This is a genomic window from Agrobacterium sp. 10MFCol1.1 (genome assembly GCF_000381165.1).
Taxonomy (GTDB): domain Bacteria; phylum Pseudomonadota; class Alphaproteobacteria; order Rhizobiales; family Rhizobiaceae; genus Agrobacterium; species Agrobacterium tumefaciens.
In genome coordinates, this window is the sequence record NZ_KB906072.1 from 278910 (window position 1) to 320542 (window position 41633).

A 41633-nucleotide genomic window follows, 5' to 3' on the forward strand; every position below is an offset into this window, starting at 1 on the left:
CGATGGCGTCTTCTTCGGCCTGCTTGATCTTCTGTTCCGACAAGGCCGTGCGGCGGACGACGAATTCTTCCGTCTTCTGCTTGGCTTCGGCGGTCAGGGCGGCCGCTTCGCGTTCGGCAGCGGCAACGATGCCGGCTGCTTCAGCTTCGGCTTCCTTGCGCTTGCGCTGGTATTCGGCCAGCAGGTGCTGTGCCTCTTCGCGCAGACGCTTGGCTTCGGCCAGTTCGTCCTGAATGTTCTGTGCGCGCTCGTCCAGAGACTTTGAGAGCATGCCCGGAACCTTGAGATAGGCGATCAGGACGAAGAAAAGGACAAGACCGACGAGAGCGAAAAATGATGCATCAAACGCCATATCAGGCTCCCTTCACAGTCGAAGCGGCTGCAATGGCGGCCTTGACGTCGGAATCCTTGACCTTGGCGCCAACCAGCTGGTCGACGATTGCGGTCGCGGTTTCCTCGGCAATGGCGCCGACATCCGCGAATGCCTGATCCCTGATACCCGCAATGTGCTTTTCGGCGGCGGCAAGCTTCTCGGCAAGTCCGGCTTCGATAGCGACGCGGTCGGCATCGGCTTTCGCCTTGGCGGCGTCACGTGCCGCGGAGCCTATCGAGCTTGCCTTGGCGCGGGCTGCCGCGAGTTCTTTTTCATAGGTTTCGACGGCTGCGTCGGCTTCGCTTTTCAGCCGTGCCGCTTCATCGAGATCCTGTGCAATGCGCCCATGACGGTTTTCGAGAATGCCGCCGACGCGAGGAACGATGACCTTCTGCATGAGCAGGTAGAAAAGGCCGAACGTGATCGCCAGCCACAGGACCTGCGATGCATAAGTAGACTGGTCGAACGGCGGGAAAACGCCGGAAGCACCGTGTTCGGCGCCGTGCGCTACACCGGTTTCCGTGTGCGTGGCTTCCGGTTGCGGCTGGCCGACAGCCGGAGTTTCCGTATGCGTTTCACCTACGGTCGGTGCTGACTGGGCATAAGCCTCGGTCACGAACATGCTCACCTCCAGGGGGACTGCAAATGCGAAGGATCACGGCAAGCAATTTGCGCGAGCCGTGATCCAGACCTGATGCCGTTATTAGACAGCGAACAGGAGAAGGAGAGCTACGAGCAGCGAGAAGATGCCCAGAGCTTCCGTAACGGCGAAGCCGAATACCAGACGGCCGAACTGGCTGTCGGCAGCAGAGGGGTTGCGCAGTGCGCCGGAGAGGTAATCACCGAAGATACGGCCGAGTGCGAGGGACGTACCAGCCATGCCGAGGCATGCGAGACCTGCGCCGATGTACTTTGCTGCTTCCGCTTCCATGTGAGACTCCTTGAGATATTGGTTGTTGCGGCTATCTTTTGGCGCCCGTTGCCGGGGCCAGCGACTTTACTTCTCAGTGACCACCATGCACGGCGTCGTTCAGGTACATGCAAGTCAGTACCGCGAACACATAAGCCTGCAGGAAGGCAACGAGAAATTCGAGAGCGGTCATTGCGACCGTCATGATGAGAGGCAGGACTGCACCGCCAATACCGAGCGCGCCGAGCGCACCCATGGAGGCGACGAAGCCTGCGAAAACCTTGAGCGTGATGTGGCCAGCCAGCATGTTCGCGAAGAGACGAACGGAAAGGCTGATTGGACGCGACAGGAACGAAATCATTTCAATTGATGCGACAAGCGGCAAAAGCGCCTTCGGCACGCCCGAAGGGGCGAAGATGCCGAAGAAATGCAGACCGTGCTTGTAGAAACCGTAAACGACGACCGTGCCGATGACGAGGCAGGCAAGCGCGAAGGTGACGATGATCTGGCTGGTGACCGTGAAGAAATACGGGAACATGCCGAGAAGGTTCGCAGTCAGCACGAACATGAACAGCGAGAATACGAATGGGAAGAACACCATGCCCTTTTTGCCTGCGCCTTCGCGCAGCATGGAGGCGATGAATTCATAGGACATTTCAGCAACGGACTGCATGCGGGTCGGGATCAGACCGCGGCTCGACGTTGCGAAATAAAGGAAACCGGAAGCGGCGGCCACGGTCGCGACCATGAAAAGCGACGCATTGGTGAAGGAAAAATCGACGCCGCCAATTTCGATCGGAATGATCGGCTGCACCAAGAACTGATGGGTCGGATCGTTTGCCACCGGCTGCCCTCTTTACCTGTCGCCGCTCACGGCGGCATCTCAACTGCAAGAAAAAACAGCTTAAACGCCGTCTTTTCCACCCTCGTCTCGCTTGTCGGCTCTCTCAAGCAGCGGCGGCTTTGCCACCGCGCCCGTGGAGCGGAACACATTCAATACGCCTGCGCAGAAACCGAGAAGAAGAAGAACGATCATCCCCCACGGCGTCGTGCCGACAAAATAGTCCAGAAGATAACCCAGCATAGCGCCGACCACGATGGCCGAAATGAACTCCGATGAGAGCTTCACCGCCATCGCAAAGCCTTTCCGGCTTTCCGCGGCGTTGGTCTCCGCCCTCACTTCCGCCTCATCCTCCGCCTTCACCTTTGCCAACTCTTCGGCAAGGCGCTTGCGACGCTCGTCCAGACTATCGTCACGGTTGCCAGTCATCTTAAAATCCCACCCATTTTCTCCGTTCCAGCCATGCCAGAACCCTTTGGAGTTGTAAACGGTGACGGATTAAGCCTGTTCCAGCCCGCTCTGAAGTCGCGCGCAACATAGTTTTAGGGGCTTCGCTAGTCAAGGCACTGGCGAAGCTTGTTTTTTGACAAATTAAATATTTAAAAACAAAGACTTAACGCCAAATCGCCGTTTGTCGACGATGTTTCCCCCGGGAATCGGCATTTTTGACACGCAAATTGCGACAAATTGGCGGTGGTATCAGCTCCAGCCGCCACCATAGGTTCGATAAAAGACGTGCAAGCCAATCCTGCCGACCTTCTTCATGGATTTTCCCCAGGCGGGACGAACATAGACGGCATGATAGTGAGTCGCGGAGCCCACTTCCGTCAGCCAGATTTTGCCGGCGGTGGTTGCCATGGCCACTTCGCGCGCCATTTTCCAGTGACGTTCGGAATTCACCCGGTCCTTTATATTGTCGCAGGCGAAGGAGAACTGGCAGCGGTTGCGCCAGTCCTTGTTCTGATAAACCACACCGCAGATGGTTTTCGGATAAGCGGGGTTGCGCACGCGGTTAAGGATCACCTGTGCCACCGCCGCCTGTCCCTTGACCGATTCACCGCGCGCCTCGAAATAGATGCCGGATGCGAGGCATTGCTGTTCGGCTGCGGAAAACACGGCAGCGGGCAGCGGCGTTGCCGCCCATGCGTGATCGTCCGCGCCGATCAACGGCACGAAGCGGCCGGCCTCCGGCTTTTTCAGAATGGCGTCGAACGGCGATTCACGGGCGAAATCCGGTTCGGCCGGCGCGTAAGCCGTGGCGAGAATATCGGGAGTCCTGTTGGTGACGAGTTCCGCCAGCATCGGAGAGACGCTTTTGTCCGCCTTCTTTTCTTCACGGCGGAAATAGAAGGAGGCAAGTTTGACGTCGCTGCCGCGTTTCGGTTTCACGAAAGCCGTGCGGTCCTTGCGCTTCAGCGGCTCTATATCCAGCATGCTGGTGCGCTCCAGCACGGAACCGGCGGTGAAGGCCTTTGGCGGCTGCATGATTTCGGTTGCGACGATGCGACCCTTCTTGGCGGCACGGTTGACGCGCTCGCTGTCGGGTGTCGTCTCGTCACCCTTCTTGTTGGTGACGAAAGCCACCTTGCGGCCATCGGGCAGGGTCATGCCGCTGCCATGCAACGCCGCCTCCCCTTCCGCATCGTTAAAGGTGAGCGAGGCATTATGGACAGAGCCTGCCGGTGACGCGGTCAGCACCATGCGCCATTGCTCGCCGCCATTGTCCAGCCCTGCCAGCAGGGAGGCCAAATCCGCGCGTGCGGCAATGGAAGGAAAGACAAGCCAGGCAGCAAGGCCGAAGACAACGGGTGAGGTCCATGCCTGAAGGGACGCAAAGGACCGACGACGCATTACTCTTTTCGAACGCAAAACCAGCACTCCGAACACCAGGAACCATATTTGTTACAGGTGTTCGAGAATCTCTTATTAACCTTGATGCTTGGTTAACGCCGCGCGTGGGCGCGGCTTCACGTTAATGTGTAACCACCTTCTAATAATCAGACGACGACGTGAGACCCGAGTTCCACCACGCGGTTGGCCGGAAGGCGGAAGTAGTCCGAGGGATCGGCGGCCGTTTCGGCAAGCGCGATGAACAGTCGGTTCTGCCAGCCGGGCATGCCCGATTTCGGATCCGGCACCAGCTTGCGGCGACCGAGATAAAACGAGGTGGACATGATGTCGAACTTGTAACCCGTGCGCCTGAGGTAACCGAGCGCCTGGGTGACGTTCTGCGTTTCCATGAAGCCGAAATGCAGTTCGACCACGGCAAAACGATCGCTCAGCTTCGTCAGTGTGTAACGATTTTCGGGACGGACGCGCGGCTGGTCTTCCGTGCGGATCGTCAAAATCACGTTCTTGTCGTGCAGGACGTGGTTGTGCTTGAGATTGTGCAGCAATGCAGCGGGTGCGGCATCCGGATCGCCAGTCAGGAAAATCGCTGTGCCGGGCACGCGCACCGGCGCATGGGCGCTTTCCTTTTCCACCGAAGCCACGAAAGCCTTCAGCGGCACATCGCTGCGGCGGGTTTTGGCGAAAAGGATTTTCGAGCCGCGCTGCCAGGTGGTCATGATGATGGTGAAAGCGATTGCCAGCAACACCGGCACATAGCCGCCATCATGTATCTTGAGCAGGTTTGCACCGAGGAAAATCAGTTCCAGCAGCAGAAGCGGCGCCAGCACGCCAATCGCCAGCCAGATGGACCATTGCCAGCGCTTGCGAACGAATTCGAAGAACATCATGCTGGTGACGACCATCGCGCCGGTAACGGAAATGCCGTAGGCGGTGGCCAGTGCATCCGAACTTTTGAAGGTGAGCACCAGTGCGACGACGCCGAACAGCAGGATGGTGTTGACGGCAGGAAGATAGATCTGCCCGGTATTGGTTTCCGAAGTGAAGAGGATTTCCATGCGCGGCAGATAGCCGAGATGGATCGCCTGACGCACGAGCGAGAACGCGCCTGTTATAACCGCCTGGCTGGCGATGATGGTGGCGGCGGTCGCCAGAATGACGGCCGGCAGGATCGCCCATTGCGGGAACATCAGGTAAAACGGATTGGACATCGCCGCCGGGTCCTTGAGAACCAGCGCGCCCTGACCGAGATAATTCAGCGTCAGTGCCGGGAAAACCAGACAGAACCATGCCCACTGGATGGGACGGCGGCCGAAATGGCCGAGATCGGCATAAAGCGCTTCAGCACCGGTGATCGTCAGGAAAACCGCGCCCAGCACGACGATGCCATAAAAGCCTTCATTGGCGAGAAACTCGACCGCATGCCAGGGGTTGAAGGCATAGAGAATGCCGAAATCATCGGCGATGTGAATGAGGCCGGCTAAACCCATGACCAGGAACCAGACGGCGGTGATCGGTCCGAAGAATTTCGCCACCGTTCCCGTACCGTGCGATTGGATCGCGAATAGGCCGATGAGAATGCAGACGGAGATCGGAATAATAAAGTCGTCCATGGCCGGAGTGACGAGCTTCAGACCCTCCACCGCCGAAAGCACTGATAGCGCCGGCGTGATCATGGCATCGCCCAGGAACAGGGCTGCGCCGATGAGGCCGAGCACGATGAGAACGCTGCGGTGAGTGCCCGCCGTCTTCATCAACAGCGCCAGAAGCGAGAGTGTGCCGCCCTCGCCGTCATTGTCGGCGCGCAGCAGGAGCGTGATATATTTGAACGTCACGATGATCGTCAGAGACCAGATCATCAGGGATGTCAGGCCGATGACTTCTTCTCTCGTCACGCCATCATAGGCGATCGGCTTTAGCGCTTCGCGGAAGGCATAGAGCGGGCTGGTGCCGATATCGCCGTAGACGACGCCGATAGAACCAAGGATCGCGGCATAAAGCCCCTTGTTCTGATGCTTGTCATCCGAATCCGGCTTCTCGGTAAAGTCCTTGTCTGCGATTTGAGACATGATGATCCTGGCTCCTTAGAGCCAGCCCTTCCAACGGAAAAAGAGAAACGGGATGATTGCCGACATCAGCATGACGACGAGCGCGAGTGGATAGCCAAACGTCCAGTTCAACTCCGGCATGAGCTGAAAGTTCATTCCGTAAACCGACGCCACCAGAGTGGGCGGCAAGAACACGACCGACGCTATCGAGAAGATCTTGATGATGCCGTTCTGCTCGATGTTGATGATGCCGAGAGAAGCGTCCAGCAGGAATGTCAGATTGCCGGAAACGAAGGAGGCATGTTCGCTCAACGACTGGATATCCCGACCGATCGATTTGCTCTGTTCCCTCGCGTCCTTGTCCTGCTGGACCTGCGCACTTGTGGACAGAAAAGTCTGCAGGCGTGCAAGGGAAGCAAGGCTGTCGCGAACCTTGGAGATCAGCCGGTGATAGGCGGCAATGTTCGTCAGTCGGTCTTCCAGATAACGCGGTGCCTTGCGCTTGCTGCGCGCCTGGCTGCCGAGAAGATCGGCGGCGAGATTGTCGATGCCTGCCACCGAGTTTTCGAGAATTTCCGCCGTGCGATCGACGATGGTTTCCAGCAGTTTCAGCAACAGCGCCGTGCCGCTGCGCATCTCGTGCGGCACGCGGGTGATGGCGGCGGTGAAGAGGTGGAATGATTTCGGCTCGGCATAACGGATCGTCACAAGGCGCTTGCCGGCAAGAATGAAGGCAACATCGGTCAGGCGCGGACCGTCGGAATCTGCCTTCCAAACCAGAGAGGCGGTCATGAAGACGTTGCCATCTTCCATGTAAAGGCGGCTGGAAGGTTCGATATCCTTCAAATCCTCGCGGGTGGGCAGCTCTAGCCCCAGCAGTTTTTCAACATACTGCTCTTCCGTCCTCGTCGGATTGATAAGGTCGATCCAGACGATATCGTCGGGAATCTGTTCACGGCCGTCGTCTGGCGACAGGCTGATCGCCTCGCAGTTGGCGCGATAGGCTTTTATCAATCCGTTTCTCCGGTCCGCATCGCTGGCTTCAGCCGCAATGCTGCTTAACATATCCTGTTCAAGGTCGGCAAACCTTTGGACGACACTTCAGGGAACACCGGAACGAGCGGGATTTTCACATCCCGCCGGACTGACGGACCAAGAACCAAACGGCGCAGGGCTATGCTCCCAAAGCGAGACCCAATCAAGCAATATTTTCTCGCGACAGCATTGCAGGCGATGCATCTCTGGCGTTCAAATGCATCGGCCTTTCCCGAAGCCACCAGTTAACATATTGTTTTTAAAATATATCCAGGCAGGACAATCGCCCGGCCTTTTTTTCTTCCTTAACCGGTACGTTATTCGAAAACGATTTTCGGGGCGGCTTTTCTTTCGCCCGCACCGATGCGGGCCCAGACTTTTTCCGCAATATCGCGGTAGATGGCGGCCTGCGGACCATCCGGCTCGGCGGCAACCACCGGCGTTCCGGCATCAGACATTTCACGGATGGAAATGGTGAGCGGCACTTCGCCGAGGAACGGCACGCCAATCCGCTCAGCCTCTGCCTTGGCACCGCCATGGCCGAAAATATCATAACGCGCGCCAGTATCCGGTGCGATGAAGTAGCTCATATTCTCGACGACGCCGAGAAGCGGCACTTCCACCTTGCGGAACATGGTGATGCCCTTGCGCGCGTCGATCAGCGCCAGATCCTGCGGCGTGGAGACGATGACGGCGCCGGCGAGCGGCACCTGCTGGGCGATGGTGAGTTGCGCGTCGCCGGTGCCAGGCGGCATGTCGAGCACCAGCACATCGAGTTCACCCCAGGCGACTTCACGCAACATCTGCATCAATGCGGATTGAACCATCGGCCCGCGCCAGATCATCGCCGCTTCCTCATCCACCAGAAATCCCATGGACATGACCTTCAGTCCGTAATTTTCCATGGGAATGATGATGCGGTCTTCCTGCTGCTGCGGGCGTCCTGAAATCTTCAGCAGTCGTGGCAGCGAGGGGCCGTAAATGTCGGCGTCGAGCATGCCAACCTTGAGGCCCAGCGCCTGCAGGCCCAGCGCCAGGTTGACGGCGGTCGTGGACTTGCCGACCCCGCCCTTGCCCGAGGCAACGGCGATGATCGCGCCGACGCCGGGAACGCCGACCTTCGACGAGCCGGGCTGCGCGGGCGGGCGGCCGGTTGCAGCCGCAGGGCGCGCGGGTGCTGGTGCCGGGCGCGCCGGTGCGGGTTGTTGTGTGCCGGGTTTGCGATCCGCCGTCAGCGCGACGACGGCACCGGCGATACCCGGAACGCCCTTGGCGGCCTGTTCAGCCGAAAGCCTCAACGGCTCCATGTCGGCTGCCCTGTCGGCCGGGACGGTAATAGAGAAATAGGCTTTCGCGTCGGCGATGAAGATTTCCGAGACCATGCCAAGCGCCACAATGCTTTTGCCGCTGCCCGGATAGATGACTGCCTCCAAAGCCGTTTCGACCTGGTGCTTGCTGACCTCTGCCATATGTTTACTCCGCTACATCATCCCGCCGGATATGGGCTGCATTCCGCGCCATCCATAGACAAACGCGGCCCGTTCGCCAATGCCAAACCGCAAACAGCGGATCATCGCGACGGTTTATTCGCAGACTTCAGATTTCGTCGTCCATATCAAGCGTTTCCGGATCGAAAACCCGACCATCGAAAAAACAGTCGGGGCCGAGGACAAGACCCGAGCGTGACGCCCCGACATGGACCGGCTCCCGCAACGTGCCTTCCAGCTTCAGGTTCGCGCCCGGCACCGGCACGAAAAGCGGCTTCATCGCCTTGCGGAAGATATCCGGCCGATAGGCATTGCGCGCGGCCTCCACCACGGCTGCATCGAACCGGCGATCGGGGGGAACCTCGCCCCAGCGCAACATCTGGCTGAAGAACCACAGCGCCTGGCTTTGCCAAGGGAAATTGGCGGCCTTGGCGCTTGTTACGAAAAACTCCTGAAAACGCTGCATGTCCCTTTGCGAAGTGGAAATATAACCCGTCAGCGCTGGAAGCAGGAATTCGCCGTTCTCGTCAATATAATGGGGGGCGGCAAGAATGCCGGTAAGTTCCTCGATATTGGCGGAGTTGGCGCACCATTCGCCGGCGCGATAAAGCGAACGCAGCAAGCCTTCCAGCACAGTGGCGTTCTCTTCCGCCCAGGGCCGCTTCACGGCCAGTATCTTTTCAGGCGCATTGTGCCAGATCAGCGCTCCCGTGGTGACGATCCGCCCGCCGCCATCCAGCACCACAGCGCTGCCCGCCGGTTCGGCGGTACAGAGCGCATCGACCTTGCCGCTTTCCAAAAGCGCCGGCATAGCCTTCGGCAGGGCTTCAACGATTTCCATGTCGCGGCCGAGCAGCACCCCGCAGCTTCCGAGCAGATAACGCAACGCATAAAACGGCGTGGACACAATATCCTCGATCGCAAAGACCGGCGGTTTTTCACCCGCCGCCCGGCGCGCGGAACAGACACGGGCCATCGCCCGCCCGAACGCGGCCGGGTCCGGCAGCTTCATGCCCTCCCGGTAAAGCTCGTCGAAAAATCCGTGCGAAACGGTCGTTGCCGATCCGCCAAGGGAAAGAGTGAAGACGCCGACAATATCGGCCGGCAGGTCATCGAGGCCAACCGCGGAACTGACGGGAACCGCGGCGGGCAAATGGGCGATCTGAACCTCGTCCTCGCCAAGTGCTGCGAGCACGGCGCGCGCGGATTGTTTTCGGATGAGTTCCAGTTCGACGCCTTCGTCGGCAGCAAAGCCTTTTTCGGCAGCGGCTATCAGTACGGCGCAATCGACAGTCGGAGAAAACCCCGCTTTTATCCTATGCCGTTCCGGCAAACGATTTCTCCTTCCCGGTGATTCGAAAGAAGGATCGCCCAGGAACCCATTTATCACAATGATAAATTTGCGGTTTCGCTATTTAATCAGACCGACCCGGAGCGCCTTTGCGACGGCTTGGGTGCGGTTGACAGTATCGAGTTTTTTCGTCGCACGGTTCAGGTAGTGATTGATGGTATGTTCCGAGAGCATCATGATTTCAGCGATCTCGGCGCTGGTCTTGCCGGCGGCCGTCCAGTTCAGACAATCTATCTCGCGCTCGTTCAATGTCTCGGGAACCCGCAGGTCAAGGCGGCGGATTTCAGATAGCCGGGCAAAGATGTGGCTGGAAATGTAAAAAAGTTCCGCCAGCTGGCTGGTGGGCAAACTCGTTTTGTTACCGGAAAAGGACACCGCTCCCCGCATCGTGGTGATGTCGTGAACGGGAAACCACACCGAATTGATCATATCGAACCGCTCAAAAAGTCCGATGACCGGTTTCTTCGGCGCGTTTTCGTCGCCGCTGACCAGAAAATCCAGGGAGACGGAAAAGGGTGTGGTCGATTTCTTCAACTGCGCCATCACCCGGCTTCTCTGCAGCATGCCCTCTTCATCATAACGCTGCAAAAGCTCGGCCGGCCAGCTGGTGATGATGGTGCATTGCGACAATTCGCTCGCCATTTCGGCCGACAGGTCAAGCACCATGAAGGCCTTGAATCCCCAGGCTTCCGTCAGCCGTTTCAAAAACCGGAATATATCAAATTGCGTGTTGAGACCGGCGATCTCGCGAACGCAATCAACACCAATCGACTGAACGGCGGCCGTCTCTGTTTTCTGCATGAAGCGGTTCTTCAAAAAAGAGAAAATACCGCCGCAAAGGCCTGCCTTCGTGCGGAAATTGCGCGGATGTTACTCGCCAAAATGATTCATGCAAACAAAAGTTGAAACTTAATTCCGAATAATCGAAAATAAGATTTCACTTACACGCATCGGCGCGCGATCTGCCGTTTTTGAAGCGGAAACCAACAGCTTCACGCATCCATTTTTCTCAACCATTCGCAACCGGAGATAATCTGCAGGCAAGTTCCGCCGAAATTTGATCGGCCGTTTCGCGCACCAGAGGACCCCATTTCCGCAGTTGCTCCACATCCACGCGATAGGCTGGGCCGGTGACGGAAATCGCCGCGAGAAAATTGCGCCCCGGCGCCCTTACCGGCGCGGCAACGCAGTGGATGCCGATTTCATGCTCCTGAAGGTCGAAACCGTAGCCATTGCTGCGAATGGCGGCCACATCCTGCGCCAGCATTTGCGGGGTTACGATCGTATTTTGCGTGAAGCGGTGGAAGTCCAGCTCTGCGGCAAGTGCAGCGAGTTCGTCAGGGGAAAGCATTGACAGCGCGGCCTTGCCCACCCCTGTGCAGTAGGCGGGGGATGTCTTGCCCACCTGCGAATGCATGCGCAAAGTATGCTTGCCCTCCATCTTGTCCAGATAGGTGACTTGCCCGCCGTTCAGAACGGCAAGATGCACGGATTCCTGCGTCGCCTCCTGCAATGCCGCCAGATGCGGCGCGGCAACGCTGCGCAGATCATTGCCGCTCCAGGCCTTGGCAGCCAATTGCAGCAGCCTTAGACCCACGACATAGGTCTGGTCGGCGACATGATCGACCAGACCTTCGGCCACGAGATGGGCGAGCTGGCGGTGCACCGTGCCGCGCGGCTGGCCGCAAGCCTCGACAACGTCGGTGAAGCGCATCGGTTTTTCGGCAAGGGCGATAAGCTCCAGAAGCGAGACGGCCTTACCAAGCGTGCCGGTTACGCTTTCCTTTTTTCGCTCCAAGGCAGGAACCACCTCATGCTCGCTGTCATTTGGGTTTTTGTGATCAGGCATGGCAACATCCACCGTCATCTGTCTTGACATAAGCCTGCGGCCAAGAGAATAATTCCACTTAGTAAAATCTAGTTCCAAATAATGGAACAATCAAGCCCCTCACTGGACGAGACGATGCCGATGATGCAAGCCCATTTCCCTGACCTCAAGGACGCGGGCGTGCTCGTCACCGGCGGCGGCTCCGGCATCGGGGCATCGCTGGTAGAGGCCTTTGCGGCGCAGGGCGCAAGGGTCGCATTCATCGACATCGCCGAAGAGCCGAGTGTGGCGCTCGTTGCGCGGCTTGCTCATGCCGCACGCCATCCGGTCCATTTCTTCAAGACCGACCTGCGCGATATTGCGGCGACCCGGCAGAGCGTGGAGGCGGCAGCAGCTGCAACCGGCGGCATCAAGGTGCTCGTCAACAATGCCGCATGGGACGACCGCCACGACATCGATACCGTCACAGAAGCCTATTGGGATGCCAATCAGGCCGTCAATCTCAAGCAGATGTTCTTCACGGTTCAGGCCGCCTTGCCACATCTGCGGCAGGCGCAGGACGCAGCCATCATCAATTTCTCCTCGATTTCGTTTTTGCTGAACATGGGCGAGCTTCCTTCTTATGCGGCAGCCAAGGCCGGCATCATCGGCCTGACGAAAAGCCTGGCCGGACGGTTGGGGCCGGAAAATATCCGCGTCAACACGTTGCTGCCGGGCATGATCGTGACGGAACGGCAGAAAGAATTGTGGCTGACGGACGACGACGTCACCTCGACCACGGCACGGCAATGTCTCAAGCGCACGCTTGTCGCCGCCGATCTGGTGGGTCCGTGCCTGTTTCTCGCATCATCGGCATCGAGCGCGATCACCGCGCAATCCATAATCGTAGACGGAGGCCTATTATAATGTCTGAACCCGCTTTTATCGCCGTCGACTGGGGCACGACCAGTTTCCGGCTCTGGCTGCTCAGCCGGTCCGGCGCGGTGCTGGCTGAGCGCAGAAGTGCTGAGGGCATGACGACGGCCATGCGGACCGGCTTTACAGAGGTGCTGCAATCGCATCTCGATGCCATCAGCGCACCGGAAAAACTGCCCGTTCTCATCTGCGGCATGGCAGGTGCGCGGCAGGGCTGGGTGGAGGCCGGTTATATCGACGTGCCTGCATCGCTTTCAGCGGTTCTCGATGGTGCGGTGCGCGTGCCGGGTCAGGAGCGGGATGTCCGCATTCTGCCGGGGTTGGCGCAGCGGGACAAAAACGCACCTGATGTGATGCGTGGCGAAGAAACGCAATTGCTCGGTGCACTCAGCTCCGCCGGTGGCGGCAGGAAGCTGGTCTGCATGCCCGGCACCCATTCCAAATGGGTAACGGTGGATGGCAGCGACGTGACGGGCTTTGCCACCTTCATGACCGGTGAGCTGTTCGAGGTCATCTCGAAACAGACCATCCTTTCCCATGCGGTGGCAGAAGCCGAAGCCTTTACCGGCGAGCACGAGGTATTCAGGGCGGCGGTGCGCGACGTCTATGCCAATCCGCAGCTCGCCACCAACCGTCTGTTCACCCTGCGCTCCGGACAATTGTTGCACGGCCTCACCGCGACAGATGCCAAGGCCAAGCTTTCCGGCATCATGATCGGACTGGAAATCGCCGGTGCGCATTCCTCCGTACGGCGGGACACGCCGGTGGTGCTGATCGGCTCTGGCGCGCTCGGCGCGCTTTACGAGGGTGCATTCGCAGCCCTTGAGATTCAATATACTGTCATCGACGCAGACGAGGCCGTTCGGCGTGGGTTGTTAGCCGCCGCAAATGCCATCTGGTCATAGATTATTCAGTGGAGCGGAATTCCAGGCGAAAACCGCTCACGCTTTTCGCCATCCCGCTCAAGGACGAAAGACCCACCATGCGTATCCCCTTCCCCGCCATGAAATATCCGCTGATCGCCATCCTGCGCGGCCTTAAACCCGAGGAAACCGAAGGCGTCGTCGGCGCGCTGATCGAGACCGGCTTCCGCGCCATCGAAATCCCGCTCAATTCGCCCGATCCGTTCCGCTCGATCGAGATCGCCGCGAAGATGGCGCCCGCCGATTGCCTGATCGGCGCCGGCACCGTGCTCAGCACGGAAGACGTGGATGCGCTGGACGCCGCCGGTGGCAAGCTGATGGTCAGCCCCAACGCCGATGCCGACGTCATCACCGCCGCGCGCGTCAAGGGCATGGTGACGATGCCGGGCGTTCTGACTCCGACCGAGGCTTTGGTTGCCGCAAAGGCCGGAGCAACCGGGCTGAAGTTCTTTCCCGCCAGCATCATCGGCCCGGCCGGCATCAATGCGATCCGGACGATCCTGCCGAAGGATCTGGTCATTGCCGCCGTCGGTGGCGTCTCGGACAAGAATTTCGCCGACTATACCAACGCCGGCATCCTCGCTTTCGGGCTTGGCACCAGTCTCTACAAGCCCGGCATGACGGCCGCGGAGGTGCGCGAGCGCGCCATCGTCACACTTTCGGCCTATGATGCAGCAATTGGAGGATAAAAGCATGGCGACCGTTTTTCCCTTTGCCGGACGTGTTCTTGACGAAACGCCGATGACGCTTGGCGAAGGCCCGACTTTCGACCCGGTGACCGGCACGGCCTGGTGGTTCAATATCATCGGGCGGGAACTGCATGAATTGCATCTCGCTTCCGGCCGCAAAACGGTGCACGCCCTGCCCTTCATGGGCAGCGCACTGGCGAAAATCAGCGACCACAAGCAATTGATCGCCTCCGATGACGGCCTTTTCCTTCGCGATACGGCAACCGGCGTGTTGACGCTGCATGCGGAGCTTGAAAAGGATATGCCCGACAACCGCTCCAATGACGGGCGTATGCATCCCTCGGGCGCGCTGTGGATCGGCACCATGGGCCGCAAGGCGCAAATCGGCGCGGGCAGCATCTACCACGTTGCCAGGGGAACCGTGACCAAGCTGTTTGCCGATGTCAGCATTCCAAATTCGATCTGCTTTTCGCCCGATGGCGCGACCGGATATTACGTCGACACCAAGGTCAACGAGCTGATGAAGGTGCCGCTCGATGCCGAGACGGGACTTCCCACCGGCAAGGCAGAGGTGTTCATTGACACCGCCGGCATCGACGGTGGCGTAGACGGATCGGTCTGCGATGCGGAAGGGCATATCTGGAACGCCCGATGGGGAATGGGTGCGGTCGATCGTTACGATGCCGACGGCAACCACATCGAACGCTATCTGGTGCCAGCGGGACAGACGACCTGCCCGGCCTTCATCGGCCCCGATGCGTCGCGCCTTCTCGTCACATCCGCCCGCGAAAATCTTGACGACGACGCCATTGCCGCCAATCCGCAGCATGGAAAGACATTCGAGCTCGGGATTGAGGTGAAGGGCAGGTTCGAGCCGCTCTACCGGTTGTGAAGCGCGGCGCGTGCCGCCTTCTCATTCCTGTGCTCATCACAGGGATGAGGTTGGGGAGGTCCCTACAGCCTCATGTGCAAGGCCATTCCATTTCTCAGGGAATATCCGACAGGATCTCGCGATAGTTTTCGTGAAGGTAACGCTGCGTGGCGGCCGCATCGGCGGGGCGGCCGTAAAAATAGCCCTGCCCCATAGCGCAGCCGAGCGCGCGCAGTTTTTCCTCTTCCGCCTGCTCCTCGATACCCTCCGCGACGACCTCGAGATCAAGCCCTTCGCACATGGCGACGATGGCCTTGATGATATGTTCCGAAGGACGGTCGCTGCTGATGCGGGAGACAAAGGCGCGGTCGATCTTGACCTTGTCGAAGGTGAAGTCGCGCAGGCGGCCAAGGCTCGACTGGCCGGTGCCGAAATCGTCAAGAGAGATACGAACACCCGCACCCTGCAATTCGCTGATGATGCGCTGCGCGGTATCGGCGGATGTCATGACAGCCGTTTCGGTTATTTCAAGCTCCAGCCGGTGCGGATCAAGGCCGACACGCGACAGGATGGACAGAATATTATCCGCTGTGCCGGGGTCCATCAATTGCGCGGAAGACAGGTTGAAGGACAGGAAAAGCTCTCGCGGCCAGAACAGCGCCGCTTCCGCCGCCTTCCTCAACAGCGCTTCCGACAGCGCGTCGATGAAGCCGCGTTCTTCGGCCAGCGGCACGAAAACGGCGGGCGACACGAAACCGAGATCGGGGTCGTTCCAGCGGGCGAGTGCCTCGAAACCGATGACCTTCGCTTCTTCCAGCCTGACGATGGGTTGGAAATGCACGTCGATCGCATCGGTGATGATGGCGTTACGCAACGCCTGTTCCAGCTGGGTGGCGCGCTTCATTTCCTGCGCAATCTCGCGCGAATAGACCGTTATCTGGCCACGGCCACGGCGCTTGGATCGGTAAAGCGCGGTCTCGGCGCTTTTCAGCAAATCCTCGAAATCATCGCCGGCGAAGGGATAGATGGCAAAACCGAAGGAGGAGGAAAGCCGGACGTTGCGGTCGCCGAGATCGTAAGGCGCAGAAAGCACGTCCTTGATCATGTTGCCGATGCGCTCTGCGCCGGTGCGTTCGAATACCAGCGGCAGCACGAAGGCGAACTCGTCGCCATCATGGCGCGTCACGGCGGCGCCATCGGGAATGCAAGCCTTCAGCCGATGCGCGACCTGGCACAAAATCTCGTCGCCCGCCTGCACGCCGAAAAGATCGTTGATGGGTTTGAAGCCGTCAATATTCGCAATGCCGACGGTGAAGGGCGCGGGATCGCTGGAACGCTCGCTGGCGAGCATGCGGATCTTGTCCCGCAAACGGTAACGATTGCCAAGCCCCGTCAGCGGATCGCTGTAAGCCATCGCCTGCAGCTCGTTCTGGCTGACGTGCAACGCCTGCGGCTCTGCCCGTTTCATTTCTGCATCTCGTGAATCCCGTGTCGACCGCGATCACAATGCAGGGCAAGTATTAAAAAAGCCATAGAACCGCGCACCGAAAATGCGGCGGCGTTTCCGCAAGGCCAGCGGCTCGAACACAAAAAGCCGAAATGGAGGAGCTTCAGGCTTGCAGCCGCAGGGCATCCTTGCCGAAAAGGCGCAGAAAAACGGCATCGACCATATCGGGACTGACGGGTTTCAGCAGCATGTCTTCCATGCCCGCCGCCAGGCATTTGTCGAGATCGCCCTCGAAAGCGTGGGTGATGACGCCGACGATGGGAATGCGCTCGTCGCCGGCCAGTGCACGCATACGGCGGGCGACCTCAAAACCGTCGATATCGCCAAGCGTGGTGTCGAGCAGGACGACGGACGGTGCCTGCTCCTCAAAAAGACGCAACGCCTCCTCACCCGACGTGGCAAGCCGCCAGGACAGCCCCAATCCCTCAAGGATTTGTGAGAAGACGATCTGGTTGACCCTGTTGTCCTCAACGAGAAGTATCTCGCAGACGCCGCCGGTCTTGAGGATTTTGGGCAGGTCCTCGGTCATGATCTCCCAGTCCTCGTCGGAGGATTTTTGCTTCGGAGACGATTTGAGCCCGACGGCGAGATAATGCAGCAGCGAAGCATCGATCTCCTCTTCCTCGATGGTGACGACCGGCAGGTCATGCGCGGCCGCGATATCGAGGCATGTGACGCTCATCTGGGCGTCGACAACGACGACATCGATGCCGACGCCTGCGGAAGCGGCGATATCGATGAAACTACGCTGTTCTTCCTCGCTCCTCACCACGGCATGATCCATGCCGCTCGCGGCCAGCCGGTGGCAGGCGGCTTCGGCAAAGTGCCCGTTTCCGGAAACCACCAGCACTGCCTTGCTTTTCAGCAGACCGCCTGCGGAATCGCGATCTTCATCCTTGCCATAGGTGGAGGCGACGAAATCGACATGTTCGAGCGAGGGGATGACGGGCATGCCGTTCGCGTCGATGGTGGCGAGCGCGGTCACGTCCTCCATCGTCGTGACCAGAAAATGCCGGCCAGGCCGACCCACCCGCTGCTTGCGGGTAATCGTCAGCACCTCTTCACCATTCGCGCGCCTCACCCTTTCGGGAAGGATGCTCGGCGTGCCGCTGTCCAGCACCATGCGATCGGCAGCGTCGATCCGGCCTGCGACCTGGCGCGAATGCAGGTCGAAAACCGTGCGGCCGAGAATGCTCTCTGCACTGGTCTCGACCATGGTGCAGGCGGCTTTATTTACGGCGACATAGGCGAGGTTCCGGTCCTTGACGAGGACCGGAAACGGCAGATTGTCGAGAATGTCTTCGATCAGCTGCACGCGTTCGAGGTCGATGCGCCACTGTTCTTCTCTTTTCTTCTGTTCGGAAATATCGGCAACGACGCTGATGCCCAGCCCGGAAGGCAGGCGGTTCATGACGAAGCGCAGGAAGCGCTCCCCCTTCAGCCGCTCGGTTTTTTCAGACCTTTCCTTCCAGTGCAGCGCCAGCCGCTCGCCAATCCATTCCTCGCGTCCCAGCTGCCGGGCATTGGCGGACAGGCTTTCCGCTTCCAGAAGATAACAATCGTAAAGCGCGCTCAGATAGTCGCGCAGCCGCGCGCCCGGCCCGATAACGGCCTCTTGCAGTGGAAAAAAACTCAAAAGCTTCCGGCTTGCGAAAACGATGTGATCGTTCCGGTCGTAAACGACGATCGCCGCGCCAAGCGCGTCGCAAAGGGCATCAAGCATCACTGCATGAACGCCCGCGCCGGAGGACGCCAAATCACTCAACTGCAAACTCCCACCTGTTTTCAGGGTCAGGCTTATGTTTCTATTGGAATCGTCCGAGGCAAATGCCGGGATGAAACGGTAAATTCCGCAAAAGAGACATCAGGGTTCGCTACTTGAAGCAGTCTTGAGGGGAAGATGACGTTCACCCATATACGACGTCACACCACCCGGCGACGGGGGGCCTCGTTCCTGCAGTCATTTCAAGCCGCCTCACCATATGCAAGGCCGATTAAAGGCGGATTAACGCTTAACCTGACGTTGAACGGAAATGATCAAACGCCGGGCAGGCCGCAAAACATGTGCAAACTTTCACGACTTGAGTTTTTTGCTTTCGAAGCCGTGACGAATCCGCGAAAATGACGATCATGGCCATCAAGCAGCTTTCAGAAACCCTCATCAACCAGATCGCCGCCGGCGAGGTCATCGAAAGACCCTCCAGCGCCACGAAGGAGCTGGTGGAAAACGCCATCGACGCGGGCGCAACGCGCATCGAAATCGCCACGGCGGGCGGTGGCAAGGGACTGGTCCGCATCACCGATAACGGCTCCGGCATGTCGCCTGCCGATCTGGAGCTTGCGGTTCGACGCCATTGCACCTCGAAAATATCCACCACGCTTGACGATATCCGCACGCTTGGCTTTCGCGGCGAGGCCCTGCCCTCCATCGGCTCGGTTGCCAAGCTTTCCATCACCAGCCGGCAACACGGCGCAGAACAGGGTTCGGTGATCTCCGTCACCGGCGGCAAAGTCTCCGAGGTCCGGCCCGCCGCTGCCAATGCCGGCACCATCGTTGAGGTGCGCGACCTGTTTTTCGCGACGCCAGCACGGCTGAAATTCCTGAAGACGGAGCGAGCGGAGTCAGCCGCCATTACCGAAGTCGTCAAGCGGATGGCAATTGCCTTTCCGCATATCCGCTTCGTGCTGTCAGGCACCGACCGCTCCACGCTTGAAATCCCCTCCACCGGCGACGATCACCTTGCCCGCATGGCGCAGATTCTCGGTGCCGAGTTCAAGGACAACGCCATCGAAATCGATGCCGGGCGCGAGGATGTAACGCTCTCCGGTTTTGCCGGCGTGCCGACCTTCAACCGCGGCAACTCGGCGCATCAATATGTTTTCGTCAACGGTCGCCCGGTGCAGGACAAATTGCTGTTGTCCGCCATTCGCGGTGCCTATGCCGAAACCGTGCCGCACGGGCGATATCCGGTCGCGGTGCTGTCCCTGACGCTCGATCCCGCCTTTGTCGACGTGAACGTGCATCCGGCGAAATCAGATGTGCGCTTTCGCGATCCCGGCCTTGTTCGCGGGCTGATCGTCGGTGCTATCCGCCAGGCGCTGACCCGCGACGGTGACAGGGCGGCGACGACTGGTGCCAGCCAGATGATGAACGCCTTTCGCCCCGGCTACAGCCCGTCCAATCTCCGACCGTCTGCCGCTGCGACATGGTCCGCCGCGGCCTCGCCTTCCCGACCGCTTGCCATTTCCGGGAACATGCAATTTGCCGAGGCCGTGCAATCGCGCTTTTCCGACATCACCATGCCGACCGCGCGGGCAGAACCCCGCGAGGTTTACGAGGCCTCGGCAAGCCCGTCGCTGGAACCGTCACAATATCCGCTCGGCGCCGCGCGGGCGCAGTTGCACCAGAATTACATCGTCGCGCAGACGGAAGACGGCCTCGTCATCGTCGACCAGCATGCGGCGCATGAACGGCTCGTGTTTGAGGAAATGCGCAATGCGCTGCATTCCAGACGCCCGCCTTCACAGGTGCTGCTCATTCCTGAGATCATCGACCTTCCCGAAGAGGATTGCGACCGGCTGATGGACCATGCGGCTGGTTTCGATGCACTGGGACTGGTCATCGAGCGTTTCGGGCCGGGGGCGGTCGCGGTTCGCGAAACGCCGGCGATGCTTGGCGAGGTCAACGTGCAGGGGCTGGTGCGGCAGCTTGCCGACGAGATCGCTGAATGGGAAGCTGCCTCCACGCTTGCCAACAAGCTGGAATATGTCGCCGCCACCATGGCTTGCCACGGCTCGGTGCGTTCAGGGCGGCGCATGCGGCCGGAGGAGATGAACGCGCTTTTACGGCAGATGGAAAACACGCCGGGTTCAGGACAGTGCAATCACGGTCGTCCGACCTATATTGAGCTAAAACTTTCCGATATAGAACGTCTCTTCGGCCGAAGCTGAGCCTTAACCCCGGGGGCAGCAGGCAGGGCTGGCCTTGGGCGTAGCTCAGCGATATAAATTCAAGGGACTGGAGCATCCGGATTGTTCAGGAGAACGCTACGCCGTTTCGGGCTGGATGCACTGACAAGACATAGCAGGAGACGAAAACGGATGAACAGATTTGAGGGAGGCGGAAACCGCATCGCCGTCATCGAATATCTCGACGGTGACTTCCGGATCGTGCAGACCGGCTCGCATGTCATATGCGCCATCACCGGCAAGACCATTCCGGTCGACGAGCTGCGCTACTGGAGCGTCGCCCGGCAGGAAGCCTATGTGGATGCCAGCGCCTCACTGGAGGCAGAGCGCAAGGCTGGTAATTTGCCCGCCTGATCAGGCGCGGAAGCACGCCCGAAATGGCCGCGTGTGCGAATTCTTCTTTTCGCGCTGAGGGCTGCTCAATTCCTGTGACAAGCACAGGAATGAGGGGGTGAGTGCCCGGCGGCTTGCGTACCGAGATGCTCTAAATTGACGTCCGCGCATTTTCCCGCAGCAAACGGGCGCGGCAATTCCGCACCGCCGTCTCGATGATCGTTGTGGCCGCATTGGGATCGTCGAACACCATGTCGACCTCGATCACCAGGCTGTTCCACAGCAATTCTTCCGCACGGCCATGGTGCCCGTTAAGACGCACGGCGTCCTTGGCCGTTGTCACCAGCTGCAAGTTTTCCTTATCCGCGTCCTGCAGAAGATCGGCGATCTCGTCATCGCTGAAATGGTGATGGTCAGGAAAGGAGCGCTGCAGCACGATTTCGCCACCAAGCCCCTCGACAGTTCGGAAAAACTTGGCGGGATCGGCGATACCAGCATAGGCCAGCACGCGCCTTCCCCTAAAATCCTGCGGTTCCTGCGGCTTTATCGCCGCGACGAAAACCGGTTTGGCGGCCTTTGCCGCGGTTCTGACCAGCGGATCGGCCGCATGGCCGTTGCCGACTTTCAAGAGTCCGGTCATATGCCGCATCTGTTCGGCAAGCGGCGCCCGGACCGGGCCGCCCGGCACAAGATGGCCGTTGCCGATGCCACGCACCGTATCGATAACGACCAACGCATAATCCAGCGTCAGGCGTGCGCTCTGGAAGCCATCATCCATGATGATGAGATCCACGCCCTCCTTCACCAGCCGATGTGCACCTTCCACCCGCTTGCGGGAGATGACCGTCACCGCCTCGCGGGCAAGCAGCAGGGGTTCATCGCCGACATCAGCGGAGCGGTGCTGCGCGGGATCGACGAGGGTCGTGACATCAAGTGTGCCGCCATAACCACGGCTCAGAAAGCCGGGTTTCAGGCCCTTTGCGGCGGCGGCTCGGGCGATTGTCATTGCGGTCGGCGTCTTTCCGGCACCACCAACGGTGAAGTTGCCAATGCAGATGACCGGAACGGAAACGCTCGCCCGTTTTGCCGTGCGCATCCGCCGGCCGGCAATATTGCCGTAGAGAAGGGAAAACGGTGATAACAGCCAGGCTTGCCAGCCTGCTTTCTGCCACCAGAAAGGCGGCGCTTCAGAAACCATATATGCCTGCTCCCGGCCGCATCACCCACGGCATTGCGCTTAAATTCGATAAGTCACATGGGTATTTGCCAGAAAAAACCCTGAATTGCAAAACCCGGCTATACATGCGCAGCTTGTCTCTTCCCATCTTGTGCGACAAGTGGCGCGCACTGCGGGGACATGACCTAAACAACGCGTTCCGGAAGCAGGGTTTCCAGCGCGGTAATATCATCGAAACAATAATGGGCGTCGGCGCCAAGGCTTTCGCGCGAGCCGGTTCCGGTGAGAACGGCAATGCGCAATCCTGCGCCGGCATTTCTCGCCATGTGCAGATCATGATTATTGTCGCCGACCACTGCCACGCGTGCAGGCGCAAGACCAATCGCGTCGCAGAAACCGAGAACCATGCCGGGTTGCGGCTTGGTGCCGTAACCGCTGTCATAACCGGCGACGAAATCGACATCGCTTTCGAAACCGAAACGGATCGCCGTCTGGCGGATGGATTTTTCGTTGTCGCTGGAGGCGATGCCAAGCTTGTAGCCGCGTGCCTTGAGCCTTGCGAAAAATGCCTTGAGATCGGTCACCGGCACGGATTTATCCGCTGCTTCAGTGAATAGCCGGTCGAGCCGCGCAGTCAACTCCACGACATCGCAAGGCGAACCGGCGGCGACGAGACCGGCAGCTATCTCCGCCGTATTGCCGGCAGCCAAAAGACTGTCGGGCACCACATGCCCGGTAACCGGATCCATGCCGCAGGCGGCGAGAAGCTGGTCCGCAAGAACGGGATCGCCCTTGGCCGCAATAGCCGCAAGTTCGCGGTTCACCGGCCCCCAGCTTGCGTCATAACCCAACAGCGTGCCGTCCTTGTCGAAAAGGACTGCGGCAATCGATCGGGTCGCATCAATCTCCATATCCGCTACCATGAACCGATGGCACTCCGCGGTTGCAGCTTGGCGGTGACTGTGAGCGGGTTGATGTAGGGCTCCAGCGCCTTGACGGTGGCGGAAAGCGCGCCGCGCATGTCCTGAATGACCCGGTTGCCGGCATCGATCATCTTGTAGCGTTCATTGTCGTTGACCAAGAGGTAATGCACCGCCTTGGCCAGCATCTCGACATCGCGGACGATGCGCCCGCCGCCGGCGCGGATCAGCTTCTGATAGGCCTCGCGGAAATTCTGTACATGCGCGCCTGACAGTACGGCGCAGCCCAGCATTGCCGGCTCCAGCGGGTTCTGCCCACCCTCGGCCGTCAGCGAACGGCCGACGAAGGCAAGTTCGGTGAGCCTCAGGTAAAGCCCCATTTCGCCAATGGAATCCCCGAGGAAGATATCGGTTTCCGGTGTGATCACGTCGTTGCGGCTTCTGCGCGCCACGGTCAACCCCACGCCCTTCAGCATGGCTTCCACGTCGTCGCCGCGCTCGGGGTGGCGCGGCACGATGATGGTCAATTGACCGTTGCGCGACTTGATCGCCGCATGCACGGTGGCTGCTGCCTTCTCTTCACCGTCGAAGGTGGAGATCGCCGCCCATGTCTTGCGGGTGCCGATCTGCCTGCGATAGTGCTCGAGCAGAGCTTCGTCGCAAGGCGGCGGATCCGTATCGCCCTTGAGGTTGCCGGATATCACCACCGGCCAGGAGCCGAGATCACGGAAGCGTTCGGCATCGACATCGGATTGCGCAACCACCAGCGCCAGCTTGGAAAACAGCGATTCCGCAATGTCGTGCCGGTTGTTCCAGCGGTCGAAGGAACGGTCTGAGAGCCGCGCATTGACCCGGATCTGCGGAATGTGCCGGCGCTCCAGCTCCATCATCGTCACCGGCCAGATTTCCGATTCAGCGGTGATGGCGGCATCCGGTGCCCAGTAGGCGAGGAAACGGTTGACCGCAATCTTGATGTCGAGCGGCACATATTGGTGGATCACATCATCCCCAAGCCGGGTACGGGTCAGCTCGGCCGAGGTGACGGTGCCTGTGGTCAGAAGCACGAAGATATCGCGCTTGCGTATTTCCCGGATCAGCGGAATGAGGGCGAGCGTTTCGCCGACACTTGCGGCATGGAACCAGACGAGCGGGCCACGGGGGCGCTCCGCGCTGGCGTAACCGAAACGTTCTAGACGGCGGCGCTTGTCTTCCTTGCCCTTTGCGGCACGATAGGAAAGATAAGGCCGTGCAAACGGATAAGCGGCGATACCGGCAATCCTGTAACCGGAAAGAGCGAAACGTGCGATACGGCTGCTCATGACATTCTGCCCTTGATCATTCCGCGCAATGCCCTGCCCCTGTTCTTTGTTGTTATCGCCGCCTACTTCTTCTCAAATTGCGTCATTTTTTATCATCGGAAACAAAAGCGCGATCACGTTTTCTCGCAACCGAATTTCCTGCCTGCCATTCCGGGCAGGAATCACGGGAAAACTCGCCTTCACCCAATAGTATTACAACGCAAGGGCAAAAGGACTCAATTTTTATCGTCGGGATTGAGAAGACGGTGCATATGCACGATAAAATAACGCATATGGGCGTTATCAACAGTCATCTGCGCCTTGGATCTCCACGCGGTCAGCGCGGAAGCGTAGTCAGGATAGATGCCGACGATATCGAGTGCATTCAAATCCCGGAACTGAACATCCTGAAGATTTTCCAGTTCGCCGCCGAACACAAGGTGCAGCAGCTGTTTCTGTTTGCCAGATTCCGTCATGTCTTGTCTCTTTCTTAAGCTCTGAGAGCCCCTCATCTGCGGGATTTCCGGGCAAACGTCAACCATCGGACAGATGTGAAAACGCTTTCAAAAGCGCGGGAAGCGCATATTCTGCTGCAGCGCACAATGCGGGGTGGTTTACCTCGCGGCGATTATACATCAGGGGTTTTCCGTCAAGTCCGACCAGACTGCCGCCTGCCCTTTCGAGGATCAGGTCTGCGGCGGCCAGATCCCACTCGTGCGAGTTCGCCTTGACCAGCGTTCCATCGATGCGGCCATCCGCCACCATCGCCAGCCGGTAGGCGAGCGAGGGCACATGCGGAATGCGCTTGACGGTGCTGCGCACCTCTTCCGGCAGATGCGTAATCACGTCTTCAGGTGCGGCCAGATGGAAAACGCCGGTGTTTTCACGGGCGGCTGAAATCGGCTTGCCGTTCTTCAGCGCTTCGCCGCCTTCAAGTGCGGTAAATTCCTCTGCGAGTGCAGGCGCGACAAGCGCGGCAACGACCGGTCGCCCCTCATGCACCACCGCGACGCTGACGCACCAGGTATCCCGCCCACCGATGAAGGCGCGCGTTCCGTCGATGGGATCGATGACGAAGACGGTGGAGCGGGCCAGCCTTGTCGTATCGTCATCCGTCTCTTCCGACAGCCAGCCATATTCCGGCCGGGCGGTACGCAGGATGGTTTCGAGAATTTCGTTTGCCGCGTAATCGGCCGCGCTGACCGGTGAAAGCCCGCCATTCTTCCACCAGACCTCGGGGTCCTTGCGGAAGAAACCGAGGGCCGTCTCGCCCGCCTTGCGTGCGGCTTCGAGGACCAGCCTCAGATCGGAAGCCCAGCGGGCCTCAGCCATATCGTTCATTTTGCCGTCTTTTCCGCGCGCCTCATACGGCGCGCCTGTTTTTCCCTTCGCACTTGCACACAAAGTGCTGGCGAAAACAACCCGCAGGTCGCCTCACTTGCCCGCGATCGTCATGCCTTCGATAGCAAGCGTCGGTGCTGCGACACCGTATTTACGGTCGATATCGTTAGCCGGCGTGACACGCATGAACATGTCCTTCAGGTTCGAAGCGATGGTGACCTCGGAAACCGCGAAGGATTTTTCACCATTCTCGATCCAGAAACCGCTCGCACCGCAGCTATATTCACCCGTGAGCATATTGGCGCCATGGCCAATCAGTTCGGTGACGTAAAAGCCGGTTCCGATGTCCCTCAGCAGATCTTCCGGCGAAATATCGCCTGGCTCCAGCGCGAGATTGGTTGAGGACGGCGATACCGAAGTGCCACCGCGCACGCCGCGACCGTTGGTTTCAAGGCCGAGTTCACGCGCTGCCGAGGTGGAGAGGAACCAATGCTTCAGCACCCCGTCCTCGATCATCGTCATCTTCTCTCCCCGGACACCCTCGCCATCGAAAGGACGCGACGAGGGGCCACGAACAATCTGCGGATCGTCTGTCAGATAAAGGCCCTTTTTCAGAACCTGCTGCCCCATCCTGTCGCGCAGGAAGCTGGTCTTGCGGGCAACGGAAGCGCCATTGATCGCGCCGGCAATGGCGCCGACGAAACCGCGCGCGATGCGGGGATCAAAAACCACGGTAATATTGCTGCCGGTATCGACCTGACGCGGGCCGACCCGCCGCACGACTTTTTCGCCGGCGCGGCGGCCGATCTCTTCGGCTGCATCCAGATCGGCGTAATAGAGGCGGCTGTCGAAATCGTAGTCGCGCTCCATCTTCGTGCCCTCGCCGGCGATGACACTGACGGAACGGCTGAAACGGCTGCCCATGTAGCTGCCGGAAAAACCGTGCGAGGTGGCAAGGACGAGGCCGCCCATGCCGCTCGATGCGCCAGCACCTGAGGAATTGCTGACGCCCTTGACGGCAAGCGCCGCCTCTTCCGAGGCGAGGGCTGCCTCACGCAATTGATCTGTAGAGACCTCGGTCGCATCGAAAAGCTCGAGATCGTCGTAGGAGGTTGCGAGCCGTTCCTTGTCTGCCAGGCAGGCGAAGGGGTCTTCCGGCGAAACCTTCGCCATGGCCACCGCCCGTTCCGCCAGGGTCTTCAGGTCGAAGCCGGGATTGGCCGAAACGCTCGCCACCCGCCGCCCGACGAAAACGCGAAGCGAAAAATCATCGCTTTCGGAGGATTCGGTACTTTCCACCTTGCCAAGCCGGACGCCGACCGATTGCGAGCGAGAGCGGACGACGACGGCATCCGCCTCATCCGCGCCTGCAGCACGGGCAAGATCGACAAGCTCGCTGGCGCGATCGAGAAGTTTGGAAGAATCTATTTCTGAGGACATGAGTTGGCCTTTCATTCCTGTTCCATTTATTGTGCCATCAACCCCGCATCAAGGGCGAAACGCCGCTTTCTCCATCGACAAGGCTTTGTCGCCACCATATTCGAAAGTCAGCCAGCATGACCGAGCACGACGCTCTCTTTTCCGAACCCTTGCTGCTTCTGGCCGGCGCTGTCATTGCGGCGTCGATTTTCCGCAAACTCGGCCTCGGCACCGTGCTCGGTTATCTGGTGGCGGGCATCGTCATCGGGCCGTTCCTGCATCTGGTGACAGACGCGAAAGATATCTTCAACGTCTCGGAACTGGGCGTGGTTTTCCTGCTCTTCATCATTGGCCTCGAACTCAAGCCATCGCGCATATGGCAGATGCGGCGCGATATTTTAGGGCTGGGGCTGGCGCAGGTGCTGGTGACGGGCAGCGTGCTGGCATTGATTGCCTGGTGGGCCGGACTGATCGACGCGCGCGGCAGCCTCGTTGCGGGTTTCGGCCTTGCACTATCCTCCACCGCCTTTGCGTTACAGATTCTTGAAGACGATGGCGACATGAATACGCGGCATGGCAACCGGTCCTTCTCGATCCTGCTGTTTCAGGATCTCGCCATCGTACCGCTTCTCGCCCTTGTCACCATTCTTTCCAACCGCCCGGACGTGCCGACGGATTCGATGGCCTACGATCTCGTCGCCTCCGTTGTCGCGGTGGCGGGCATGGTGTTGGCCGGGCGTTATCTGCTGACGCCGATGTTCCAGATCATCGCCCGCACGGGTGCGCGGGAGGTGATGATCGCCGCCGCCCTCTTCGTCGTCATCGGTGCGGCCGCCATCATGGAGGCGGTTGGGCTTTCGATGGGCATGGGTGCGCTCCTGGCCGGGCTGATGCTGTCGGAATCTTCTTATCGGCACGAGCTGGAAGCCGATATCGAGCCGTTTCGCGGGCTGTTTCTGGCGCTGTTCTTCATGGCTGTCGGCATGTCGCTGCACATCAACATCGTCTACGAGCACATTCTTCTCATCCTGATCGCCGTGCCGGCGATGATGGCTGTGAAGGCGGCCGTAATCTATGGGCTGTGCCGCATCGCCGGTTCGTCCCGTTATGCATCGAGCCGTATCGCGCTGCTGCTGGCGCAGGGCGGCGAATTCGGTTTCGTGCTGTTTTCCACTGCTGCCGCCTCCCGCCTGTTTCCGCAGGCGACGGCTTCCATCCTTGTCGCCATCGTGACGCTTTCCATGGCGCTGACGCCGCTGCTGGCAGTGGTTTCTCGCCGGCTGACGGCGGAGGATGCCGATGAGGACACGCTGGACGAGGATTTTGACGGGGCTGGCGCCGATGTGCTGATGATCGGCTTTTCGCGCTTCGGCCAGATCGCCTCGCAAATCCTGCTTGCCGGTGGGCGCGACGTGACTGTCATCGACAGTTCGGCCGATCGTGTACGTCAGGCTTCCCGCTTCGGTTTCCGCATCTTTTTTGGCGATGGTACACGCAAGGACGTGTTGATCGCGGCCGGCATAGAGCGCGCCGATCTCGTGGCGGTCTGCACCCATAAAAAGGAAGTCACCGACCGCATCATTGACATGATCCAGTCGGAATTTCCAAGCGTGCGCATCTATGCCCGCTCCTATGACCGCATTCATTCCCTCGATCTCAGGAAAAAGGGCGTGGAATACGAAATCCGCGAGACTCTGGAATCCGGCCTGCTATTTGGCCGCCGCATTCTGGAAGGGCTGGACATGGACGGCGAAAGGGCGCTTGCCATTTCCGACGACATACGCGAGCGCGACGAGGAGAGATTGCAGCTACAGGCCGTGGAAGGGCTCGCCGCCGGCAGGCAGATGCTGCACAACAAGCCGGTGCGCGAAGTGAAACCCGAGCCACTGATGAAGCCGAAGAACAAGGTGGAAAAGCGCGAGGAAGAAGAGGACGAAGACGAGGGTGAAATAGCAGTCACCCACTAAGCGGCACGCGCTCGCCCATAGCGAATACTCAAGGAGTACCGCTCAAGCCTCCACGCCCTGCCCGCGATGGAACAGTTCCACCTGCATTTCGATCTGCCGTTTCAGATCATCCTTGATCCCGGCGGAAGCGTTCAGAACTTCTTCCGATTTGAGGAAATCCAGCACGCCAAAACGGTGCACCGGCGGGCGCAGGAAAATATGCGGCGGGCGCAATCTGAGTTTCAGGGCAATGGCCGCCTGCATCATCAGCTGACTGGCGCCGAACAGGCTGTCCAGCCGGTTCGGCATGGTGGTGCCGTCACCTTCAGGGCCGCCAACCACATCGATGCCGACGATGATATCGGCCTGATCCATCAGATGCTCATAGGGCACGGGATTGAAGATGCCGCCATCGATCATGATGCGGCCGTTGACGCGCACCGGCATGAATAGAGCCGGAATAGCCGCAGAAGCCGCCAGCGCCTGAATGATCTCGCCGGTTTCCACCACCACTTCGGTCTGCGCATAATAATCCGTGGTTACCACTTTCAGGGGAATGGCAAGTTCGGAAAAATCCTTCGGCAGGGCTTGCGGCATCAAGGCGTGCAGAATGAGTTCGAGATTGAACTGGCCAAGACGAAAGCCATCGACCGCATGGCGCATGGATGCGGGGCCAAGGCTCCAGAGACGGTTGGCGACCGAACCCTTCCGCCCCATGAGTTCAAGCGTATATTCGCGGATTTCCTTGCCGCTCATGCCGGCCGCCATGCCTGCTGCGATGATGGAGCCGATGGAGGAGCCGGAAAGCGCGACCGGGCGAATGCCTAGTTCGTCGAATGCCTCGATAACGTTGATGTGGCAGATGCCGCGTGCGCCACCGCCGCCGAGCGCCAGGCCGAATGTCGGCTCATGACCGCTCTCGCGGCTGGCATCGATTGCCTCTTGCCCGGCGTGAACCATTGTGACGCTGTCGTTTACACCCTGCTCCATGCCAAATACCCAAGACCCTTTCCACGGCAAAGCCTCTGCCTATTCGGCAAACAAGACAAGACCGTGACGTGACGGGAAAGTGCTGCCGTCAGAGCGTTTTCGCTTTTCTTCAAATCGCGAAAACACTCTAACTCTTTGTTTTGCGGCATTTCCGCACGGAAACCGGGGCCGTTTTTGCTGGAAATGCTCTAGGGCTCGTAGCGGTAGAAGTGCATTTTCGAGTCACCGAAGATGCGGCTTTCGAGCGGTTTGAACACCGGCTCGACATTTACCACAACATCGCCGCGCTCTTCCAGAATGGCGAGCGCACCGGGGGCCAGCCAGCCGCCAGCATGGGCAGCGGCAAATGCCTTCTCCCCGTGGCCCTGGCCATAGGGCGGATCGGCGAAAAGGAGATCGAAGGGCTCGATATTGTTGACGCCGCCAAGCTTGGTCGCGTCACGCCGCAGGATGCGGGCACGCCCATGCAACCCCAGCGCATCGATATTTTCCCACAACAGCCCCCTGCCCTCAACGCCGTTTTCGACGAAGAGCGCCACACGACAGCCACGCGAAAGCGCCTCCAGCCCGACCGCGCCCGTTCCGGCAAAAACGTCCAGAACGCGCGTACCGTCAAGACTTTCCGGATAGGCGTGGCTTAGAATATTGAAGAGGCTTTCCCGTGTCCTGTCGATTGTCGGACGAATGGAATTTGTTTTCGGCGCGGCCAGATTTCGGCCGCGGAACTCACCGCCTACGATCCGCATTACGTGTCATTCCCCTGCCACCAGAAGGTTTGCCACCCGGGCCTTTGCCGCCCGGTTTGCCGCCGCCGGGGCCGCTACCGCCACCGGGGCCTTTGCCCTTGCCTGAAAAACCCGAACGTTCGCCACGTTCACCCGGTTTTCCAAAAGAAGGCTTGCCCGATGCAGGCCTGCCACCGGGTTTGCCGCCCGGTTTTGCGCCTCTTGGCTTGTCACCGAAAGGCCGGTCGCCGCGTGGGCGATCACCGTCTTCGCGGGGCTTGTCGCGGAACGGACGCTCACCGAAAGGTTTCTCACCACGTGCTGTGCGATCTCCGAAGCTCTTCTCGCCGCGGGGGCGGTCGCTGCGCGGGCGATCACCCTCCTCACGTGGCTTGTCACGGAACGGACGGTCGCCAAACGGTTTTCCACCGCGTGCGGTGCGATCTCCGAAGCTCTTCTCGCCGCGAGGACCGTCGCCACGCGGGCGATCTCCCGATTCACGTGGTTTGTCACGGAACGGGCGGTCACCGAAGGATTTCCCGCCGCGATCTCCAAAGCTCTTTCCACCGCGCGGGCCGTCGCCACGTCCACGACCGCCTTCCTCTTCGCGCGGGGAATCCGAACGGATCCACTCGCCCTCGGAATCGGCATGCCTGACGACGTTGCGGCGCGCTTCCGCCTGGGCGGATGGCTTCTTGAACAGGCTTTCCGCTTCCGCGCGGGCAGAAAACTTCCGCTCCTTGCCATCACGGGTGGGCTTTGCGCCGGGCGCCATCCAGACATTGGCCGTGCGGCTGGTGCCCGCGGGCGGGCGGGCGGGGCGGCGTTCTTCGCCATCCTCTTCGCCACGGGTTTTCGCGCCAAATTTCCCGGCAGGTTTGCCACCGAACTTGCCGGCTGGCTTGTCACCGCGCTTGGTGTCGAGACGGCCGAGCGCCTTTTCGCGGCGATCTTCCGGTTTGCCGGCAGCCCTGTCGAACCGCGGCTTGCCTTCCGGCGCATCGCTCTTTGCCCATTCGGACCGGGGCGCGCGCTTGGGCGTATTTTCTTCTTCATCGTCGGCGACAGGCGCATCGTAGATCGGCGCGTCGAAATTGGCGCCGGATTGTTCGATGAGGCGCGGACCAAGCTGGTCACGCAGCATGCGGCCACGCACTTCAAGCACCTTGCCTTCAGGCAGATCGCCAAGCTGGAACGGGCCGTAGGAGATACGGATCAGGCGGTTGACCTCAAGGCCGAGCGCGCCGAGCACGTTCTTGATCTCGCGGTTCTTGCCTTCGCGCAGACCCATGGTGATCCAGACGTTGTGACCCTGGGTGCGGTCGAGCGTCGCGTCGATAGCGCCATAAAGCACGCCGTCGACGGCAATGCCTTCCTTCAGCTTGTCGAGCGCTGCCTGATCGACCTCGCCATGGGCGCGCACGCGGTAGCGGCGCAGCCAGCCGGTCGTCGGCAGTTCCAGCACGCGCGAGAGACCGCCATCATTGGTCAACAGCAGCAGGCCTTCGGTATTGATGTCGAGGCGGCCGATAGAGAGCACACGCGGCAATTCACCCGGCAGATTGTCGAAAACGGTCGGGCGGCCTTCCGGGTCGGAATTGGTCGTCACCAGGCCAGCGGGCTTGTGGTAAAGCCACAGGCGCGTGCGCTCGGCCCCGCGGATGGGCATGCCATCCACTTCGATCTTGTCGGAAAGAGTCGCGTTCATCACCGGAGTGTCCAGCTTGACGCCGTTCAGCGACACGCGGCCTTCCATGATCATGCGCTCGATATCGCGGCGCGAGGCAACGCCGGCGCGCGCCATGATCTTGGAAATGCGCTCTGGCTTGGTGCCCATAACGGCTTCCTGCACCGGAGCCGCCTTGGCTTCTACCGGTTTCTTTTCACGCTCTGCGGCGGTCTTGCCGGGGCCTTTCGGCTTCTTGTCGCGGCTAAAAGTCTTGCCACCGTCACGCTTCGGCTTGTCTTTAAAAGTCATTTGCTGTTTGCCTGTTGTTTGGGCTGTCCTATCAGGTCCAAGCACAAGGGTTAAGAGGAAATTGAAACGCAATGGCCGAAAGGACGCATTTCATGGAACTGGCGCTGGCGGAAGCCCGTGCCGCCGGTGAGCGGCAGGAGGTTCCGATCGGCGCAGTCCTGGTTATGGACGGTCGCGTCATCGCCCGTTCCGGCAATCGCACCCGTGAATTGAACGATGTGACGGCGCATGCCGAAATCGCCGTGATCCGCATGGCCTGCGAGGCGCTGGAACAGGAACGCCTGCCCGGTGCCGATCTCTATGTAACGCTGGAACCCTGCACCATGTGCGCGGCGGCGATCTCGTTTGCCCGCATCCGTCGTCTCTATTACGGTGCGGAAGACCCGAAGGGCGGCGCGGTGCATAGTGGCGTGCGCTTCTTCAGCCAGCCGACATGCCACCACGCGCCTGATGTGTATTCGGGGCTGGCGGAAAGCGAAAGTGCTGAAATTCTGCGGAAATTCTTTCGCGAGAAACGTCTCGACGAATAAGCAGCCGGCGGGAGATGCAATCTTTCCCGCAGGCCATAAGCCCTTCATTTTATCAGAAGGGGTTCCACCAGGGTTTGCCGGTGTTTGCCATCGCCGCTTCTTTCTTACGGCGCTTTTCCTTCTTCTGCTCCGGCTCACCGAGGTCAGTCAGCTGATCCTGCGGAACGCTACGATATTCCTGCGGCGGATCGGTCAGGAACTTGCGCTGGGCGTTGACGACAGAGCCACCCTGGGCATCTGCCTTGGCCTTGCGGAAGGCTTCCCATTTCTGGCTTTCGGTCATCTGGCCGGCCGTGCCATTGCCGGCAAGCAGCGGTGAGCGGTAATGCGGATTGTTCTTATTGGCATCCGCCTCGTCGCGCAGGCGTTCACGGGTCTCTTCCGGCGATTCGACCCATTGCGGGTTGTTTTCGCGGCTCGCCATGTTCTGCTGCGGCGTCGTCAATTGCTCGGCGCGGGACTGGGCGGGGACAACGAGACCGGGACGCGGGCTGTACTTCAGGTTACGTTTTTCCTGATCGTTGCCGGTGATCGAAGTCGCGTTGCCGAGGTCGTCTACAAGCTGTTCTGCCGCAGTCTTGCCCGTACCATAGGTCGGGCTCGTGCAGGCGCTGAGCAGCACGCCTATCGCCGTGATACCTGCAACCGTGCGGAACATGCTCAAACCCTGCGCGTTATCCTGCCCAAAAGCCTTCATCGTCTTCATAAAAACCCTTCCAGCCGTCCGTCCCATTGCGCCAGACATCGTCTTTCGGCAGGCGGTAGCCCGCATTGCCGTGCAAATCCGGCCATTTTCAGGCAGGTGTACCGGATGAAGAGCTAAAGCGCAATTCATCCGGCCATTTTCCTCGCGCATCGGCCCGAAACTCGAAATCGATTTTTCGACAGGAACGATGCGCAGCAGCTTTAAATCATCCCAGCGCGGCAAGCTCGCGCAGTGCCGCCGCATCACGGGCCGAAACCTCCGGATAGTCCGGATCGGAACCGACATCGGTGGTGATACGCCAGGAGCGTGCGCATTTTACGCCTTCCGCCAGCTTCTGCTCGACCACGACCTTTGCGACCTCCGGCAAGCGGAAGCCATCGGCAGGGCCTTCATCGCCGACCACCGAAATGGCCGAGGTGATGCAGATTTCGGCAAAATCCTGCCCGGAGAGAGCCGCCAGAAGATCGGCGTCGGCAATGTGCACGACGGGCGCTGCCTCAAGCGAGGAGCCGATACGCTTTTCACGGCGTTCCACTTCGAGCGCACCGGTGACGACCGTGCGGACCTTGCGGATTTTCTCCCACTTCGCTTCCAGCGCGTCGTTGTTCCACTCCGCCGGAATTTCCGGGAACTGGGCGAGATGCACAGATTCCGCATCCGGATAGCGCGAAAGCCATGCTTCTTCAGTGGTGAAGGGCAGCATGGGCGCAAGCCATGTGACGAGGCAATCGAACAGCTTGGCGATGACCGACAGCGATGCACGGCGCTTCAGCGACGACGGCGCGTCACAATAAAGCGTGTCCTTGCGGATGTCGAAGTAGAAGGCCGACAGCTCCACATTTGCGAAATCGATCAGGGCGCGGGCGATCTTCTTGAAGTCGAAGGCGTCGTACCCGTCGCGCACGACCTTATCCAGCTCGGACAGGCGGTGCAGTACCAGCTTTTCCAGTTCCGGCAGATCGGCATAGGCGATCTCCTCGCCCTTATCGTGGGCAAGCGTGCCGAGCATCCAGCGCACGGTGTTGCGCAGCTTGCGATACGCGTCGATATTGGTCTGGATGATGGCCTTGCCCAGACGCTGGTCTTCCCAGTAATCGGTCGTCATGACCCACAGGCGCAGGATATCCGCGCCGGACTCTTTCATCACGTCCTGTGGTGCAACAACGTTGCCGAGAGACTTGGACTGCTTGCGGCCCTGCTCGTCCATGGTGAAGCCATGGGTGACGACGGCGTTATAGGGCGCGCGGCCACGCGTCGCGCAGCTTTCCAGCAGCGACGAATGGAACCAGCCGCGATGCTGGTCCGAGCCTTCGAGATAGACATCCGCCGGCCACTTCATGTCCGGGCGGTCTTCCAGCGTGAAGGTATGGGTGCAGCCGCTATCGAACCACACATCGAGGATGTCCATGACCTGCTGCCATTTGGCGTGGTCATGGTCATTGCCGAGGAAACGTTCCTTGGCGCCTTCGGCGAACCAGGCATCCGCACCTTCAGCCTCGAAGGCCTCGAGGATGCGGGCGTTGACAGCCTCGTCGACCAGAACCTCACCCTGCTCGTCGGCGAAGACCGCGATCGGCACGCCCCAGCTGCGCTGGCGTGACAGAACCCAGTCGGGCCGCCCTTCGATCATGGCGCGCAGGCGGTTCTGGCCGGATGCCGGAACGAAACGGGTCTGGTCGATGGCATCAAGCGAACGCGAGCGCAGCGTCGTGCCGTCGCCCAGTTCCTTGTCCATATAGACAAACCACTGCGGCGTGTTGCGGAAGATCACCGGCTTCTTGGAGCGCCAGCTATGCGGATAGCTGTGCTTCAGACGGCCGCGCGCGAACAGGTTGTTGGCCGCGATCAGCGCCTTGATGACGCGCTCGTTGGCATCGCCCTTCTTGCCGTTATCATCCATGACGCGGGCCGCACCGCCTTCGGCAGACGGGCCGAAACCGGGTGCGTCCTCGGTGTAGAAACCGTCATCGCCAACGGGGAACGGGATGGCCGGCGAAACGCCGCGCGCTTCCAGCTCACGCTGATGCGCGGTCCAGACGTCAAAGTCCTCGCGGCCATGGCTCGGCGCGGTGTGCACGAAGCCCGTGCCTGCATCGTCGGTGACGTGGTCGCCATCGAGAAGCGGAACCGGGAAATCGTAGCCAAGCGACGCCAAAGGATGGGCGCAGGTGATGGCGGCCAGTTCTTCAGCTTTCACATCGCGCACGAACTTGAAGGTCACCTTCGCCTTGGCAGCAGCCTCATCGGCAAGCTTTCTGGCGAAGATCAGCTTTTCACCCGGCTGCGGCCCGAAATCGTTCTGCGCGCTTTCGACTTCGAACAGGCCATATTCGACCCGCGAGGAGAAGGCGATGGCGCGGTTGCCGGGGATGGTCCACGGCGTGGTTGTCCAGATGACGACAGAGACGCCGGAAAGAGCTGGCGCAGCGTCCTTCACCGGGAACTTCACCCAGATCATGTCGCTTTCAACGTCGTGATACTCGACCTCGGCTTCCGCCAGCGCCGTGCGCTCGACAACCGACCACATGATCGGCTTGGAACCGCGATAGAGCTGGCCGCTCTTGGCGATCTTCAGCAGTTCGCCGGCGATGCGGGCTTCCGCGTGGAAGTTCATGGTTGTGTAGGGGTTTTCGAAGTCACCCTCGATGCCGAGGCGCTTGAACTCTTCTGACTGAACCTTGATCCAGCCAGCCGCGAACTCGCGGCACTCCTTGCGGAATTCGTTGACCGGAACCTCGTCCTTGTTCTTGCCCTTGGCGCGGTAGGCTTCCTCGATCTTCCATTCGATCGGCAGGCCGTGGCAATCCCAGCCGGGCACGTAATTGGCATCGTAACCGCGCATCTGGAACGAGCGGGTGATGACGTCTTTCAGGATCTTGTTCAGCGCATGGCCGATGTGGATGTTGCCGTTGGCATAGGGCGGGCCATCATGCAGCACGAATTTCTCGCGACCGGCGGCGGAGGCGCGGAGCTTTTTATACAGCCCCATTTCCTGCCAGCGCTTCACCGTTTCCGGTTCTTTCTGCGGCAGGCCGGCACGCATCGGGAAATCCGTCTGCGGCAAATAGAGGGTCGAGGAATAGTCGAATTTTTCTGCGGTGTCGCTCATAATTGTACCGTTGTTGCGCGCCGTGTCGGTCGCGCCGTCTCAATTTCAAAGAGGGCAAATACGGAAAGCGCCATGTCAAATGCCATGACGAGCGCCAAAATCCCGGACCTTCCGGCTCTTCAGAGCGGGCGGAAGGCCGGGCCAATAATTCGGCCTATCTGAACTTTAAACAGCAACCGGTATTGGGACATGGCCGGTTGTTTATGCGGTTTTCCGGCAAAAAGGAAGTGAAAAGCGACGACAATCCGGGACAGGATTATCTGCCCGCTCAAAATGCTATCTTCGCATCCAATTCACTGAGCGGCCGCACGCCTGACAGCATCGCCCGCGCCTCTTCCTCATCCCGCCTGATCTGCGCGACCAGCGGGTCCAAGCCGTCAAATTTCAGCTCGTCACGCAGGTGCCCGAAGAAGGATACCGAACAGACCTCACCGTAGAGATCACCGGAAAAATCGAAGACGTAGGTTTCCAGAAGTGCCGCACCGTTATCGGTGACCGTCGGGCGGTAACCGAAGCTTGCAACGCCATCGTAAATCGCTCCGTCGGGGCGGCGGAACCGCACGGCATAGATGCCGGCTTTCAGCTCCGTTTCGGGTGAAAGCGCCATGTTGGCCGTTGGGTAACCCAGAGTTCGCCCCAGCTTCTGGCCGCCGATGACTTCACTTTCCACCGTGAAACGATACCCGAGTTGTCCGGCGGCACCTGCCACATCTCCGTCGCACAGAAGCGAGCGGATACGGCTCGATGAGACGACATCCGCGCCCTCGTCGCGAAAGGCATCCACGAGCGTCACGTCGAAGCCGTTGCGCTTGCCGGCCGCCATCAGAAATGCCGGGCCACCTTCGCGGCCCTTGCCGAAATGAAAATCAAAGCCGGTGACGACTGCGCTGGCGCCCAGCCAGTCGACCAGAATGGAATTGACGAACTCTTCCGCCGAGCGCTGCGAAAACTCGCGGTCGAAGGGGTATTCGATGACCGAGCGGAAACCGATGGCCTCGAGAATACGTGCCTTCAACGGCGCAGGCGTCAGGCGGAAGACCGGCGTTTCAGGGCGGAAGACGGAACGGGGATGCGGTTCGAAGGTCAGCACGAGTGCCGGAACGCCACGCGCCTCGGCCAGTTCCAGCGCCCGGTCCAGAACGGCGCGGTGGCCGCGATGCACACCATCGAAATTGCCGATCGCGATGACGCCGCCGCGCAAGCCTTCAGGCAGCGGCTCCTTTTTTTCATTGCGATGAAAGACGGTCATTGCAGTCGATCCATTGTTTACGCCGGCTTACGCCAGACGTTTCCTAGGCAAGGCGGGGCATCCACCAGCCGGGAGCCGCGCCCTGCCCCTTCAGATAGGCGTTCAGAAGCGCCTCGTCCGTCTGGCCATTCAGCGTATATTCGGCGGCGTGAATGCCGCCGCTGATATAAAGAAGGTTGAGGCCGCTCGCAATTGCGCCCTTCACATCCGTCGGCATGCCATCGCCAATGGCGAGCACGCGATCCTTCGGGAAATCGCCGCGCACTTCTTTCGCCGCCGCGAGGCAGGCTTCATAGATCGGCGCGTGCGGTTTGCCGGCAATACGGACTTCGCCGCCAAGCTGTTCGTAATATGCGGCCATGGCGCCGGCGCAGGGAATGATGCGCTCGCCGCGCTCTACCACCAGATCGGGGTTGGCGCAGATCATCGGCGCCTTGCGGGCGATGAAGCCTTTCAACATTTCCGTATAGTCTTCCGGCGTTTCCGTCTCGTCATCGAAGAAACCGGTGCAGACGACGGATTCCGCTTCCGCCTCGCCGACCCGTTCGACATCGAGACCTTCCAGCAGCGGCATGTCACGCTCGGGGCCGAGCAGAAAGACTTTTCTTGGGCCTTCCGCGATCAGGCCCCGGGTGACGTCTCCCGATGTGATGATGCGGTCATAGGCCTCATCCGGCACGCCGAGAACGCGAAGCTGGGCGATGACACCGGGGGCCGGACGCGGCGAATTGGTGATGAGCACCACGGTCTTGCCGGCCTTGCGCGCGTCGTGCAGCGCAACCGCCGCATCCGGGAAAGCGCTAACGCCATTATGCAGCACGCCCCAGACATCCGAAAGAACAACGTCGAACCCATCAGTGATTTCGCCGAGGGTGAGAATGCGATGGGCCATGATATGCTTTCCGGGTGCGAAAAAAGGGTGTGCGTCACATGGCAAAGCAGGACGCCGATGGCAAGGAAAAAAGCGGTGCCAGACCTGCCTCCGGCCCACCGGCCACCATCCGAACATAAAACCCCTCTACGCCAAAAACGAAGGTTGCCTGAAAAAGAGCGATCTGTCCTCGCCCGTCAGAGCGTGGAAATTTTCTGTCATGGAACGCTGGTAACCATAGGCCGTGAAATTTTTCCGGCAGTGCGTTCTTGACTCCGGGGGGACGCCTCCTTATCTCGGCTTTGCTGGCACTCCAACAAGAGGAGTGCTAACACCCATCACGTGAACCTGCAAAAGGTTCCTGAAGTCATTTGATCGAGGGATTAGGCAATGACAAGCACCAATTTCCGCCCGCTTCATGATCGCGTCGTCGTTCGTCGCGTTGAGTCCGAAGCAAAGACCAAGGGCGGCATCATCATTCCCGATACCGCCAAGGAAAAGCCGCAGGAAGGCGAAATCGTCGCCGTCGGTTCCGGCGCTCGCGATGAGGCCGGCAAGGTCGTCGCTCTCGACGTCAAGGTTGGCGATCGCGTCCTGTTCGGCAAGTGGTCGGGCACCGAAGTCAAGCTCGACGGCGAAGACCTTCTGATCATGAAGGAAGCCGACATCATGGGTATCATCGGCTGATTTCGCCGCACCCATCGTTTCCTTAAATTTCAAGCCGGACCCCGTCCGGCCATTCGAAACCAGGAGTTTTGAAAATGGCAGCCAAAGAAGTCAAATTCGGCCGCACAGCGCGCGAAAAGATGCTCAAGGGCGTCGACATTCTCGCTGATGCAGTGAAGGTCACCCTCGGCCCGAAGGGTCGTAACGTCGTTATCGACAAGTCCTTCGGCGCACCGCGCATCACCAAGGACGGCGTTTCGGTCGCCAAGGAAATCGAACTCGAAGACAAGTTCGAGAACATGGGCGCACAGCTCGTTCGCGAAGTTGCCTCCAAGACCAACGACATCGCCGGTGACGGCACCACCACCGCAACGGTTCTGGCCCAGGCCATCGTTCGCGAAGGTGCAAAGGCAGTTGCTGCCGGCATGAACCCGATGGACCTCAAGCGCGGTATCGATCTGGCTGTTGCTGAAGTCGTAAAGGACCTTCAGGCCAAGGCCAAGAAGATCAACACTTCGGAAGAAGTTGCACAGGTCGGCACGATCTCTGCAAACGGCGAGCGTCAGATCGGTCTCGACATTGCTGAAGCAATGCAGCGCGTCGGCAACGAAGGCGTTATCACCGTTGAAGAAGCCAAGACCGCTGAAACCGAACTCGAAGTCGTCGAAGGCATGCAGTTCGACCGCGGCTACCTGTCGCCTTACTTCGTGACCAACCCGGAAAAGATGGTTGCGGACCTCGAAGACGCATACATCCTTCTGCACGAAAAGAAGCTCTCGAACCTCCAGGCCATGCTGCCTGTTCTCGAAGCTGTCGTTCAGACCGGCAAGCCGCTCGTCATCATCGCTGAAGACGTAGAAGGCGAAGCCCTTGCAACGCTCGTCGTCAACAAGCTGCGTGGCGGCCTCAAGATCGCTGCTGTCAAGGCTCCTGGCTTCGGCGACCGCCGCAAGGCCATGCTGGAAGACATCGCCATCCTGACCGGTGGTACCGTCATTTCCGAAGATCTCGGCATCAAGCTCGAAAGCGTTACCCTCGACATGCTCGGCAAGTCGAAGAAGGTTTCGATCTCCAAGGAAAACACCACGATCGTTGACGGTGCTGGCCAGAAGTCCGACATCGAAGGCCGTGTTGCCCAGATCAAGGCGCAGATCGAAGAAACCACTTCCGACTACGACCGCGAAAAGCTGCAGGAACGTCTTGCCAAGCTCGCTGGCGGCGTTGCCGTGATCCGCGTTGGCGGTTCGACCGAAGTTGAAGTGAAGGAAAAGAAGGACCGCATCGACGACGCTCTCAACGCGACGCGCGCTGCTGTTCAGGAAGGCATCGTACCGGGCGGCGGCGTTGCCCTGCTGCGTTCTTCCACGAAGATCACCGTCAAGGGTGAGAACGACGACCAGGAAGCCGGCATCAACATCGTCCGCAAGGCTCTGCAGTCTCTGGTTCGCCAGATTGCAGAAAACGCAGGTGACGAAGCTTCCATCGTTGTTGGCAAGATCCTCGACCGGAACGAAGACAACTACGGCTACAACGCCCAGACCGGCGAATATGGCGACCTGATCCAGCTCGGCATCGTCGACCCGGTCAAGGTTGTTCGCACGGCTCTGCAGAACGCGGCTTCGGTTGCTTCGCTGCTGATCACCACCGAAGCCATGATCGCCGAACTTCCTAAGAAGGAATCGGCAATGCCCCAGATGCCTGGCGGCGGCATGGGCGGCATGGACTTCTAATCAGTCCTGTCACTGGAATACGAAAGGGCGGTCTTCGGATCGCCCTTTTT

The 41633-nt window shown here is 59.8% G+C and carries 37 protein-coding genes (1 of these 37 only partly in view); 10 read left to right on the top strand and 27 right to left on the bottom strand.

Features of this window, described 5'->3' with window-relative positions:
• The 12 genes from F617_RS0101520 to F617_RS0101575 form a co-directional block, all read right to left on the bottom strand.
• A protein-coding gene (locus tag F617_RS0101520; protein WP_003511699.1) for a F0F1 ATP synthase subunit B crosses the window boundary here: on the bottom strand, nt 1-352 show its 5' portion. Its footprint begins 134 nt before the window's first position; the window shows 352 of its 486 coding nt (coding positions 1-352); its start codon is at nt 350-352; its stop codon lies off the left edge, out of view.
• Nucleotide 353: 1 nt separating this feature from the next.
• Nucleotides 354-995: a F0F1 ATP synthase subunit B gene (locus F617_RS0101525; protein ID WP_019564216.1), complete on the bottom strand. Its 642-nt coding sequence runs from the start codon at nt 993-995 to the stop codon at nt 354-356.
• A gap of 81 nt (nt 996-1076) precedes the next feature.
• Nucleotides 1077-1304, bottom strand: coding sequence for a F0F1 ATP synthase subunit C (locus F617_RS0101530; protein ID WP_003494147.1), 228 nt, complete (start codon nt 1302-1304; stop codon nt 1077-1079).
• Between the two features lie 73 nt (nt 1305-1377).
• Complete coding sequence (locus tag F617_RS0101535) at nt 1378-2127, bottom strand: F0F1 ATP synthase subunit A (protein ID WP_003511697.1); 750 nt, start codon at nt 2125-2127, stop codon at nt 1378-1380.
• Nucleotides 2128-2187: 60 nt separating this feature from the next.
• A complete protein-coding gene (locus tag F617_RS0101540; protein ID WP_019564218.1) occupies nt 2188-2553 on the bottom strand; it encodes an AtpZ/AtpI family protein in 366 nt (121 codons plus the stop codon).
• Between the two features lie 270 nt (nt 2554-2823).
• The gene (locus F617_RS0101545) at nt 2824-3975 is read right to left on the bottom strand and encodes a cell wall hydrolase (RefSeq protein WP_019564219.1); all 1152 of its coding nucleotides are present in this window, start codon (nt 3973-3975) and stop codon (nt 2824-2826) included.
• A gap of 146 nt (nt 3976-4121) precedes the next feature.
• On the bottom strand, nt 4122-6041 hold the full coding sequence (locus tag F617_RS0101550; protein ID WP_003511693.1) for a potassium transporter Kup: 1920 nt from the start codon (nt 6039-6041) through the stop codon (nt 4122-4124).
• Nucleotides 6042-6056: 15 nt separating this feature from the next.
• Nucleotides 6057-7034, bottom strand: coding sequence for a magnesium/cobalt transporter CorA (corA, locus tag F617_RS0101555; RefSeq protein WP_013635577.1), 978 nt, complete (start codon nt 7032-7034; stop codon nt 6057-6059).
• Between the two features lie 338 nt (nt 7035-7372).
• Nucleotides 7373-8524 carry an Mrp/NBP35 family ATP-binding protein gene (locus F617_RS0101560; RefSeq protein WP_019564221.1) on the bottom strand — a complete coding sequence of 384 codons (1152 nt, stop codon included), beginning with the start codon at nt 8522-8524 and terminating at the stop codon, nt 7373-7375.
• 127 nt (nt 8525-8651) lie between these two features.
• Complete coding sequence (locus F617_RS0101565; RefSeq protein WP_019564222.1) at nt 8652-9875, bottom strand: CmpA/NrtA family ABC transporter substrate-binding protein; 1224 nt, start codon at nt 9873-9875, stop codon at nt 8652-8654.
• Nucleotides 9876-9953: 78 nt separating this feature from the next.
• On the bottom strand, nt 9954-10694 hold the full coding sequence (locus F617_RS0101570) for an autoinducer binding domain-containing protein (RefSeq protein ID WP_019564223.1): 741 nt from the start codon (nt 10692-10694) through the stop codon (nt 9954-9956).
• A 208-nt stretch (nt 10695-10902) separates the two neighbouring features.
• Nucleotides 10903-11772, bottom strand: a complete 870-nt coding sequence (locus tag F617_RS0101575; RefSeq protein ID WP_026330616.1) for an IclR family transcriptional regulator — start codon at nt 11770-11772, stop codon at nt 10903-10905.
• 84 nt (nt 11773-11856) lie between these two features.
• On the opposite strand from F617_RS0101575, the gene F617_RS0101580 reads away from it, so the two are divergent.
• From F617_RS0101580 to F617_RS0101595, 4 genes are all read left to right on the top strand, one after another.
• Complete coding sequence (locus tag F617_RS0101580; RefSeq protein ID WP_019564225.1) at nt 11857-12627, top strand: SDR family NAD(P)-dependent oxidoreductase; 771 nt, start codon at nt 11857-11859, stop codon at nt 12625-12627.
• Nucleotides 12627-13541 carry a 2-dehydro-3-deoxygalactonokinase gene (locus F617_RS0101585; RefSeq protein ID WP_019564226.1) on the top strand — a complete coding sequence of 305 codons (915 nt, stop codon included), beginning with the start codon at nt 12627-12629 and terminating at the stop codon, nt 13539-13541. The genes F617_RS0101580 and F617_RS0101585 overlap by 1 nt, the downstream gene beginning before the upstream one ends.
• A 77-nt stretch (nt 13542-13618) precedes the next feature.
• On the top strand, nt 13619-14248 hold the full coding sequence (locus F617_RS0101590) for a 2-dehydro-3-deoxy-6-phosphogalactonate aldolase (protein WP_026330617.1): 630 nt from the start codon (nt 13619-13621) through the stop codon (nt 14246-14248).
• A 4-nt stretch (nt 14249-14252) separates the two neighbouring features.
• Nucleotides 14253-15140, top strand: a complete 888-nt coding sequence (locus F617_RS0101595; protein ID WP_019564228.1) for an SMP-30/gluconolactonase/LRE family protein — start codon at nt 14253-14255, stop codon at nt 15138-15140.
• Nucleotides 15141-15234: 94 nt separating this feature from the next.
• Here F617_RS0101595 and F617_RS0101600 read toward each other — a convergent pair whose 3' ends face one another.
• Together F617_RS0101600 and F617_RS0101605 are read right to left on the bottom strand one after the other, a co-directional pair.
• Nucleotides 15235-16587, bottom strand: a complete 1353-nt coding sequence (locus F617_RS0101600; protein ID WP_003519050.1) for a bifunctional diguanylate cyclase/phosphodiesterase — start codon at nt 16585-16587, stop codon at nt 15235-15237.
• 142 nt (nt 16588-16729) lie between these two features.
• Nucleotides 16730-18349 (bottom strand): response regulator, encoded by a 1620-nt coding sequence (locus F617_RS0101605; protein ID WP_051093853.1) that lies wholly within the window; start codon nt 18347-18349, stop codon nt 16730-16732.
• Between the two features lie 407 nt (nt 18350-18756).
• Between F617_RS0101605 and mutL the strand changes: the two genes are divergently transcribed.
• Together mutL and F617_RS0101615 are read left to right on the top strand one after the other, a co-directional pair.
• Nucleotides 18757-20577, top strand: coding sequence for a DNA mismatch repair endonuclease MutL (gene mutL / locus F617_RS0101610; protein WP_019564230.1), 1821 nt, complete (start codon nt 18757-18759; stop codon nt 20575-20577).
• Between the two features lie 150 nt (nt 20578-20727).
• Nucleotides 20728-20949 (top strand): DUF2093 domain-containing protein, encoded by a 222-nt coding sequence (locus F617_RS0101615; protein ID WP_003519053.1) that lies wholly within the window; start codon nt 20728-20730, stop codon nt 20947-20949.
• 130 nt (nt 20950-21079) lie between these two features.
• Here the strand turns inward: F617_RS0101615 and lpxK are convergent, their stop codons facing one another.
• The 6 genes from lpxK to F617_RS0101645 form a co-directional block, all read right to left on the bottom strand.
• Complete coding sequence (gene lpxK, locus F617_RS0101620) at nt 21080-22126, bottom strand: tetraacyldisaccharide 4'-kinase (protein WP_019564231.1); 1047 nt, start codon at nt 22124-22126, stop codon at nt 21080-21082.
• A gap of 164 nt (nt 22127-22290) precedes the next feature.
• Entirely contained in the window at nt 22291-23028 is a 738-nt protein-coding gene (locus F617_RS0101625; RefSeq protein WP_019564232.1) for an HAD family hydrolase, read from the bottom strand.
• Nucleotides 23022-24344 carry a lipid IV(A) 3-deoxy-D-manno-octulosonic acid transferase gene (gene waaA / locus F617_RS0101630; RefSeq protein WP_019564233.1) on the bottom strand — a complete coding sequence of 441 codons (1323 nt, stop codon included), beginning with the start codon at nt 24342-24344 and terminating at the stop codon, nt 23022-23024. The genes F617_RS0101625 and waaA overlap by 7 nt, the downstream gene beginning before the upstream one ends.
• 215 nt (nt 24345-24559) lie before the next feature.
• The gene (locus tag F617_RS0101635) at nt 24560-24799 is read right to left on the bottom strand and encodes a DUF4170 domain-containing protein (protein ID WP_019564234.1); all 240 of its coding nucleotides are present in this window, start codon (nt 24797-24799) and stop codon (nt 24560-24562) included.
• A 58-nt stretch (nt 24800-24857) separates the two neighbouring features.
• Nucleotides 24858-25664, bottom strand: a complete 807-nt coding sequence (locus tag F617_RS0101640; RefSeq protein WP_004432172.1) for a 3'(2'),5'-bisphosphate nucleotidase CysQ — start codon at nt 25662-25664, stop codon at nt 24858-24860.
• 93 nt (nt 25665-25757) lie between these two features.
• Complete coding sequence (locus F617_RS0101645) at nt 25758-27104, bottom strand: TldD/PmbA family protein (RefSeq protein ID WP_019564235.1); 1347 nt, start codon at nt 27102-27104, stop codon at nt 25758-25760.
• A 116-nt stretch (nt 27105-27220) separates the two neighbouring features.
• Between F617_RS0101645 and F617_RS0101650 the strand changes: the two genes are divergently transcribed.
• On the top strand, nt 27221-29050 hold the full coding sequence (locus F617_RS0101650) for a monovalent cation:proton antiporter-2 (CPA2) family protein (RefSeq protein ID WP_004432178.1): 1830 nt from the start codon (nt 27221-27223) through the stop codon (nt 29048-29050).
• Nucleotides 29051-29092: 42 nt separating this feature from the next.
• Here F617_RS0101650 and F617_RS0101655 read toward each other — a convergent pair whose 3' ends face one another.
• The 3 genes from F617_RS0101655 to F617_RS0101665 form a co-directional block, all read right to left on the bottom strand.
• Nucleotides 29093-30019, bottom strand: coding sequence for a patatin-like phospholipase family protein (locus F617_RS0101655; RefSeq protein ID WP_013635561.1), 927 nt, complete (start codon nt 30017-30019; stop codon nt 29093-29095).
• 188 nt (nt 30020-30207) lie between these two features.
• A complete protein-coding gene (rsmD, locus tag F617_RS0101660; RefSeq protein ID WP_004432183.1) occupies nt 30208-30765 on the bottom strand; it encodes a 16S rRNA (guanine(966)-N(2))-methyltransferase RsmD in 558 nt (185 codons plus the stop codon).
• Nucleotides 30746-32722: a pseudouridine synthase gene (locus F617_RS0101665; protein WP_019564236.1), complete on the bottom strand. Its 1977-nt coding sequence runs from the start codon at nt 32720-32722 to the stop codon at nt 30746-30748. The genes rsmD and F617_RS0101665 overlap by 20 nt, the downstream gene beginning before the upstream one ends.
• Before the next feature lie 71 nt (nt 32723-32793).
• Between F617_RS0101665 and F617_RS0101670 the strand changes: the two genes are divergently transcribed.
• Nucleotides 32794-33252 carry a nucleoside deaminase gene (locus F617_RS0101670; RefSeq protein ID WP_013635558.1) on the top strand — a complete coding sequence of 153 codons (459 nt, stop codon included), beginning with the start codon at nt 32794-32796 and terminating at the stop codon, nt 33250-33252.
• 52 nt (nt 33253-33304) lie between these two features.
• On the opposite strand, the gene F617_RS0101675 is transcribed toward F617_RS0101670, so the two are convergent.
• The 4 genes from F617_RS0101675 to F617_RS0101690 form a co-directional block, all read right to left on the bottom strand.
• Nucleotides 33305-33958, bottom strand: coding sequence for a hypothetical protein (locus F617_RS0101675; RefSeq protein ID WP_019564237.1), 654 nt, complete (start codon nt 33956-33958; stop codon nt 33305-33307).
• A 205-nt stretch (nt 33959-34163) separates the two neighbouring features.
• On the bottom strand, nt 34164-37067 hold the full coding sequence (ileS, locus tag F617_RS0101680; RefSeq protein WP_019564238.1) for an isoleucine--tRNA ligase: 2904 nt from the start codon (nt 37065-37067) through the stop codon (nt 34164-34166).
• Nucleotides 37068-37335: 268 nt separating this feature from the next.
• A complete protein-coding gene (locus tag F617_RS0101685) occupies nt 37336-38316 on the bottom strand; it encodes a bifunctional riboflavin kinase/FAD synthetase (RefSeq protein WP_019564239.1) in 981 nt (326 codons plus the stop codon).
• 43 nt (nt 38317-38359) lie between these two features.
• Entirely contained in the window at nt 38360-39208 is an 849-nt protein-coding gene (locus F617_RS0101690) for a TIGR01459 family HAD-type hydrolase (protein ID WP_004432196.1), read from the bottom strand.
• 369 nt (nt 39209-39577) lie between these two features.
• Here F617_RS0101690 and groES point away from each other — a divergent pair, with 369 nt between their 5' ends.
• Together groES and groL are read left to right on the top strand one after the other, a co-directional pair.
• Nucleotides 39578-39874 carry a co-chaperone GroES gene (gene groES, locus F617_RS0101700; RefSeq protein ID WP_003494080.1) on the top strand — a complete coding sequence of 99 codons (297 nt, stop codon included), beginning with the start codon at nt 39578-39580 and terminating at the stop codon, nt 39872-39874.
• A 74-nt stretch (nt 39875-39948) separates the two neighbouring features.
• Nucleotides 39949-41583, top strand: a complete 1635-nt coding sequence (gene groL, locus F617_RS0101705; protein WP_004432205.1) for a chaperonin GroEL — start codon at nt 39949-39951, stop codon at nt 41581-41583.
• The last annotated feature ends 50 nt before the right edge of the window (nt 41584-41633 follow it).

What these genes read in the sequence shown, in the direction of transcription:
- F617_RS0101525 (WP_019564216.1), bottom strand. Translation starts at nt 995, where the DNA reads ATGTTCGTGACCGAGGCTTATGCCCAGTCAGCACCGACCGTAGGTGAA.
- F617_RS0101530 (WP_003494147.1), bottom strand. Translation starts at nt 1,304, where the DNA reads ATGGAAGCGGAAGCAGCAAAGTACATCGGCGCAGGTCTCGCATGCCTC.
- F617_RS0101540 (WP_019564218.1), bottom strand. Translation starts at nt 2,553, where the DNA reads ATGACTGGCAACCGTGACGATAGTCTGGACGAGCGTCGCAAGCGCCTT.
- F617_RS0101545 (WP_019564219.1), bottom strand. Translation starts at nt 3,975, where the DNA reads ATGCGTCGTCGGTCCTTTGCGTCCCTTCAGGCATGGACCTCACCCGTT.
- F617_RS0101550 (WP_003511693.1), bottom strand. Translation starts at nt 6,041, where the DNA reads ATGTCTCAAATCGCAGACAAGGACTTTACCGAGAAGCCGGATTCGGAT.
- F617_RS0101560 (WP_019564221.1), bottom strand. Translation starts at nt 8,524, where the DNA reads ATGGCAGAGGTCAGCAAGCACCAGGTCGAAACGGCTTTGGAGGCAGTC.
- F617_RS0101570 (WP_019564223.1), bottom strand. Translation starts at nt 10,694, where the DNA reads ATGCAGAAAACAGAGACGGCCGCCGTTCAGTCGATTGGTGTTGATTGC.
- F617_RS0101575 (WP_026330616.1), bottom strand. Translation starts at nt 11,772, where the DNA reads ATGTCAAGACAGATGACGGTGGATGTTGCCATGCCTGATCACAAAAAC.
- F617_RS0101580 (WP_019564225.1), top strand. Translation starts at nt 11,857, where the DNA reads ATGCCGATGATGCAAGCCCATTTCCCTGACCTCAAGGACGCGGGCGTG.
- F617_RS0101585 (WP_019564226.1), top strand. Translation starts at nt 12,627, where the DNA reads ATGTCTGAACCCGCTTTTATCGCCGTCGACTGGGGCACGACCAGTTTC.
- F617_RS0101590 (WP_026330617.1), top strand. Translation starts at nt 13,619, where the DNA reads ATGCGTATCCCCTTCCCCGCCATGAAATATCCGCTGATCGCCATCCTG.
- F617_RS0101595 (WP_019564228.1), top strand. Translation starts at nt 14,253, where the DNA reads ATGGCGACCGTTTTTCCCTTTGCCGGACGTGTTCTTGACGAAACGCCG.
- F617_RS0101600 (WP_003519050.1), bottom strand. Translation starts at nt 16,587, where the DNA reads ATGAAACGGGCAGAGCCGCAGGCGTTGCACGTCAGCCAGAACGAGCTG.
- F617_RS0101605 (WP_051093853.1), bottom strand. Translation starts at nt 18,349, where the DNA reads ATGCTTGATGCCCTTTGCGACGCGCTTGGCGCGGCGATCGTCGTTTAC.
- mutL (WP_019564230.1), top strand. Translation starts at nt 18,757, where the DNA reads ATGGCCATCAAGCAGCTTTCAGAAACCCTCATCAACCAGATCGCCGCC.
- F617_RS0101615 (WP_003519053.1), top strand. Translation starts at nt 20,728, where the DNA reads ATGAACAGATTTGAGGGAGGCGGAAACCGCATCGCCGTCATCGAATAT.
- lpxK (WP_019564231.1), bottom strand. Translation starts at nt 22,126, where the DNA reads ATGGTTTCTGAAGCGCCGCCTTTCTGGTGGCAGAAAGCAGGCTGGCAA.
- F617_RS0101625 (WP_019564232.1), bottom strand. Translation starts at nt 23,028, where the DNA reads ATGGTAGCGGATATGGAGATTGATGCGACCCGATCGATTGCCGCAGTC.
- waaA (WP_019564233.1), bottom strand. Translation starts at nt 24,344, where the DNA reads ATGAGCAGCCGTATCGCACGTTTCGCTCTTTCCGGTTACAGGATTGCC.
- F617_RS0101635 (WP_019564234.1), bottom strand. Translation starts at nt 24,799, where the DNA reads ATGACGGAATCTGGCAAACAGAAACAGCTGCTGCACCTTGTGTTCGGC.
- F617_RS0101640 (WP_004432172.1), bottom strand. Translation starts at nt 25,664, where the DNA reads ATGAACGATATGGCTGAGGCCCGCTGGGCTTCCGATCTGAGGCTGGTC.
- F617_RS0101645 (WP_019564235.1), bottom strand. Translation starts at nt 27,104, where the DNA reads ATGTCCTCAGAAATAGATTCTTCCAAACTTCTCGATCGCGCCAGCGAG.
- F617_RS0101650 (WP_004432178.1), top strand. Translation starts at nt 27,221, where the DNA reads ATGACCGAGCACGACGCTCTCTTTTCCGAACCCTTGCTGCTTCTGGCC.
- F617_RS0101655 (WP_013635561.1), bottom strand. Translation starts at nt 30,019, where the DNA reads ATGGAGCAGGGTGTAAACGACAGCGTCACAATGGTTCACGCCGGGCAA.
- rsmD (WP_004432183.1), bottom strand. Translation starts at nt 30,765, where the DNA reads ATGCGGATCGTAGGCGGTGAGTTCCGCGGCCGAAATCTGGCCGCGCCG.
- F617_RS0101665 (WP_019564236.1), bottom strand. Translation starts at nt 32,722, where the DNA reads ATGACTTTTAAAGACAAGCCGAAGCGTGACGGTGGCAAGACTTTTAGC.
- F617_RS0101670 (WP_013635558.1), top strand. Translation starts at nt 32,794, where the DNA reads ATGGCCGAAAGGACGCATTTCATGGAACTGGCGCTGGCGGAAGCCCGT.
- F617_RS0101675 (WP_019564237.1), bottom strand. Translation starts at nt 33,958, where the DNA reads ATGAAGACGATGAAGGCTTTTGGGCAGGATAACGCGCAGGGTTTGAGC.
- ileS (WP_019564238.1), bottom strand. Translation starts at nt 37,067, where the DNA reads ATGAGCGACACCGCAGAAAAATTCGACTATTCCTCGACCCTCTATTTG.
- F617_RS0101685 (WP_019564239.1), bottom strand. Translation starts at nt 38,316, where the DNA reads ATGACCGTCTTTCATCGCAATGAAAAAAAGGAGCCGCTGCCTGAAGGC.
- F617_RS0101690 (WP_004432196.1), bottom strand. Translation starts at nt 39,208, where the DNA reads ATGGCCCATCGCATTCTCACCCTCGGCGAAATCACTGATGGGTTCGAC.
- groES (WP_003494080.1), top strand. Translation starts at nt 39,578, where the DNA reads ATGACAAGCACCAATTTCCGCCCGCTTCATGATCGCGTCGTCGTTCGT.
- groL (WP_004432205.1), top strand. Translation starts at nt 39,949, where the DNA reads ATGGCAGCCAAAGAAGTCAAATTCGGCCGCACAGCGCGCGAAAAGATG.